59 protein-coding genes are annotated in these 49,751 nt (G+C 69.3%); 40 read left to right on the plus strand and 19 right to left on the minus strand.

Annotated elements, in window-relative coordinates; translation table 11 throughout:
* The 30 genes from JMJ55_RS26580 to JMJ55_RS26725 all read left to right on the plus strand — a co-directional run.
* On the plus strand, positions 1 to 393 hold a 393-nt coding region (locus tag JMJ55_RS26580; protein ID WP_456237084.1), incomplete at its 5' end, for an EF-Tu C-terminal domain-related protein.
* A 34-nt stretch (positions 394 to 427) separates the two neighbouring features.
* A complete protein-coding gene (gene rpsJ, locus JMJ55_RS26585) occupies positions 428 to 736 on the plus strand; it encodes a 30S ribosomal protein S10 (RefSeq protein WP_007004401.1) in 309 nt (102 codons plus the stop codon).
* 21 nt (positions 737 to 757) lie between these two features.
* Positions 758 to 1,444, plus strand: coding sequence for a 50S ribosomal protein L3 (rplC, locus tag JMJ55_RS26590; RefSeq protein WP_202828642.1), 687 nt, complete (start codon positions 758 to 760; stop codon positions 1,442 to 1,444).
* 12 nt (positions 1,445 to 1,456) lie between these two features.
* The gene (gene rplD, locus JMJ55_RS26595) at positions 1,457 to 2,074 is read left to right on the plus strand and encodes a 50S ribosomal protein L4 (protein ID WP_202828643.1); all 618 of its coding nucleotides are present in this window, start codon (positions 1,457 to 1,459) and stop codon (positions 2,072 to 2,074) included.
* Complete coding sequence (locus JMJ55_RS26600; protein ID WP_202828644.1) at positions 2,071 to 2,394, plus strand: 50S ribosomal protein L23; 324 nt, start codon at positions 2,071 to 2,073, stop codon at positions 2,392 to 2,394. The genes rplD and JMJ55_RS26600 overlap by 4 nt, the downstream gene beginning before the upstream one ends.
* Before the next feature lie 3 nt (positions 2,395 to 2,397).
* Complete coding sequence (rplB, locus tag JMJ55_RS26605) at positions 2,398 to 3,234, plus strand: 50S ribosomal protein L2 (protein WP_202828645.1); 837 nt, start codon at positions 2,398 to 2,400, stop codon at positions 3,232 to 3,234.
* Positions 3,235 to 3,239: 5 nt separating this feature from the next.
* Positions 3,240 to 3,518, plus strand: a complete 279-nt coding sequence (gene rpsS / locus JMJ55_RS26610) for a 30S ribosomal protein S19 (RefSeq protein WP_043340447.1) — start codon at positions 3,240 to 3,242, stop codon at positions 3,516 to 3,518.
* A gap of 4 nt (positions 3,519 to 3,522) precedes the next feature.
* On the plus strand, positions 3,523 to 3,921 hold the full coding sequence (gene rplV / locus JMJ55_RS26615) for a 50S ribosomal protein L22 (protein WP_202828646.1): 399 nt from the start codon (positions 3,523 to 3,525) through the stop codon (positions 3,919 to 3,921).
* A 1-nt stretch (position 3,922) separates the two neighbouring features.
* The gene (gene rpsC, locus JMJ55_RS26620; RefSeq protein ID WP_202828647.1) at positions 3,923 to 4,600 is read left to right on the plus strand and encodes a 30S ribosomal protein S3; all 678 of its coding nucleotides are present in this window, start codon (positions 3,923 to 3,925) and stop codon (positions 4,598 to 4,600) included.
* Between the two features lie 13 nt (positions 4,601 to 4,613).
* On the plus strand, positions 4,614 to 5,036 hold the full coding sequence (gene rplP / locus JMJ55_RS26625) for a 50S ribosomal protein L16 (protein WP_202828648.1): 423 nt from the start codon (positions 4,614 to 4,616) through the stop codon (positions 5,034 to 5,036).
* Between the two features lie 4 nt (positions 5,037 to 5,040).
* Positions 5,041 to 5,256 (plus strand): 50S ribosomal protein L29, encoded by a 216-nt coding sequence (rpmC, locus tag JMJ55_RS26630; protein WP_202828649.1) that lies wholly within the window; start codon positions 5,041 to 5,043, stop codon positions 5,254 to 5,256.
* Between the two features lie 16 nt (positions 5,257 to 5,272).
* A complete protein-coding gene (gene rpsQ, locus JMJ55_RS26635; RefSeq protein ID WP_202828650.1) occupies positions 5,273 to 5,545 on the plus strand; it encodes a 30S ribosomal protein S17 in 273 nt (90 codons plus the stop codon).
* A complete protein-coding gene (gene rplN, locus JMJ55_RS26640) occupies positions 5,542 to 5,910 on the plus strand; it encodes a 50S ribosomal protein L14 (protein ID WP_202828651.1) in 369 nt (122 codons plus the stop codon). The genes rpsQ and rplN overlap by 4 nt, the downstream gene beginning before the upstream one ends.
* Before the next feature lie 4 nt (positions 5,911 to 5,914).
* Entirely contained in the window at positions 5,915 to 6,235 is a 321-nt protein-coding gene (rplX, locus tag JMJ55_RS26645) for a 50S ribosomal protein L24 (RefSeq protein ID WP_202828652.1), read from the plus strand.
* Positions 6,232 to 6,915, plus strand: coding sequence for a 50S ribosomal protein L5 (rplE, locus tag JMJ55_RS26650; protein WP_202828653.1), 684 nt, complete (start codon positions 6,232 to 6,234; stop codon positions 6,913 to 6,915). Before rplX ends, rplE begins: the two co-directional genes overlap by 4 nt.
* Positions 6,916 to 6,965: 50 nt before the next feature.
* Positions 6,966 to 7,271 (plus strand): 30S ribosomal protein S14, encoded by a 306-nt coding sequence (gene rpsN, locus JMJ55_RS26655; protein WP_090569993.1) that lies wholly within the window; start codon positions 6,966 to 6,968, stop codon positions 7,269 to 7,271.
* 12 nt (positions 7,272 to 7,283) lie between these two features.
* Positions 7,284 to 7,682 (plus strand): 30S ribosomal protein S8, encoded by a 399-nt coding sequence (gene rpsH, locus JMJ55_RS26660; protein WP_202828654.1) that lies wholly within the window; start codon positions 7,284 to 7,286, stop codon positions 7,680 to 7,682.
* Positions 7,683 to 7,696: 14 nt separating this feature from the next.
* A complete protein-coding gene (gene rplF / locus JMJ55_RS26665) occupies positions 7,697 to 8,230 on the plus strand; it encodes a 50S ribosomal protein L6 (protein WP_202828655.1) in 534 nt (177 codons plus the stop codon).
* Positions 8,230 to 8,592: a 50S ribosomal protein L18 gene (gene rplR, locus JMJ55_RS26670; protein WP_202828656.1), complete on the plus strand. Its 363-nt coding sequence runs from the start codon at positions 8,230 to 8,232 to the stop codon at positions 8,590 to 8,592. The genes rplF and rplR overlap by 1 nt, the downstream gene beginning before the upstream one ends.
* A gap of 11 nt (positions 8,593 to 8,603) precedes the next feature.
* Positions 8,604 to 9,257, plus strand: coding sequence for a 30S ribosomal protein S5 (rpsE, locus tag JMJ55_RS26675; RefSeq protein ID WP_202828657.1), 654 nt, complete (start codon positions 8,604 to 8,606; stop codon positions 9,255 to 9,257).
* On the plus strand, positions 9,250 to 9,441 hold the full coding sequence (gene rpmD / locus JMJ55_RS26680) for a 50S ribosomal protein L30 (protein WP_202828658.1): 192 nt from the start codon (positions 9,250 to 9,252) through the stop codon (positions 9,439 to 9,441). The genes rpsE and rpmD overlap by 8 nt, the downstream gene beginning before the upstream one ends.
* A gap of 16 nt (positions 9,442 to 9,457) precedes the next feature.
* Complete coding sequence (gene rplO, locus JMJ55_RS26685) at positions 9,458 to 9,952, plus strand: 50S ribosomal protein L15 (RefSeq protein WP_202828659.1); 495 nt, start codon at positions 9,458 to 9,460, stop codon at positions 9,950 to 9,952.
* A 118-nt stretch (positions 9,953 to 10,070) separates the two neighbouring features.
* Positions 10,071 to 11,429, plus strand: a complete 1,359-nt coding sequence (secY, locus tag JMJ55_RS26690) for a preprotein translocase subunit SecY (protein WP_202828660.1) — start codon at positions 10,071 to 10,073, stop codon at positions 11,427 to 11,429.
* A 26-nt stretch (positions 11,430 to 11,455) separates the two neighbouring features.
* Positions 11,456 to 12,109 carry an adenylate kinase gene (locus tag JMJ55_RS26695; RefSeq protein ID WP_202828661.1) on the plus strand — a complete coding sequence of 218 codons (654 nt, stop codon included), beginning with the start codon at positions 11,456 to 11,458 and terminating at the stop codon, positions 12,107 to 12,109.
* 177 nt (positions 12,110 to 12,286) lie between these two features.
* A complete protein-coding gene (gene rpsM / locus JMJ55_RS26700) occupies positions 12,287 to 12,664 on the plus strand; it encodes a 30S ribosomal protein S13 (protein ID WP_202828662.1) in 378 nt (125 codons plus the stop codon).
* 1 nt (position 12,665) lies between these two features.
* Complete coding sequence (gene rpsK, locus JMJ55_RS26705; RefSeq protein WP_043340413.1) at positions 12,666 to 13,067, plus strand: 30S ribosomal protein S11; 402 nt, start codon at positions 12,666 to 12,668, stop codon at positions 13,065 to 13,067.
* 39 nt (positions 13,068 to 13,106) lie between these two features.
* A complete protein-coding gene (locus tag JMJ55_RS26710) occupies positions 13,107 to 14,129 on the plus strand; it encodes a DNA-directed RNA polymerase subunit alpha (RefSeq protein WP_236034096.1) in 1,023 nt (340 codons plus the stop codon).
* The gene (gene rplQ, locus JMJ55_RS26715; RefSeq protein WP_202828664.1) at positions 14,129 to 14,560 is read left to right on the plus strand and encodes a 50S ribosomal protein L17; all 432 of its coding nucleotides are present in this window, start codon (positions 14,129 to 14,131) and stop codon (positions 14,558 to 14,560) included. Before JMJ55_RS26710 ends, rplQ begins: the two co-directional genes overlap by 1 nt.
* 129 nt (positions 14,561 to 14,689) lie before the next feature.
* The gene (locus tag JMJ55_RS26720; protein ID WP_202828665.1) at positions 14,690 to 15,847 is read left to right on the plus strand and encodes a lactonase family protein; all 1,158 of its coding nucleotides are present in this window, start codon (positions 14,690 to 14,692) and stop codon (positions 15,845 to 15,847) included.
* 71 nt (positions 15,848 to 15,918) lie between these two features.
* Positions 15,919 to 17,115, plus strand: coding sequence for an LLM class flavin-dependent oxidoreductase (locus JMJ55_RS26725; protein ID WP_202828666.1), 1,197 nt, complete (start codon positions 15,919 to 15,921; stop codon positions 17,113 to 17,115).
* A 3-nt stretch (positions 17,116 to 17,118) separates the two neighbouring features.
* On the opposite strand, the gene JMJ55_RS26730 is transcribed toward JMJ55_RS26725, so the two are convergent.
* The 11 genes from JMJ55_RS26730 to JMJ55_RS26780 form a co-directional block, all read right to left on the minus strand.
* On the minus strand, positions 17,119 to 18,882 hold the full coding sequence (locus JMJ55_RS26730; RefSeq protein ID WP_202828667.1) for an ABC transporter ATP-binding protein/permease: 1,764 nt from the start codon (positions 18,880 to 18,882) through the stop codon (positions 17,119 to 17,121).
* A gap of 152 nt (positions 18,883 to 19,034) precedes the next feature.
* Entirely contained in the window at positions 19,035 to 20,363 is a 1,329-nt protein-coding gene (locus tag JMJ55_RS26735) for a CHRD domain-containing protein (protein ID WP_202828668.1), read from the minus strand.
* Between the two features lie 205 nt (positions 20,364 to 20,568).
* On the minus strand, positions 20,569 to 22,101 hold the full coding sequence (locus JMJ55_RS26740; protein WP_202828669.1) for a UxaA family hydrolase: 1,533 nt from the start codon (positions 22,099 to 22,101) through the stop codon (positions 20,569 to 20,571).
* A 59-nt stretch (positions 22,102 to 22,160) separates the two neighbouring features.
* Positions 22,161 to 23,843, minus strand: coding sequence for a Na/Pi cotransporter family protein (locus JMJ55_RS26745; protein WP_202828670.1), 1,683 nt, complete (start codon positions 23,841 to 23,843; stop codon positions 22,161 to 22,163).
* Entirely contained in the window at positions 23,843 to 24,589 is a 747-nt protein-coding gene (gene pncA / locus JMJ55_RS26750) for a bifunctional nicotinamidase/pyrazinamidase (protein ID WP_236034090.1), read from the minus strand. Before pncA ends, JMJ55_RS26745 begins: the two co-directional genes overlap by 1 nt.
* 29 nt (positions 24,590 to 24,618) lie before the next feature.
* Entirely contained in the window at positions 24,619 to 26,082 is a 1,464-nt protein-coding gene (locus tag JMJ55_RS26755; RefSeq protein ID WP_202828671.1) for an amidase, read from the minus strand.
* A 42-nt stretch (positions 26,083 to 26,124) separates the two neighbouring features.
* On the minus strand, positions 26,125 to 27,186 hold the full coding sequence (locus JMJ55_RS26760; RefSeq protein ID WP_202828672.1) for a zinc-dependent alcohol dehydrogenase family protein: 1,062 nt from the start codon (positions 27,184 to 27,186) through the stop codon (positions 26,125 to 26,127).
* Positions 27,187 to 27,279: 93 nt separating this feature from the next.
* Positions 27,280 to 28,728 carry a DEAD/DEAH box helicase gene (locus tag JMJ55_RS26765; RefSeq protein ID WP_202828673.1) on the minus strand — a complete coding sequence of 483 codons (1,449 nt, stop codon included), beginning with the start codon at positions 28,726 to 28,728 and terminating at the stop codon, positions 27,280 to 27,282.
* A 297-nt stretch (positions 28,729 to 29,025) separates the two neighbouring features.
* Positions 29,026 to 29,565 carry a molybdenum cofactor biosynthesis protein B gene (gene moaB / locus JMJ55_RS26770; RefSeq protein WP_202828674.1) on the minus strand — a complete coding sequence of 180 codons (540 nt, stop codon included), beginning with the start codon at positions 29,563 to 29,565 and terminating at the stop codon, positions 29,026 to 29,028.
* Positions 29,566 to 29,591: 26 nt separating this feature from the next.
* Complete coding sequence (locus JMJ55_RS26775) at positions 29,592 to 31,298, minus strand: lytic transglycosylase domain-containing protein (RefSeq protein ID WP_236034091.1); 1,707 nt, start codon at positions 31,296 to 31,298, stop codon at positions 29,592 to 29,594.
* A 310-nt stretch (positions 31,299 to 31,608) separates the two neighbouring features.
* Positions 31,609 to 32,406, minus strand: coding sequence for a uracil-DNA glycosylase (locus JMJ55_RS26780; RefSeq protein ID WP_202828676.1), 798 nt, complete (start codon positions 32,404 to 32,406; stop codon positions 31,609 to 31,611).
* Between the two features lie 94 nt (positions 32,407 to 32,500).
* Here JMJ55_RS26780 and JMJ55_RS26785 point away from each other — a divergent pair, with 94 nt between their 5' ends.
* The gene (locus JMJ55_RS26785) at positions 32,501 to 34,204 is read left to right on the plus strand and encodes an electron transfer flavoprotein-ubiquinone oxidoreductase (protein WP_202828677.1); all 1,704 of its coding nucleotides are present in this window, start codon (positions 32,501 to 32,503) and stop codon (positions 34,202 to 34,204) included.
* 31 nt (positions 34,205 to 34,235) lie between these two features.
* Here JMJ55_RS26785 and JMJ55_RS26790 read toward each other — a convergent pair whose 3' ends face one another.
* Positions 34,236 to 35,255 (minus strand): phosphotransferase family protein, encoded by a 1,020-nt coding sequence (locus JMJ55_RS26790; RefSeq protein ID WP_202828678.1) that lies wholly within the window; start codon positions 35,253 to 35,255, stop codon positions 34,236 to 34,238.
* 81 nt (positions 35,256 to 35,336) lie between these two features.
* Positions 35,337 to 35,939, minus strand: coding sequence for a YqgE/AlgH family protein (locus JMJ55_RS26795; RefSeq protein WP_202828679.1), 603 nt, complete (start codon positions 35,937 to 35,939; stop codon positions 35,337 to 35,339).
* A gap of 155 nt (positions 35,940 to 36,094) precedes the next feature.
* Between JMJ55_RS26795 and JMJ55_RS26800 the strand changes: the two genes are divergently transcribed.
* Positions 36,095 to 36,577, plus strand: a complete 483-nt coding sequence (locus JMJ55_RS26800; RefSeq protein WP_202828680.1) for a peroxiredoxin — start codon at positions 36,095 to 36,097, stop codon at positions 36,575 to 36,577.
* A complete protein-coding gene (locus JMJ55_RS26805; RefSeq protein ID WP_202828681.1) occupies positions 36,574 to 36,840 on the plus strand; it encodes a hypothetical protein in 267 nt (88 codons plus the stop codon). The genes JMJ55_RS26800 and JMJ55_RS26805 overlap by 4 nt, the downstream gene beginning before the upstream one ends.
* Here JMJ55_RS26805 and JMJ55_RS26810 read toward each other — a convergent pair.
* From JMJ55_RS26810 to JMJ55_RS26820, 3 genes are all read right to left on the minus strand, one after another.
* Positions 36,827 to 38,041, minus strand: coding sequence for an MFS transporter (locus JMJ55_RS26810; RefSeq protein ID WP_202828682.1), 1,215 nt, complete (start codon positions 38,039 to 38,041; stop codon positions 36,827 to 36,829). The genes JMJ55_RS26805 and JMJ55_RS26810 overlap by 14 nt on opposite strands.
* Entirely contained in the window at positions 38,038 to 38,895 is an 858-nt protein-coding gene (locus JMJ55_RS26815; protein WP_202828683.1) for an MBL fold metallo-hydrolase, read from the minus strand. The genes JMJ55_RS26810 and JMJ55_RS26815 overlap by 4 nt, the downstream gene beginning before the upstream one ends.
* A gap of 73 nt (positions 38,896 to 38,968) precedes the next feature.
* Positions 38,969 to 39,184: a DUF2934 domain-containing protein gene (locus tag JMJ55_RS26820; RefSeq protein ID WP_202828684.1), complete on the minus strand. Its 216-nt coding sequence runs from the start codon at positions 39,182 to 39,184 to the stop codon at positions 38,969 to 38,971.
* 227 nt (positions 39,185 to 39,411) lie between these two features.
* Here JMJ55_RS26820 and JMJ55_RS26825 point away from each other — a divergent pair, with 227 nt between their 5' ends.
* From JMJ55_RS26825 to JMJ55_RS26835, 3 genes are all read left to right on the plus strand, one after another.
* Positions 39,412 to 39,630, plus strand: coding sequence for a hypothetical protein (locus JMJ55_RS26825; protein WP_236034092.1), 219 nt, complete (start codon positions 39,412 to 39,414; stop codon positions 39,628 to 39,630).
* Between the two features lie 240 nt (positions 39,631 to 39,870).
* Positions 39,871 to 40,494, plus strand: a complete 624-nt coding sequence (locus tag JMJ55_RS26830; RefSeq protein WP_202828686.1) for a trimeric intracellular cation channel family protein — start codon at positions 39,871 to 39,873, stop codon at positions 40,492 to 40,494.
* A gap of 217 nt (positions 40,495 to 40,711) precedes the next feature.
* Positions 40,712 to 41,953, plus strand: coding sequence for an ABC transporter substrate-binding protein (locus JMJ55_RS26835; RefSeq protein ID WP_202828687.1), 1,242 nt, complete (start codon positions 40,712 to 40,714; stop codon positions 41,951 to 41,953).
* Positions 41,954 to 42,102: 149 nt separating this feature from the next.
* Here JMJ55_RS26835 and JMJ55_RS26840 read toward each other — a convergent pair whose 3' ends face one another.
* A complete protein-coding gene (locus JMJ55_RS26840) occupies positions 42,103 to 44,691 on the minus strand; it encodes an ATP-binding protein (protein ID WP_202828688.1) in 2,589 nt (862 codons plus the stop codon).
* Between the two features lie 332 nt (positions 44,692 to 45,023).
* Between JMJ55_RS26840 and JMJ55_RS26845 the strand changes: the two genes are divergently transcribed.
* Together JMJ55_RS26845 and JMJ55_RS26850 are read left to right on the plus strand one after the other, a co-directional pair.
* Positions 45,024 to 45,824, plus strand: a complete 801-nt coding sequence (locus tag JMJ55_RS26845) for an alpha/beta fold hydrolase (RefSeq protein WP_202828689.1) — start codon at positions 45,024 to 45,026, stop codon at positions 45,822 to 45,824.
* A 125-nt stretch (positions 45,825 to 45,949) separates the two neighbouring features.
* The gene (locus JMJ55_RS26850; protein ID WP_236034093.1) at positions 45,950 to 47,566 is read left to right on the plus strand and encodes a GMC family oxidoreductase; all 1,617 of its coding nucleotides are present in this window, start codon (positions 45,950 to 45,952) and stop codon (positions 47,564 to 47,566) included.
* On the opposite strand, the gene JMJ55_RS26855 is transcribed toward JMJ55_RS26850, so the two are convergent.
* Together JMJ55_RS26855 and JMJ55_RS26860 are read right to left on the minus strand one after the other, a co-directional pair.
* Complete coding sequence (locus JMJ55_RS26855; RefSeq protein WP_328702783.1) at positions 47,517 to 47,981, minus strand: SDR family NAD(P)-dependent oxidoreductase; 465 nt, start codon at positions 47,979 to 47,981, stop codon at positions 47,517 to 47,519. The two genes, JMJ55_RS26850 and JMJ55_RS26855, sit on opposite strands and share 50 nt — an antisense overlap.
* Before the next feature lie 39 nt (positions 47,982 to 48,020).
* Entirely contained in the window at positions 48,021 to 48,347 is a 327-nt protein-coding gene (locus JMJ55_RS26860) for a nuclear transport factor 2 family protein (RefSeq protein WP_202828690.1), read from the minus strand.
* A gap of 102 nt (positions 48,348 to 48,449) precedes the next feature.
* Between JMJ55_RS26860 and JMJ55_RS26865 the strand changes: the two genes are divergently transcribed.
* Together JMJ55_RS26865 and JMJ55_RS32185 are read left to right on the plus strand one after the other, a co-directional pair.
* Positions 48,450 to 48,842, plus strand: coding sequence for a winged helix-turn-helix transcriptional regulator (locus tag JMJ55_RS26865; RefSeq protein WP_328702784.1), 393 nt, complete (start codon positions 48,450 to 48,452; stop codon positions 48,840 to 48,842).
* Between the two features lie 425 nt (positions 48,843 to 49,267).
* The coding region (locus JMJ55_RS32185; RefSeq protein ID WP_202828691.1) for a transposase at positions 49,268 to 49,751 on the plus strand (484 nt) is incomplete at its 3' end.

Here is a 49,751-nt window from a genome sequence, read left to right on the forward strand (position 1 = left end):
CTGCTGGACAGCGGCGAGGCGGGCGACAACATCGGCGCGCTGCTGCGCGGCACCAAGCGTGAGGATGTGGAGCGCGGGCAGGTGCTGGCGAAGCCCGGCTCGATCACGCCGCATACCGGCTTCAAGGCCGAGGCCTATATCCTGACCAAGGAGGAGGGCGGCCGCCACACGCCGTTCTTCACCAACTACCGGCCGCAGTTCTACTTCCGGACCACCGACGTGACCGGGATCGTGAAGCTGCCGGAAGGCGTCGAGATGGTGATGCCGGGCGACAACGTGACGATGGATGTCGAGCTGATCGCTCCCATCGCCATGGATCAGGGCCTGCGCTTCGCCATCCGCGAGGGCGGCCGCACCGTCGGCGCCGGCGTCGTTGCGAGCATCGTGAAGTAAGCCTTAGGCTCAGTCGAGGATCGGTCCGCTCACCATGGACAGCCAGAATATCCGCATCCGCCTCAAGGCGTTCGATCACCGTGTGCTCGATGGCAGCACCCGGGAGATCGTGAATACCGCGAAGCGGACGGGCGCCCGTGTGCGCGGCCCGATTCCGCTGCCGACGGAGATCGAGCGCTTCACCGTCAACCGCTCGCCGCATGTCGACAAGAAGAGCCGCGAGCAGTTCGAGATTCGCACGCATCGCCGCCTGCTTGATATCGTCGACCCCACCCCGCAGACCGTGGACGCGCTGATGAAGCTCGACCTGGCCGCGGGCGTGGATGTCGAGATCAAGCTCTAAGGCCAGGGGGAGTTTACAGCCATGGCCGCCAAGACCGGCCGCACCGGCCTGATCGCCAAGAAGCTGGGCATGACCCGGCTGTTCAACGACGATGGCAGCACTGTCCCCGTGACCGTGCTCCACCTCGATGAGGTGCGCGTCATCGCCCGCCGTTCCGCCGAGAAGGATGGCTATGACGCCGTCCAGGTCGGCATCGGCCGGGCCAAGCCGAAGAACGTCACCAAGCCCAATCGCGGCCATTTCGCGAAGGCGGGTGTCGAGGCACCGAAGAAGGTGGTCGAGTTCCGGGTCGGCGCCGATGCGGCGCTGGAGCCTGGCACGCGCCTGACCGCGGCGCATTTTGCCAAGGGGCAGATTGTCGACGTCACCGGCATCACCCAGGGCAAGGGCTTTGCCGGCGTCATGAAGCGCTGGAATTTTGCAGGTCTCGAAGCCTCGCACGGCGTGTCGATCAGCCATCGTTCGCATGGCTCGACCGGCAACCGGCAGGATCCGGGCAAGACCTTCAAGAACAAGAAGATGGCAGGTCATATGGGTGTGGAACGTGTCACCACCCAGAATCTCGAGATCGCCGGTTTCGATCTCGAGCGTGGCCTGCTGCTGGTCAAGGGCGCGGTCCCGGGCTCCAAGGGTGGCTATGTGCTGGTGCGGGACGCGGTGAAGCGTCCGCGTCATGCCGATGCGCCTTTCCCGACGGCCGCGGCGTAAGGATCGATTACGATGCAGGTTCCGGTCATCACGCTGGATAACGGCACGGCAGGCGAGATCGAGCTGCCGGAGGCGCTGTTCGCGGCGCAGCCGCGCGCCGATATCATGGCGCGCGTTGTCCACTGGCAGCTCGCCAAGCGGCGGGCGGGTACGCACAAGGTGAAGGGGATGGGTGAAGTCTCCGGCACCACGAAGAAGCCCTATCGCCAGAAGGGCACGGGCAATGCCCGTCAGGGTTCGCTGCGCGCGCCGCAGTTCCGCACCGGCGGCGTAGTCCATGGTCCGGTCGTCCGCGACCATGGCTATTCGCTGAACAAGAAGGTCCGGCGGCTCGGCCTGATCAGCGCCCTCAGCCAAAAGGCGAAAGACGGCAAGCTGGTCGTGATCGATACCGCGACGGCGGGCGAGGCGAAGACTGCCGCGCTGGCCAAGCAGCTCAAGGTGCTCGGCTGGACCAGCGCCCTGGTGGTCGATGCGCAGGTGGATGAGGGCTTCGGCCGCGGCATCCGCAACCTGCCGCATATGCATGTGCTGCCGACCATCGGTGCCAATGTCTACGACATCCTGAACCACGACGTGCTCGCGCTGACCCGCGCCGGCGTCGCGGCGCTGACGGAGCGGCTGGCATGAGCGAGACGCAGGCGAAGCCGCTCCTCTCGAAGGAGCGCATGTATCAGACCATCCTGTCGCCGGTGGTGACGGAGAAGGCGACGCTGCTGACCGAAAAGGGGCAGGTCGTGTTCAAGGTCGCCATCGATGCGACGAAGCCGGAGATCAAGGCCTCGGTCGAGTCGCTGTTCGGCGTGAAGGTGCTGGCGGTCAACACCCTGATGGTGAAGGGCAAGGCCAAGCGCTTCCGGAACCGCCCGGGCCAGCGCTCCGATTGGAAGAAGGCCATCGTGCGCCTGGCCGAGGGCCAAACCATCGATCTGACGACGGGGCTCGCCTAAGCCATGGCGCTTAAGAATTTCAACCCGGTCACGCCCAGCCTGCGTGGCACCATCCTCGTCAAGCGCGACGAGCTGTGGAAGGGCAAGCCGCTCAAGCAGCTGACCGAGGGCAAGTCCCATTCGGGCGGCCGCAACAACCATGGCCGCACCACGGTGCGGTTCCGGGGCGGCGGACACAAGCAGACCTACCGCATGGTCGACTTCAAGCGGAACACCAAGCTCGGTGTGCCGGCGACGGTCGAGCGGCTGGAATACGACCCGAACCGCACGGCCTGGATCGCGCTCCTGAAGTATCAGGACGGCGAGCTGGCCTATATCATTGCGCCGCAGCGGTTGAAGGCCGGCGACGCGGTGGTGGCGGCCGAGCGGGCCGACATCAAGCCGGGCAATGCGATGCCGCTGGCTGCCATCCCGGTCGGCACCATCGTCCATAACGTCGAGCTGAAGCCGGGCGCCGGCGGCAAGATCGCGCGTTCCGCCGGCACCTATGTGCAGCTGGTCGGCAAGGATGCCGGCTATGCCCAGCTGAAGCTGATGTCGGGTGAGGTTCGCACCGTCCGTGCCGAATGCATGGCTACGATCGGCGCAGTGTCCAATCCGGACAACTCGAACCAGCAGATTGGCAAGGCCGGTCGGTCCCGCTGGCTGGGTCGGCGTCCGCATAACCGCGGCGTGGTGATGAACCCGGTCGACCATCCGCATGGCGGCGGCGAGGGCCGTACCAGCGGTGGCCGTCACCCGGTCACCCCCTGGGGCAAGCCGACCAAGGGCGCCAAGACGCGCAACAACAAGCGGACGGACCGGCTTATTGTCCGTCGCCGCACCGCGACGAAGGGCTGAGGGCGATGCCGCGCAGCGTATGGAAGGGGCCGTTCGTGGACGGCTTCCTGCTGAACAAGGCGGAGGCCGCACGGGCTTCGACGCGCAACGAGATCATCAAGATCTGGTCGCGTCGCAGCACGATCCTGCCGCAGTTCGTCGGGCTGACCTTTGGGGTCTACAACGGGAAGAAATTCATCCCGGTGCAGGTCTCGGAGAACATGGTGGGCCACAAGTTCGGCGAATTCTCGCCGACGCGGACCTTCACCGGGCACTCGTCCGACAAGAAGGCGAAGCGGGGCTGATCCGATGAGCAAGCCGAAGCACGAACGCAGCCTGCCCGAGACCGAGGCCCAGGCGATCACGCGGAACATCCGCGTCAGCCCGCGCAAGCTCAACCTGGTGGCGGCGCTGATCCGCGGCCGCCGGGCTGGCGACGCGGTGGCGACGCTGACCTTCAGCAAGCGCCGTATCGCCCAGACCGTGAAGAAGACGCTCGAGAGCGCTATTGCCAATGCCGAGAACAACCACCAGCTGGACGTCGACCAGCTCGTGGTGGCCCGCGCCGAGGTCGGCCGGTCGCAGGTGATGAAGCGCTTCTCCGCCCGTGGCCGCGGCCGTGCCGCCCGCGTGGAGAAGTGGTTCAGCCATCTGAAGATCGTGGTTGCCGAGCAGCCGGCCGCCCCGGCCCAGCAGGAGGCCGCGTAACATGGGTCACAAAGTCAATCCGATCGGCTTCCGGCTCGGCATCAACCGGACCTGGGACAGCCGCTGGTTCGCGGATGCCGACTACTCGAAGCTGCTGCATGAGGACCTGAAGCTGCGCGACACGCTGCGCACGCGCCTGAAGGGCGCTGGCGTCAGCCGCGTGGTCATCGAGCGCCCGGCGAAGAAGCCGCGCGTGACGATCCATGCCGCGCGCCCGGGTGTCGTCATCGGCAAGAAGGGCGCCGATATCGAGAACCTGCGCAAGGACATGGCGAAGCTCGCCGGGGCCGAGGTCGCGCTGAACATCGTCGAGATCCGCAAGCCGGAGATCGACGCGACCCTGGTCGCGGAGAACATCGCCCAGCAGCTGGAGCGCCGCGTGGCCTTCCGCCGCGCCATGAAGCGCGCGGTGCAGTCCGCGATGCGGCTCGGCGCCGGTGGCATCCGGATCAACTGCTCCGGCCGGCTCGGCGGCGCCGAGATCGCCCGGATGGAATGGTACCGTGAGGGCCGGGTGCCGCTGCATACGCTGCGCGCCGACCTCGATTTCGGCACCGCCACCGCCAAGACCACCTATGGCACCTGCGGCGTGAAGGTTTGGATCTTCAAGGGTGAGATCCTGGCCCACGACCCGATGGCGCAGGACAAGCGCGCCGCCGAGCAGGCGCCGCAGCGCTGAGGGATGATGTGAGATGCTGCAGCCCAAGCGCACCAAGTTCCGCAAGGCCCATAAGGGCCGCATCAAGGGTCTCGCCAAGGGTGGGTTCTCGCTGAGCTTCGGCGGGTTCGGCCTGAAGGCGCTGGAGCCGGAGCGGGTGACCGCCCGGCAAATCGAGGCCGCCCGCCGCGCTATCACCCGCGCGATGAAGCGTCAGGGCCGGGTCTGGATCCGCATATTCCCGGATGTGCCGGTCTCGACCAAGCCGGCCGAAGTCCGCATGGGCTCGGGCAAGGGCGCGCCTGAATACTGGGTGGTCCGGATCAAGCCGGGCCGCATGATGTTCGAGATCGACGGCGTCTCCATCGAGACGGCGAAGGAAGCGCTGACGCTCGGCGCGGCCAAGCTGCCGATCCGGACCAAGATCGTGTCGCGCCTCGGCGCGGCGGAGGCGTAAGAGCATGACCAAGATCGCGGATATCCGCGCCAAGACCCCGGACGAGCTGACTACCCAGCTCCTCGACCTCCGGAAGGAGCAGTTTAACCTGCGCTTCCAGCGGGCGACCGGTCAGCTCGAGGCGACCGGCCGGATCAAGACGGTGCGGCGTGACATCGCCCGCATCAAATTCGTCCTGTCCGAGCGGCGTCGCTCGGCAGCTTCTCAACCCAAGGCTTAAGGGGAGACCGGCGGCGATGCCGAAGCGCGTCCTCACGGGCCGGGTGGTCAGCGACAAGATGGACAAGACGGTCACCGTCCTTGTCGAGCGTCGCGTGATGCATCCGCTCTATAAGAAGTTCATCCGGCGTTCGAAGAAATACGCCGCCCATGACGAGGCCAATCTCTGCAAGGAAGGCGACCTCGTGCAGATCGAGGAATGCCCGCCGCTGTCCAAGCGGAAGGCCTGGCAGGTGGTTCTTCGCAACGGTAACCCGTTGACGGCCACGAACGAAGCGGTGTCTGCATGATCGGCGTCGAAGCAAACCTCGACGTGGCCGACAATTCCGGTGCGCGCCGCGTCCAGTGCATCAAGGTGCTCGGCGGCTCGAAGCGGAAGACGGCCTCGGTCGGCGACGTGATCGTCGTCTCCATCAAGGAGGCGATCCCGCGCGCCAAGGTGAAGAAGGGTGAGGTGCATCGCGCCGTCATCGTGCGTACCGCCTATCCGGTGCGGCGCATCGACGGCACGGCGATCCGCTTCGACAACAACGCCGCCGTGCTGATCAACAAGCAGGGCGAGCCGATCGGAACCCGCATCTTCGGACCGGTGGTCCGGGAGCTGCGGGCGCGGAAATACATGAAGATCATCTCGCTGGCGCCGGAGGTCCTGTAAGGCCATGGCAGCGAAGATCAAGAAGGGTGACCGGGTCCAGGTGCTGGCCGGCCGTGACAAGGGCAAGAATGGCGAGGTCCTCGCCGTGATGCCGACCGAGAACCGTGCCCTGGTCCAGGGCGTGAACGTGGTGAAGCGCCACCAGAAGCCGCAGGGCATGAACCAGCCCGGCGGCATCCAGGAGAAGGAGGCGCCGATCCACCTCTCGAACCTGGCGCTGCTCGACCCGAAATCCGGCAAGCCGACCCGCGTCGGCTTCCGGGTGCTCGAGGACGGCAAGAAGGTGCGGGTGGCGAAGCCTTCGGGCGAGGTGCTTGACGCATGAGCGATTCGAAGAAGGGCGGCGCCAAGAAGGGCGCCCCGGCCAATGCCAAGAAGCCGGAAGCCAGCCGCGAGGAAGGCTCCCGCACCGTGACGTCCGTCGCGGCGAAGCCCGGCAAGTCCGCGGCCTCGCCGACGGAGAAGACGCGGCTCGCGGTCTTCTATGCGGATGTGGTGCGGCAGCGGCTCGTCGAGGAGTTCGGCTACAAGAACCCGATGGAAGTGCCGAAGCTCGAGAAGATCGTCATCAACATGGGCGTTGGTGAGGCTGCGGCCGACAGCAAGAAGCTGGACGCCGCGGTGGCCGAGCTGACGGCGATCGCCGGGCAGAAGCCGGTGCGGACCAAGGCGAAGAAGGCGATCGCCGGCTTCAAGATCCGCGAAGGCCAGCAGATCGGCTGCAAGGTGACGCTGCGCAAGGCGCGGATGTACGAGTTCCTCGACCGGCTCGTCACCATTGCCCTGCCGCGGGTTCGGGACTTCCGTGGCCTGCCGGGGACGCGCGGCTTCGACGGGCGTGGCAACTTCGCCATGGGCCTGAAGGAGCAGATCGTCTTCCCGGAGATCAACTACGACCGGGTGGATACCGTGCGCGGCATGGACATCCAGTTCGTCACCACGGCGAAGACCGACAAGGAAGCGAAGGCGCTGCTTAAGGCGTTCCAGCTTCCCTTCCAGAACTGATCTTGGAAAACCGCCCGGCCTGCCGGGCAGGTTCCGGAGGATAGAACCGTATGGCCAAGACTTCGGCAGTCGAAAAGAACAAGCGTCGCGCGAAGCTCTCCGCGACGCATGCTGCCAAGCGCGCGGCGCTGAAGGGCATCGTGATGGATCGCACCCTGCCGGTCGAGGACCGGTTCGACGCGACCCTGAAGCTCGCCCAGCTTCCGCGCAACGGCGCCAAGGTGCGCGTGCGCCTGCGCTGTGAGCTCACCGGCCGCCCGCGCGGCAACTATCGCAAGTTCAAGCTCAGCCGGAACATGCTGCGGGAGCTCGCCAATACTGGCCAGCTGCCCGGCGTGACCAAGGCGAGCTGGTAAGGGAGCGGGGATATGTCTCTGTCCGATCCGCTCGGGGATCTGCTCACCCGTATCCGCAATGCCCAGCGGGCCCGGCAGACGCGTTGCGTCGCCCCGGCCAGCCGGCTGCGGACCGATGTGCTCGACGTGCTGAAGCGTGAAGGCTATATCCGCGCCTGGCGGGTTGAGCAGGATCGCCCTGGCGTCAGCCGCATCGAGATCGAGCTGAAATATTCCGAAGGCGAGCCTGCCATCAAGGAGATCACCCGCGTCTCCAAGCCCGGCCGGCGTGTCTACAGCAAGATCAAGGAACTGCCGAAGTTCTACAACGGGCTCGGCATCTCCATCCTCTCCACGCCCCGTGGCGTGATGAGCGATACAGAGGCCCGCACCGCCAATGTCGGCGGTGAAGTCCTCTGCCGCGTGTTCTAAGGGAGGGATACAGCATGTCGCGCGTCGGCAAATATCCCGTCCCGGTGCCGAGCGGCGTCCAGGTGGCGCTGCAGGGCCGGACCGTGGTGGCCAAGGGCCGGAATGGCGAGCTCAAGCTCGACCTGACGGATGAGGTGGATGTGGAGATCGAGAGCAACCAGGTGGCGGTGAAGCCGCGCCGGGACGATCGCCGCAGCCGGACCATGTGGGGCACCACCCGCAGCCTGATCAACAGCATGGTGACGGGCGTCTCCACCGGCTTCACCAAGTCCATGGAGATCACCGGCACCGGCTACCGCGCCGCGGTGCAGGGCAGTGACCTGGTGTTGAACCTCGGCTACAGCCATGAGGTTCGCTACCCGATCCCCGCCGGCATCAAGATCACCTGCGAACGCCCGACCGCCGTGAAGGTGGAAGGGGCGGACAAGCGCCAGGTTGGTCAGGTCGCCGCCGAGATCCGCGCCTGGCGTGGTCCCGAGCCCTATAAGGGCAAGGGCGTGCGCTACTCCGATGAGCAGATCCTCCGGAAGGAGGGTAAGAAGAAGTAATGTCCGACAAGCTCGCACTGCAAACGCGCCGCCGGTCCCGGCTGCGCTACCAGCTTCGGCTCAAGAGCGGCGGTCGCCCGCGGCTCTCCGTCTTTCGCTCGGGCAAGCACATCTATGCCCAGGTGATCGACGACGCCCAGGGCCGTACCCTCGCCGCCGCCTCCTCGATGGAGAAGACGATGCGCGAGGCTTTGAAGACCGGCGCCGACAAGGACGCCGCGAGCCAAGTCGGCAAGCTGGTGGCCGAGCGTGCGCTCGCCGCCGGCGTCGACAAGGTCGTCTTCGACCGCGGTCCCTATCTCTACCATGGTCGGGTCAAGGCCCTGGCTGATGCCGCCCGTGAGGGCGGACTGTCGTTCTGAGGAGCACAAGCATGGCACGTGAACCCAGGAGCGGCGGTGGCGGCGAGCATGGCGGCGGCGAGGGCGGTGATCGCCGTCGTGGCCGCGGCCGTGGCCGGGAGAACGAGAACCGCCAGGAGCGCCAGGATGGCGATGAGCTGAAGGATAAGCTCGTCACCATCAACCGGGTCGCCAAGGTGGTGAAGGGTGGCCGCCGGTTCAGCTTCGCCGCGCTCGTCGTGGTGGGCGACCAGAAGGGCCGCGTCGGCTGGGGCGCCGGCAAGGCGCGCGAGGTGCCGGAGGCGATCCGCAAGGCCACCGAGCAGGCGAAGCGGACCATGATCCGCGTCCCGATGCGTGAGGGCCGGACCCTGCACCATGATGTGCTGGGCGAGTTCGGCGCCGGCCGCGTGATCCTGCGCGCCGCCCCGGCGGGCACCGGCATCATCGCCGGCGGTCCGATGCGCGCGGTGTTCGAGACGCTCGGCATGGGTGATGTCGTCGCCAAGTGCACCGGCTCGACCAACCCGCACAACATGATCAAGGCCACCTTCGCGGCCCTGACCCGCAGCACGAGCCCGCGTGCCGTCGCCTCCCGGCGCGGCAAGAAGGTCTCCGACCTGCTCGGCCCGCGCAAGGACCAGGCCCCGGCCGATACCTCGGCCGCGGAGGCTCCGAATGTCTGAGACCCAGAAGAAGACCGTGAAGGTGACCCAGACCGGGTCGCCGATCGGCCGCAAGCCTGGCCAGCGCGAGACGCTGATCGGCCTTGGCCTCAACAAGATGCACCGTTCGCGGGAGCTGGAGGATACTCCGGCGGTCCGCGGCATGATCCGCAAGGTGGCCCACCTGATCAAGGTGGAAGGCTGAGCGGGGAGCAAGACCCATGAAACTGAACGAGCTGCGCGACAATCCGGGCGCGCGCTACAAGTCGAAGCGGCTCGGCCGCGGCATCGGCTCCGGTAAGGGTAAGACCTCCGGCAAGGGCGTGAAGGGCCAGAAGGCTCGTGAAGGCGTGTCGCTGAACGGGTTCGAGGGCGGTCAGCTCCCGATCTACCGGCGCCTGCCGAAGCGGGGCTTCGTGAACCCCTTCCGCAAGGAATACGCTCCGCTGAACCTCGGCCGGCTGGCCAAGGCGATCGAGGAAGGCCTGCTGCCGGCCGATGCTCCGATCGACGAGGCGGCGCTCAAGGCGGCTGGCGTCGTGCGGACCGGCGGCAAGCTGGCTGGCGTGCGGCTGCTCGGCCATGGGGCGTTGACCCAGGCGGTGACCATCACCGTCTCCGGCGCCTCCGCCAGCGCGAAGGCGGCGGTCGAGGCGGCTGGCGGGACGATCACCCTGCTGAATCCGCCGGCGGAAGAGGCCTCCGCCGAGGCGTGACGCTTGCCGCCCGACGGGGCGGTCGCTACCTAGAGAGCAGGTTCGTGGCTGCGGCGCCACGGCCGGGGAGGTAACCCCCGGTTGTTGGCGCCGCTGTCGTGAGGAGGGTTTAGGATCCATGGCCTCCGCAGCCGAGCAGCTTGCGGCCAATCTCAATCTCGGCGTGCTGTCCAAGGCGACCGAGCTGAAGCGGCGCCTCTGGTTCACCCTGGGCGCGCTCCTGGTCTATCGCTTGGGCACCTATGTGCCCGTCCCCGGCGTCGATGCCGGGGTGATGGGAGAGATCCTGCGCCAGCATGGCGGCGGGATCCTCGGCATGTTCGACATGTTCACGGGCGGCGCGCTGGGGCGCATGACCGTCTTCGCGCTGAACATCATGCCCTATATCTCGGCCAGCATCATCATCCAGCTGATGACGGCCGCCGTCCCCGCGCTTGAGACCCTCAAGAAGGAGGGCGAGTCGGGCCGGAAGAAGATCAACCAGTATACCCGCTACCTGACGGTGCTGATCGCCATCTTCCAGGCCTATGGCATTGCCGTTGGGCTGGAGAGCATGCGGGGCAGTTTCGGGCCGGCGGTCGGTGATCCGGGCATGTTCTTCCGGGTCTCCTGCGTCATCACCCTGGTCGGCGGGACCATGTTCCTGATGTGGCTGGGCGAGCAGATCACTGCCCGCGGCGTCGGCAACGGCATCTCGCTCATCATCTTCGCCGGGATCGTGGCCAACCTGCCGCATGCGCTGGTTTCGCTGCTGGAACTGGGCCGGACCGGGGCGCTCTCGACCATCTTCATCATCTTCTTCATGGCGATCGCGCTCGGCGTCATCGCGCTCGTCGTCTTCGTCGAGCGGGCGCAGCGGCGGATCCCCGTCCAGTATCCGAAGCGCCAGGTCGGCAACCGGATGTTCGGCGGCGAGAACACCCATCTGCCGCTGAAGCTGAATACCGCTGGCGTCATCCCGCCGATCTTCGCTTCCTCGCTGTTGCTGCTGCCAGCGACGGTGGCAGGCTTCGCGGCCGATCCGGCCTCGGATAGCTGGTTGAGCACCATCACCAATGCCCTGGCCCATGGCCAGCCGCTCTATATGGCGCTCTACCTGGCGCTGATCGTCTTCTTCTCCTTCTTCTACACCGCGGTGGTGTTCAACCCGGTGGAGACGGCGGACAATCTGAAGAAGTATGGCGGCTTCGTCCCCGGCATACGGCCGGGGCAGAATACAGCCGACTACTTCGACCGGGTGCTGACCCGGCTGACCGCGATCGGTGCACTCTACCTCTGCCTGGTCTGCATCCTGCCGGAACTGCTGATCAGCCATTACGGGGTGCCCTTCTATTTCGGCGGCACGTCCCTCCTCATTATCGTCTCGGTGACGATGGACACGGTTGCGCAGGTGCAGTCCCATCTGTTTGCGCATCAATATGAGGGGCTGATCCGCAAGGCCCGGCTGGGCGGGCGCGGCGCGCCACGGCCGCGCTGAGCGGAAGACGGGGGGAGAGACGAGAGATGAACCTGATCCTGCTGGGCCCGCCGGGGGCGGGGAAGGGGACCCAGGCGAAGCGCCTCGAGGACCGGCACGGCCTGCGGCAGATCTCGACCGGCGACATGCTCCGGGCCGAGGTGCGTTCGGGCAGCCAGGTCGGGCTCCAGGCCAAGGCCATCATGGAACGGGGCGAGCTGGTCCCGGATGCCATCATCATCGCCATGCTGGCCAGCCGCGTCGCCCAGCCGGATGTCGCCCACGGCTTCATCCTGGATGGCTTCCCGCGCACCGTCCCGCAGGCCGAGGCGCTGGACCTCATGCTGCGGGAGAAGGCCATGCCGCTGGATCATGTGATCGAGCTGCAGGTGGATGACACCGCCCTGGTGGATCGCATCTCCGGCCGCTTCACCTGCGCCAAATGCGGCGAGGGCTACCACGACCAGTTCAAGCCGACGGCCAAGCCCGGCATCTGCGATGCCTGCGGCAGCACCGACTTCACCCGCCGCGCCGATGACAAGGCGGAGCTGGTGGCGGCGCGGTTGGAGGCCTACCACAAGCAGACGGCACCGCTGCTGCCCTATTACGCCGCCCAGGGCGTGCTGCGGGTGGTGGACGGCATGGCCGAGATGCAGGAAGTTGCCCGCCAGATCGAGGTGATTCTGGGGGACAAGGGTTGACGGCAAGGGGCCTCCCGGTATAGTCCGCGCCTCTCGCGGTCAGAGGGTCCCCAGGGCATGCCCTTGGGTCTTCCCGGCCGCGTATTGCCGTTGGCATCATTTTTGGGTCGATCATATCGTCAGGTGGCGCAAGCTGCCGCGGCGAGAGCAGGAGCGACAGGCTCCAGGAGCTGAGCAGTGGCGCGCATCGCCGGAGTGAACATCCCTACGAATAAGCGCGTGCAGATCTCGCTGCGCTACATCTACGGCATCGGCCCGAAGAACGCGGTCGAGATCTGCGAGAAGCTTGGCATCCCCGATGATCGTCGGGTGAACCAGCTGACGGACGAGGAAGTCCTCCGCATCCGCGAGCTGATCGATCGCGAGTATCGCGTGGAGGGTGACCTCCGCCGCGAGGTCGCGATGAACATCAAGCGGCTGATGGACATGGCCTGCTATCGTGGCCTGCGCCACCGCCGGGGCCTGCCGGTCCGTGGCCAGCGCACCCACACCAATGCGCGCACGCGCAAGGGCAAGGCCGTAGCGATCGCCGGCAAGAAGAAGGTGACGAAGTAATATGGCCCGCGAACCCCGTGGCGGCGCCCGCGCGCCGCGCAAGAAGGAACGGAAGAACATCTCTTCCGGCGTGGCGCATGTGCTCGCCAGCTTCAACAACACCATCGTGACGATCACGGATGCCCAGGGCAACGCGATCGCCTGGTCCTCCTCCGGCAGCCAGGGCTTCAAGGGCAGCCGGAAGTCCACCCCCTATGCCGCCCAGGTCGCCGCGGAAGATGCCGGTCGCAAGGCGCGCGAGCATGGGATGGAGCAGCTGGAGATTATGGTGAGCGGCCCCGGTTCGGGCCGCGAGTCGGCGCTGCGCGCCCTCCAGGCGGTCGGCTTCTACGTCACCGCCATCCGGGACGTGACGCCCATCCCGCATAATGGTTGCCGCCCGCGCAAGCGGCGCCGCGTCTGATCCGACGCGACGCGCCTTGCCTGTGGTTGGTCTAGGAGACTGCTCGTGATCGAGAGGAATTGGCGGTCGCTCATCCGGCCCGAGAAGCTGGGTGTCGAAGTGGGCGCTGACCCCGAGCGCACCGCGACCATCGTCGCCGAGCCGCTGGAGCGCGGCTTCGGCATGACCCTCGGCAATGCCATCCGCCGCGTGCTGCTGTCCTCCCTCCAGGGGGCGGCGGTCACCGCGATCCGGATCGATGGCGTGCTGCATGAATTCAGCAGCATCCAGGGCGTGCGCGAGGACGTCACGGATATCGTGCTGAACGTGAAGCAGCTTGCCATTCGGATGCAGGGCGAGGGGCCGAAGCGCCTCCAGCTCACCGCCACCGGCCCGGGCGAGGTCACGGCCGGCCAGATCCAGACCACCGGCGATATCGAGATTGCCAATCCGGACCTCGTGCTTTGCACGCTGGATGACGGTGCGAAGCTCTCGATGGAGCTGACGGTCGGGACCGGCAAGGGCTATGTCGCTGCGGCGATGAACCGGCCGGAGGATGCGCCGATCGGCCTGATCCCGGTCGATGCCATCTATTCGCCGGTCCGGCGTGTCGCCTATCGGGTCGAGCCGACCCGCGTCGGCCAGGTCACCGACTACGACAAGCTGGTGATGAACGTCGAGACCAACGGCACGGTGGCGCCGGAGGATGCGGTCGCGCTCGCCGCCCGCATTCTGCAGGACCAGCTCCAGCTGTTCATTAACTTCGACGAGCCGCGCGAGCGCAAGGTGGAAGAGGAGCGGGATGACCTGCCCTTCAACCGCAACCTGCTCCGCAAGGTCGATGAGCTCGAGCTCTCGGTCCGTTCGGCGAACTGCCTGAAGAACGACAACATCGTTTATATCGGCGATCTCGTGCAGAAGACCGAGCAGGAGATGCTGCGGACCCCGAATTTCGGCCGCAAATCGCTGAACGAGATCAAGGAAGTCCTGGCCTCCATGGGCCTCGGCCTCGGCCTCACCGTCACCGGATGGCCACCCGAGAACATCGAGGATCTGGCCAAGAAACTGGAAGAGCCCTTCTGATGCGACACGGGATTGCCGGCCGGAAACTCGGCGTCACCTCCACCCACCGGCTTGCCATGTTCCGCAACATGGCAACCAGCCTGCTGAAGCACGAGCAGATCACCACCACGCTGCCGAAGGCGAAGGAGCTGCGCCCCTATGTGGAGCGCATCATCACCCTCGGGAAGCGCGGCGGCCTGCATGCGCGGCGCCAGGCCTATGCCCAGATCATGGACGAGAAGGTGGTGGACAAGCTCTTCACCACCATCGCGGACCGCTACAAGGCCCGCAATGGCGGCTATTGCCGCGTTTTGAAGGCTGGCATCCGCTATGGCGATGCTGCGACCATGGCGGTGATCGAGCTGGTGGACCGTGACCCGGCCGCCAAGGGCCTGGATAGCGGCCCGAAGCCGGAGCGCGCTGTCGAGGGCGACGAGGCCGCGGCAGGCTGAGGCTTTATCCCCATCGGGGTCGGAATCGGGCGGCAGGGCAACCTGCCGCCCTTTTTCGTGCCGGAAGCCCTGGTTGCGCAGCCGGGCCGTAGGCCCGACACTTCTTCCCCAGTGGGGAGGAATAAGGGGATGAGGCACCTACTGACCGCCGCCGCCGCGGCCATCGCGCTCGGCGTCGGGGCCGCCCGGGGCGAGCTGCTGCTTTCGGCCAACGACAACAAGGTGATGCTGGAGAATGGTGTGGTCCGCACGCTGCGGGAGCCGGCGCCGGATACCCTCACTATTATCGACATCGCGGCCAACCCGCCCGTCATCCGCACCGAGATCGCAGTGCCGACCAGCATTGTTGGCCCGCCCCTGTCGGTCGCCATCACCCCGGATGAGCGGCTGGCCCTCGTCACTGCCAACCAGCGGCCGGACCCGACCGATGCGGGCAAGCTGGTCCCCGGCACGACCATGGCGGTGGTCGACCTCACCGCCAACCCGCCCCGCATTGCGGCCACGCTGCAGACAGGCGCCGGCCCGGCGGGCGTCTCCATCAATCGCGCCGGCACCATGGCGCTGGTCGCCCACCGGGCCGAGGGCACGGTCGGCATCTACCGGATCGCCAATGGCCAGGTGACTGCCGCCGGCAAGGTCGATATCGGCCCCGTCGCCTCCGAGGTGTCGCATGTCGCCTTCGCCCCGGATGGCAGGCATGCGCTGGTCACCCGCTATGGCGACCACTCTGTGAATGTGCTGCAGATCGATGGCGACCGGGTGGTGAAGCTGGACCGGGAGATCACCACCGGCGTCCGCCCCTACGGCCTCGCCATCACCCCGGATGGCCGCCACGCCGTCGTCGCCAATGTCGGCCGCGGCACCGGGGATGCCGATACGGTCAGCCTGATTGACCTGACCCAGCCGCCCTTCCGGGTGGTGGATACCGTCAGCGTCGGCCAGACGCCGGAGGGGATCCAGGTCAGCCCGGACAACCGCCTGGTCGCCGTCACGGTGATGAACGGCTCCAACAAGCCGGGCAACTCGCCCTTCCATGGGCCGGGGCTGGTGAAGGTGCTGAAGATCGAGAATGGGCGGCTCAGCGTCGTCTCCGAGGGACGGGTCGGTACCTGGTCCCAGGGCGCCGCCTTTTCCGCCGACGGCCGCATGCTCTACGTCGGCAATATGTCCGAAAAGGACATCTCCGTCTTCCGCGTGGCTGAAGATGGCAAGCTGAGCGAAGGTGGGCCGCGCATCCGCCTCACCGGCGGCTCGGTCGCGCTGCGCGTGGCGGAACGGGCTCGCTGACCGGGCCCGGTTGACCGCCCTGCCATCCACTTCCTAGCCTGACGCCCAAGGTCCAAGAGAAAGGCAGGTTCATGGCCCATCGCGGCTTGCGCTTCGGCATCTTCCTGGCGCCGTTCCACCGGGTGGGCGACAACCCCACCCTCGCTTTGGGCCGGGACCTCGAGCTGATCCAATGGCTCGACACGCTGGGCTATGACGAGGCCTGGATCGGCGAGCATCATTCCGCCGGCTGGGAGCTGATCGCCTCGCCCGAGATCTTCATCGGCGCGGCGGCGGAGCGCACCAAGCACATCATGCTGGGCTCCGGCGTAACCTCTCTGCCCTACCACCATCCCTTCCTGGTCGCGCAGCGCTTCGTCCAACTCGACCACATGACGCGCGGCCGCGCCATGCTCGGCTGTGGCCCCGGCGCCCTGGTCTCCGACGCCTATATGATGGGCATCAAGGCCGAGGATCAGCGCCGCATGATGGATGAGAGCCTCGGCGCCATCATGAAGCTCCTCGCCTGTGAGGAGCCGGTGACGATGAAGACCGACTGGTTCGAGCTGAACCAGGCCCGGCTCCATCTCGCCCCCTATACCTATCCGCATTTCCCGATCGCGGTGGCCAGTGCCACCACCCCCTCCGGCGTGCTGACCGCGGGCAAATACGGCGTCGGCCTGCTTTCCCTCGGCGCTGGCCTCCCCGGCGGCAACGCGAAGCTCGCCGAGCATTGGCGCCAGGGCGAGGCGGAGGCGGCGAAGCATGGCAAGACCATGCCGCGCGATGGCTGGCGCCTCGTCGTCAACATGCATTGCGCCGAGGAGGATGACCGCGCCTTCCGCGACGTCGCCCGCGGTGAGCGGCTGGAGACCCTCAGCTATTTCAGCGAGACCCTCGGCCGCCCGCCCATGCGCAGCGAGGATCCGCTTGGCGACGGGCTGAAGGCCGGCACCACCCTGGTCGGCAGCCCGGAGACGGTGGCGAAGGGTATCGAGCGCCTGCTCGAATACACCGAGGGCGGCGCCGGCGCAGTGCTCTTCCGCGCCCATGAATGGGCCAACCGCGAGGACACGCTACGGAGCTACGAGCTCTTCGCCCGCTGGGTCATGCCGCGCTTCCAGGGCAGCCTGACGATGCCCCTGCAGTCCCGCGAGTGGTGCAGCGAAAACCGCAGCGGCATCTTCGGCCCGAGCATGAATGCGCTCCGCAAGGCCTTCACCGATGCCGGGCAGGAGGTGCCGGACCATATCCGGCTCCGCCTGCATACCGGCAAGGTCGAGTTGTAAGGCTTACGGCCAAGCCAGCGCCGGGACGGGTTTCGCGGCCCGCCGCGGCGTCACGAGGCGCGCTCCGCCCGGCCCCGCCTCCAGCTGCAACACCCGGTCATGGTGCTCGGCCAAGCCTGGGCGGTGGCCGATCGAGACCAGCGTCGTCCCCGCCAGCTCGGCATCGAAAAGGCCCATCAACGCCGCCTGCCCGGCATCGTCCAGCGCCGAGGTCGCCTCATCCAGCAGCGCCCAGCGCGGGCGGTGCAGCAGCAGCCGGGCGAAGCCGATGCGCTGCTGCTGGCCAAGGCTGAGCGAGCGGTCCCAGCGCCCCGGCTCCTCCAGCCGCCCGACCAAGCCGGGCAGGCCGCAGCGGATCAGCGCCGCCCGCACCGCCGCATCCTCAAAGCGGCCGGGCGGGGCAGGGTAGCAGACCGCATCCCGCAGCGTGCCGAGCGGCAGGTAGGGCCGCTGCGGCAGGATCATCATCGCATCCCGTGCCGGGGCGCGGATGCCGCCCTCGCCCCAGGGCCAGAGCCCCGCCGCGGCGCGGAACAACGTGCTCTTGCCGGTGCCGCTCTCGCCTCGGATCAGGACGCGCTCCCCGGCCTGGATCACCGCATCGGCGCCGGCGATCAGCACCTGCCCGTCCGGCGCATGGATCGTCAGACCCTCGAAAGCCAGGGCCTCGCCGCCTTCCTCGATGGCGATGCCGCTCGAATCGGCCAGTGCCTCGGCAGCGTCCAGGCTGTCCTCCAGCGCGACGATCCGCTCCACATGGCTGCGCCAATCGGCGAGGCGTGGCCAGCTCTCCTGGAACCAGGAAAGGGCGTTCACCACCTCGACGAAGGCTTGGGCCATCTGCATGAGCACGCCGAGGCTGAGGGTGCCGGCGAAATAGCTCGGGCTCGCCAGCAGCAGTGGGATGACGCCGGCGACCATGCCATAGCCGGAGCCGAGCCACATGAGCTGCCGCTCGCTCCGCAGCAGGTCGTGCATCACCCCGACCACCCGGCCGAAAGCGCCGCGCAGACCGGCCGCCTCATCCGGGCCGCCCCGGATCAGCGCCACCGCCTCGGCGCTCTCGCGGAGGCGCAGCAGGGCGAAGCGGTGGTCGGACTCCGCATGGTTGCGACGGATGTTGATATCGACCATCGGCCGGCCGATCGCCCAGGTCAGCGCGCCACCGGCCAGGGCATAAAGGGCGGCGACCAGCACCAGGCTGCCCGGCACTTCCATCCCGCCAAGCCGCACCGAGGCCGAGAGTGTCCAGAGGATGCCGGCGAAGGAGGCGAGGGTGAGCACCGCCTGCAATAGCCCGGTCGCCAGATCGACCGCCATGACGGTGGCCCAGCGCGTATTCTCGCTGATGCGCTGGTCCGGGTTGTCGGCGGCATCGGGCATCAACCCCATGCGGTAGTGGCAGGCATCGCGCAGCCAGCGGTCCTGCAGGTGGTGGACCAGCCAGCGGCGCCAGCGCAGCGCCAGCATCTGCCGCGCCCAGAGCTGGGACACGGCGACCGCCATGCTCAGCCCGGCCAGCAGCAGGAACAGCCCGACCTGGCCGCTGCCGGCCGAGGCGTCGCGCTGCTCCAGGGCGTTGAAGAAGTCCCGGTTCCAGAGGTTGAGGCGGAGGTGGATGCCGATCTGCACCAGCTTCAGCGCGAGGGTGGCGCCGGTCAGGCCCCAGGCCGCGGCGCGTTCCTCGGAGCCATACCAGCCGCGGGCCATGCGCCAGGTCCGACGGAAGGCGCCCTGGTCGGGTGGCGAGAGACGTGACTCGGCCAAGGCGAAACTCCCGTGCAAGTTGAGACGGGAGAGGGTATACAAAATGGCGTGAGCGGCCGGAAGTCAATTATGGCTGAAATGGGGCAGGGCCGCTTCCGCTGTGGCTTTCGGGTCAGCCGGCACGCAAGGGCGTGCCGGCCATCCAGGATCGTCTAAGCGAAGAGCGCATCCGAGGCGGCTGGCGGCTGCCCGGCCTCGATCGCCTGGGCGAGCGCCATCAGATCGGGCGAGACCGGCAACAGGATGCCATTGGCAACCGGCAGTTCCGGCTTGTAACCCGCCTCACCATTCACCTCGCCGCCCGTGCCTTCGCCCTCGATCGCGGGGACGAGGAGGCCATGGACCTGCACCTCCCGCCCGGCCAGGCGCTCATCGAGCGAGGCGAAGAGCGCCGCCTGCGTCGGGTCGGAGGTGTCGAAGCGGTAGGTCTCATGCAGACGAAGCGTCCCCGCGGCATCCGCCATGGGGAAATTGGCCTGCACCTCCTCGTTCGTGATGGAGCCATCGGCGGTCAGTGCCTGGATCACCGGCCCGACCACAGGCTCGCCTTCCTTGTCCTCAACGAAGCCGTCCCGGTCGGCGTCGAGCCGGAAATTCGGCAGCAGGGAGGCGGAGCCATCGGCGAAACCATGGATATGGGCGGCATGGACTTCATCGGGCGTCAGCCCGGTCATTAGGAGATCCACGGTCAGGGTCGCGGCCACGCGGTCGATATGCGCGCTGGCGAGGCCGAGCGCGCCCGAGCCGTTGGAGGGCAGCATCAGCGCCATGAAGTCATCGCCTGGGCTGGAAGCGACCGTTGGATTCTCCGGCGCCGCCGGCTCCTTGCCCTCGGCGGTCGGGCTGAGCTGATAGGGCGCAAGCTGCGCCAGCAGGGTGGAAGCCTTCGCCAGAAAATCGGCCGAGTCCAACCCCGGCACTGCATCGGCGCGCAGCAGCAGGCCCTCGGCCACTGGCACCTGCTCATTGTAGCCGCTTGGCCCGGCGACCTCTCCCGGCGTGCCGATGCCATAGCCGGGCGCCACTTCCAGCCCATGGAATTCCAGCACCCGGCCTTCGAGCCGCGCCGTCACCCGTTCCAGGATCGCGGCCTGGCCGGCATCGTTCGGGTCGAGCACATAGGTCTGGGCGAAGTTCAGGTTGCCGGACGCATCGGCAGTCGGGAAGTCCGGCCAGGTCTCCAGGAAGTAGCCGGCACGGCCGGAGGCGGTGAGGCCGGCGAGCACCGGACCATAGGCGCTGGCTTCGCCCTCCTGCGTCTCGACGATGCCATCGCCATCCGCATCGTCGGAATAGACGGCGAGCCGTTCAGGCGCATCGTCCAGGAAACCATGCAGGTGGAAAGGGTGCATCTCGTCGGGCGTGAGGCCGGAGGCGGCGACCTCGACGCCGAGGACATTGCCGTCCAGCGTCACCTGGGCGAGGCCGAGGACGCCGGAATTATTGGCAGGGGTGATGAGGCTGACATAGGACCCGGACATGTTCGCTTCCTCCGCGGCGCCGGCGGCGGGGCCTACCCCGTCGCGGACCGGACCGCTGGCTCGGCAACGCGAGGTCACGCCCCGGCGATGAAGCCGGGGCGGTCACATGTCGGACAGGATTTCTTGCGGAATAATGCCTTACGATTAGAAATTTCGCGTCCATCGTGCGGTTCCGGCCGTAAAACCGGTTCCGCTTGCGCTGCCGCTACATCGTCGCCCCCATCGGCCAGGGCGCGAATTCCGCCCCGCCGAAATCGAAATCTTCGCTCTTGGTCCGGGCACCGCTCGCCACGTCGAGCATCATCCGGAAGATGCGCTCGCCCACCTGCTGCACCGTCTCCTCGCCGGTGACGATGGTGCCGCAATTGATGTCCATGTCGTCCACCATCCGCTCGTACATCGCCGTATTGGTGGCGAGCTTGATGGAGGGCGTCGGCTTGCAGCCGAAGACGCTGCCGCGCCCGGTGGTGAAGCAGAGCAAGTTCGCCCCGCCCGCCACTTGGCCCGTCGCCGCCACCGGGTCGTAGCCGGGCGTGTCCATGAAGACGAAGCCCCGCTGCGTCACCGCCTCCGCATACCGCACGACATCGACAAGGTTGGTCGAACCGGCCTTCGCCATGGCGCCGAGCGACTTCTCAAGGATGGTCGTCAGCCCGCCGAGCTTGTTGCCGGGGGAGGGGTTGGCATCCATCTCGGCGCCGAGCTTGGAGGTGTAGTCCTCCCACCAATGCATCACATCGACCAGCTTCTGCCCGACCTCCTGGCTGACGGCGCGGCGGGTGAAGAGGTGCTCGGCGCCATAGGTCTCCGGGCTCTCGGAGAGGATTACCGTCCCGCCATGCCGCACCACGAGATCGCTCGCCGCCCCCAGTGCCGGGTTGGCCGTGATGCCCGAATACCCGTCCGAGCCGCCGCATTGCAGCGCGACGCAGAGCTCGCTCGCCGGCACCGTCTCCCGCTTCACGCGGTTGGCCTCGGCCACCACCTCGCGCACGAAGTCGATGCCCGCCTGCACCGTCTTCCGGCTGCCGCCCATCTCCTGGATATCCATGCTGCGCAGCCGCCCGGCCAGCCGCTGCTCCTCCAGCAGCCCGCCGATCTGGTTCACCTCGCAGCCGAGGCCGATGCCGATGACATGGCTGAAATTCGCATGGCGCGCGAAGCCGCCGAGCGTCCGCCGCAGGATGCTGAGCGGCTCGCCCTGAGTCATGCCGCAGCCGGTCTTATGGGTCAGCGCGACCACGCCATCCACATTCGGCCATTCCGCCAGCGGGTCCTCGCCGGTCAGCGGGTTGCGGCGGAAAGCCTGGGCGATGAGGTCCGCCACATGGGCCGAGCAATTCACGCTGGTCAGGATGCCGATATAGTTGCGCGTCGCGACCCGCCCATCCGGCCGGCGGATGCCCTGGAAGGTCGCCGGTTCGGCCACATAATCGGTCGGCCTGGCATCGACGCCCCAGGCATAGTCGCGCGAGAATTCGCCCATGGCGAGGTTATGCGTATGCACCCATTGGCCCGGCGCCACCGGCTCGGTGGTGAAGCCGATGATCTGGCCGTAGCGCCGCACCGGCTCGCCCTCGGCATGGAAACGGACCGCCACCTTGTGCCCGGCCGGGATGCGCACGGCCGCCACCACATTCGGCGCGACCGGCGTCCCTGGCGGCAGCACCTGGCGGGCAATGACGATGCCATCCTCGGGATGCAGGCGGATGACAGGGGGCTGTGTGATGGCATCCATTGGCGGAACTCCTTTGCCGCCATCCTAGACCCGTTCCTCCTGCCCCGCACGCGTGCCGCTCAGGCCGGGTCTTCTTCCTCCAGCAAAGCGCTGTCGCCGGCGAGCCGGCTCGGCAGCAGCTCCCCCCGTCGCTCCAGCAGGGGATGGGCGACGGCGGCCAGATGCGCGCCCACCCGCCGGAGGTCGCGCACGGCATCCAGCAGCAACCCCGAGGCGCCGCCCTCGGCCATCGGCAGCGCCCCCGCCTCGGCGAGCCGCCGCGCCGCCTCGCGCTCGGCCGCCCGAAGTCCTTCCTTGCCGCGCACCAGGCGGCGGGCCGCTTCGGCATCCTCCATCATGAAGACCGCGATCGCGAGGCGAAGCTGCTCCAGCAGGGTGGTGTGCAGCGCCTCAATCTCCCGCACGGAATCCGGCCCGAGCGCCAGCCCCCGCCGCAGCCGCTTGGCCGCATGCCGCACCAGGTCCCGCTCCACCACATCGGCGGCATGCTCCAGCGCGATGGCGAAGGCCTGGATCTCATCGAGGCGCCGGCTTTCCTCGTCGCCCAGGGTCTCGCGCGGGATGCGGGCAAGATAGCCATGGACCGCCCGGTGCAGCCGGTCCACCACATCATCCATCCGGATGATCGCCCGCGCCGCCTCGCGGTCCTGCCCGCGGAAGGCCGCGGCCGAGCCGCGCAGCATGGCTTCCAGCTGGTCGGCGATCCGCAGCACCTCCCGCGCCGCATTGGCCAGGGCGACGGAGGGGGTGGTGAGCGCCGCCTCGTCCAGGTAGCGCGGGGCGCCGGGATCGGCGGCCGCATCCCGCTCCGGCAGCAACCGCCGCAGCAGCGCGGCCAGCCCCGGCACCAGCGGCAGGGCGAGCAGCCCGGTCGCCAGGTTGAAGGCGACATGCGCATTGGCCACCAGCCGCGCCGGCGCCGGGTCGAGCGCCTGCAGCCATCCCGTCGCCCAGGGCAGCAGCAGCAGCCCGATCCCGCAGCCTGCCAGCCGGTTCAGCAAATTGCCCACCGGCACACGCAGCCGCGCCCGGTCCTCCCGGTCGCCGCCCGCTTCCAGCAGCGGGTTGAGCGCGCTGCCGAGATTGGCGCCGAGCACCATGGCCAGCGCCGCCTCCGGCCCCACCACTCCGCTGCCGGCGAGACCGGCGACGAAGAGCAGCCCGGCGATGCTCGAATGCGCCGCCCAGGCGATCACCGCCGCCAGCAGCAGGTTGGGCAGCGGCTGGTCGGCCACCGCCGTCAGCAGCATGCGCAGCGTCGGCGAGGCCTCGACCGGCGCCATGCTGCCGACCAACTCATGCAGCGCCAGCAGCATCAGCCCGAGCCCGATCGAGACCCGCCCGAGATCGCGGGTCCGCGCCCGCCGGCCGCGCCGGAAGGCCAGCACCCCAATCAGCACCAGTGCCGGGAAGGCCGCCGTCGCATCGAAGGAGAGCAGCTGGACGATCAGCGCCGTGCCGAGATTGGCGCCCAGCATCGCCGCCAGGGCCGGGGCCAGCGCCACCGCGCCCGAGGCGGCGAAGGAGCCGACCATCAGCGCCGTCGCCGTGCTGCTCTGCAGGGCGGCGGTCACCCCGAGCCCGGCGAGGAAGGCCCGCCCCAGCCCGCCCAACGCCACGCCCAGCGCCTGCCGCAACCGGCTGCCGAAGGCCCGCTGCACGCCGCTCTGCACCATGTGCAGGCCCCAGAGCAGCAGCGCCGCCTCGCCGGCCAGTTCCAGCAGCAGCCTCGCTTCGCCCATCAGGCGGCCAGGTCGTCGGTGCCAATGAAGCGTATTCCGGCCGTGGTGAGCTTCGCCTTGGTGGCCGTGACGGTGTCGCCGCCGCCAGCCACCGGCAGGCCGATCCCGCGGCAGGCATCCTCGATGACGAAGACCTGGTAGCCGAGCCGCGCCGCATCCTCGGCCGAATAGGCGACGCAGTAATCCGACGCCAAGCCGGCGAGGAAGAGGCGGGAGACGCCGCGCGCCTGGAGCCAGCCATGCAGGCCGGTAGTCGTCTTGCGGTCGTTCTCGAAGAAGGCCGAGTAGCTGTCGATCTCCGGCCGGAAGCCCTTACGCACCACCAGCTCGATCCGCGCCTGGGCCAGGTCCCGATGCAGTTCGGCATTGGCGCTGCCCTGGATGGCGTGGTCGGGCCAGAGCGTCTGCGGCCCATAGGGCATGGCGATGGTCTCGAAGGGTTGCCGGCCCGGATGGCTGCTGGCGAAGGAGGAGTGCCCGGCCGGGTGCCAGTCCTGGGTGGCGAAGGCGTGGCGGAAGGGGCCGGCCAGCAACCAGTTGATCACCGGCACGACCTGGTCGCCGCCAACCACCGCCAACTCTCCGCCCGGCATGAAGGTGGGCTGGACATCGACGATGCCGAGCATGTCGGTCGTGGGGTTGATGGCGAGGCCGGCCATGGCGGATCCTTTCCGGGCGGGGGCGCCGACCAAAGGGGCGCTGACCAAGGCGGCGCCGGCGACGAGGGCAGTGCGGCGGGGCAGCATCGGGCGCTCCTCAAGCTTGGCCGGGAATCCTAGTCCTCGGCTGAGGCCGCGACCATGGCCTCCTGCGGCGGCACCGTGCCCGGGCGCGGATCGAGCGGCACCAGCCGGTCGAGGCCCGAGATCGCCTCGAACATCGCCCCGGCCTGCAGCGCCAGCGCCTCCTGCCGCGGTGGCGCGGCGATCTGCAGTCCGACCGGGCGGCCATGCCCGTCGAAGCCGCAGGGCACGGCCAAGGCCGGGCAGCCGCCCAGGGTGATGGCGGCATTCAGCATGGAGGCGGCCATGTAATTCTCGAGCTTCCGGCCGGCGACGCTTTCCGGATGGCGCAGCATCACGTCGAAGGCGGGCGTCGCCGCGCCGGGCGTCACCAGCACGTCATACTGCCGGAAGAAGGCGGCGAGGCGCCGGTACCAGGCCGCGCGCTCCCGCTCCGCCCAGGCCAGCTGGCTCGGCGTCGCGGCGAGGCCGCGCTCGGTGTTCCAGATGATGTCGGGCTTCAGCAGGTCGCGGTGGGTGCGCAGCTGTTCCTCCCGGTCGACAACGAAATGCTGGCTGCGGAGGATCAGGAAGGCCTCCTGTAAGGCGGCGAGTTCGGGTGCCGCTTCCTCCACCGTGCAGCCGGCTTCCTCGAAGCGGCGGACCGCGGCGGTGCAGATCGCCCGCGTCTCCCGATCCACCGGCAGGGCGCCGTGGAAATCGGCGGTGAAGCCGATCCGCAGCGGGCGCGGCGCCAGGGATTGGGCATAGGACGTGGCCGGTGCGTCATAGGTCAGCGGATCATTGAGGTCCCAGCCCGCCATGGTGTCGAGGAAGAGCGCCACATCGGCGACGCTGCGCCCCATCGGCCCATGCACCGAAAGCGGCGAGAAGAGGTTGTTCGCCGTTCCCCGCGTGACCCGCCCCGGCGAGGGCCGCAGCCCCACCACGCTGCAATAGGTGCCCGGCCGCCGCAGGCTGCCAGCATGGTCGGTGCCATGCGCTAGCCAGGCTTCCCCCGTCGCCACCGAGACGGCGCCGCCGCCGGTGCTGCCGCCGCAGGTCAGGGCGGTGTTCCAGGGGTTGCGGGTGCGGCCGAAGACCTCGTTGAAGGTGGAGCCGCCGGCGCCGAATTCCGGCGTGTTGGACTTGCCGAGCACGATGCCGCCCAGCGCCTCGATCCGTTCGACCAGCGGATGGGACCGCGCCGGGACATGGTCGCGGAAGATGGGCGAGCCATAGGTGGTCCGCACCCCGGCGACGTCCGTCAGATCCTTGATCGTCACCGGCAGGCCGCCGAGCCAGCCCGGCTCCCCGGCGCGCTCCGCCCCAACGCCCGCCATGAGCCGCCGCGCATGGTCCCGCGCGCGGTCGAGGCAGAGGGTCGGCAGGGCATTCACCGCCGGCTCGACCTCGGCGATCCGCGCGGCGGCGGCCTCGACCAGCTCCAACGGCGAGACCTCGCGGCGGCGGAGGCGGGCGACAGCCTCGGTGGCAGTGAGCTGGATCAGGGACATCGGCCTTGTCCTTCCCTTCGAGGCTGTCGCTGTGCCGTGTGGCTAATTCGGCAGGATCACGCCCTTGCCGGAGGTCTGCTGGTCGAACAGCTTGTAGGCCTCCTCCGCCTGATCCAGCCGCCAGCGATGGGTGAAGAGCTTGTCGACCGGAATGCCGCGATCGGCGATGTAGCGGGCGCATTCGGCCTGCCCCACCGTCGAGAAGGTCCAGGAGCCGATCAGCGTCACCTGCCGCCGCAGCATGTCCGGGCTGACATCAAGCGTGACCTCGCCGCCCTCGCCGACATAGCAGGCCTTGCCCCAGGTGCGGACGCAACGCACCGCCTGGGCCCGCGCCTGGGGCGAGGAGGAAGCATCAAGCGAGAGATGCGCGCCGAGCCCATGCGTGGCGTCCTTGATGGCGCCGACCACGTCATTGGTCTCGATCGGGTTGATCAGGATGTCGGCGCCGAATTCCTTGGCGCGCCCGAGCCGCTCCGGGCTGGTGTCGAGCGCGATCACCCGCGCGCCCATGGTCGAGGCGAGCTGCGTCGCCGAGAGCCCGACCGGGCCCTGGCCGAAGATCGCGATGGTATGGTCGCCTTGCAGGCCGAGCCGTTGCAGCGCGCCCCATGCCGTGCCGGTGCCGCAGGAGATGGCGGCGCCCGTCTCGAAGGAGAGTTCCTCGGGCAGTGTCACCACCGTCCGCGCCGGGCAGATCATGTAATTGGCATGCGCGCCATGCCCGGTCGCGCCATAGACCTGGTCGACGCCGTCGTCGCAGAGCTGCATCCAGCCGGTCGAGCATTGCGGGCAGACGCCGCAGCCGACGTAATGGTGCTGCATCGCCCGCTGGCCGACCCGCGCCTGCTTCGAGGAGACGTTCTTCCCCACCGCGACCACCACACCGCAGGGCTCATGCCCGCGAATGATCGGGCCCTGGAGCCCCTTGGTGAAGCCGAGCGAGGCTGAGCCGCCACCGGCCGGGGCGCGATAGTATTTCAGGTCGCTGCCGCACATGCCGGAGGCCTTGATCTCCAGCACCACATCATCGGGCCCGGGGGTCGGGTCCGGGAAGTCCTGCAAGGCCAATTGCCGGTCGCCGAGGAAGACCACGCCCTTCATGCCATTCCCTCCCATTGCGGGCGCGCGGCCCGAGGGAGGCATGATGGGCGGAGAGCGCCGGCCGGGCAAACCCCCCGGCCGGCGCCCCATTGCTTAATCGTCGCCGCCGACGCTCCAGGTGCGGTCACGGCTGCCCGGCTTGGAGCCCCCGTCACGGAAATCGCCGTCGCGCCAGTTGCGGTCCCGCCGCGTGGCCTCGCCCATCGCTGCCGGCATGGCCCGTCGGCGGGTCTGGTTGGCGCCAGCCGCGGCGGGGCGCTGCCCACCCGGCTGGCCCTGCGGCCGCGGCGCATGGCCGGACCGCTGCGGGCCCGGCGCGCCGCGCCCGCGGCCCTGACCGCCACCACCACGATGCCCTTGCGGCCGCCCAGCCGAACGGCCGGCCTGCACCGGCCGCGTCACCGGGCTCGACTGGTCCAGCCGATGGTCCTCGGCCGGGATCGGGGTGCGGATCAGCTTCTCGACCGCCCAGAGCTTGTCGAGATCCTCAGCCGCCACCAGCGCCACCGCCTCACCCGAGGCGCCGGCCCGCGCGGTGCGACCGATGCGGTGGACATAGCTCTCCGGCACGTCCGGCAGGTCGTACTGCACCACATGGGTGACGTTATCGACGTCGATGCCGCGGGCGGCGATGTCGGTCGCCACCAGGATCGGCGCGCTGCCCTCGCGGAACTCCTGCAGGGCCCGCTCGCGCTGGCCCTGGCTCTTGTTGCCGTGGATGGCATTGGCCTGCAGCCCGTCCTGCGCCAGCTGCTTCACCACGCGGTCGGCGCCATGCTTGGTGCGGGCGAAGACCAGGGTGCGGCCGACGCCTTCACCCTGCAGCAGCTTCGCCAGGAGCTGGCGCTTCCGCGCCGTCTCGACATGCAGGACGCGCTGGGCGACTCGCTCGGCGGTGGTGGCGACGGGCGCCACCTCGACCCGCGCCGGGTCGCGCAGCAGCTCCCCGGCCAGGCGGCCGATCTCGGTCGGCATGGTGGCGGAGAAGAACAGGGTCTGCCGGGCCTTCGGCAGGGTGGGGATCAGCTTGCGGATGGCGGGCAGGAAGCCCTTGTCCAGCATCTGGTCCGCCTCATCCAGCACCAGCACCTCGACCCGGTCGAGCCGCGCCGTGCCGGCCGCCATATGGTCGAGCAGGCGGCCCGGCGTCGCCACCAGCACGTCGATGCCGGCCGCCAGCGCCCGCCGCTGCCCGCCATGCGGCACGCCGCCGAAGACGGTCGCCACGCTGAAGCCGAGATGCGCCCCATAGGCCTTGAAGCTGTCGGCGATCTGCGAGGCGAGCTCGCGGGTCGGGGACAGGACCAGCGCCCGGCAGCCGCCGCGCGGCGGCCGGCCGCCCTTGGCCGCGAGGGCATGCAGGATCGGCAGGGCAAAGGCCGCGGTCTTGCCGGTGCCGGTCTGGGCGATGCCGAGCAGGTCGCGCCCCTCGAGCACGAGGGGGATGGCCTGGGCCTGAATCGGGGTGGGAGTCGTGTAGCCGGCCTCCTCCAGCGCGCGCAGGATGGGCGCGGCGAGGCCAAGTTCGGTGAAGCTTGTCACAGTGATACGATATCCAGAGCACGCGGCGCCTGACGCGGACCCGGTCCGGGGTCGCCGCGGGGTTTCAGGTGGAGACCCCGCGTGGCTGGGTCGATCCGGAAGAGAGCTTCCTGTGCGCCGGCAGTTCGACCGGGTCCCGCTTCGCCCAGCAAAGGCAGCCAAAAGGCCGCGCGCGGACTGAAAGGGGACAGGGTGGCCGCTCACGCGGCCGGGCACCACCGGGGCGTGACGCCGCCGGTGCCCTCTAGATGCGCCTTCGCGGTTGCGAAAGCAAGGGGGATAGGCTCGCCCCGGACTTCACGCCGCCCGCATATGCTCCTTCAGCCGCGGCATCAGCTCCACCAGGTTGCAGGGCCGGTGCCGGGCATCGAGCTGGAACAGCAGGATATCGTCCCAGGCATCCTTGCAGGCCCCGGTCGAGCCGGGCAGGGCAAAGAGATAGGTGCCGTTCGCCACGCCGCCGAGCGCCCGGCTCTGCATCGTGCTGGTGCCGATCTTGCGGTAGCTGAGCATCCGGAACAGCTCGCCGAAGCCCTCGATCTCCTTCTCCAGCACCCGCTTGAAGGCCTCCGGCGTCACGTCCCGGCCGGTGATGCCGGTCCCGCCCGTGGTGATGCCGCAATCGATCGTGGGGTCGGCGATCCAGCGCCGCAGCACCGCCTCGATCGCATCCGCCTCGTCGCGCACGATCTCCCGCGCCACGCAGCGATGCCCGGCGCCCTCGATCCGCTCCTGCAGGGTCTGGCCGGAGCGGTCGGAGGCCATATCCCGCGTGTCGGAGACGGTAAGGACAGCGATATTGACCGGGATGAAGGGCAGGCTTTCGTCGATCGGCATGGGGGCGGCTCCTGTCGCGCGATCCCCTAACGTAGCGCAGCCCCACGCCGGCGCAGCAGGGCCGTCACCTCCTCGGGCCCGGCGAATTTCGGGAAATTGCCGGCGGCGATCTGGTCGAGGCTCGGCGTCGGCAGGCCGAGCCGGCTGGCATAGATCCAGGAATAGGCCATCACCCGCTGCACGAAGCCGCGCGTCTCATCGATCGGGATCGCCTCGATGAAGAGGAAGGGGTCGTCCCGGTGGCCGCTGACCGGCAGCCATTTCTGCAGATTGCCCGGCCCGGCATTATAGGCGGCCAGCAGGCGGATCAGGTTGCCGTCCACCACCTCATGCCGTGCGAGGTAATGCACGTAGCGCTGGCCGAGCTCGAGCGAGAAGCCGGGATCGTGCAGCCGGTCGATATTGTCGGCCGAGAGCGAGGGGTCGCCCGCCACATAGCTGGCCGTTGCCGGCATCATCTGGAGAATACCCCGGGCCCCGGCGGGCGAGACCGCGGCCGGATCGAAGCGGCTTTCCTGCAAGGCGAGGGCATAGAGTAGCGACGGGTCCACCCGGAACCCGCCCTGGGGCAGCAGCCGCGGCAGCGGGAAGCGGGCGAAGTCGCGCGGCCGGCCATCCGCCCTCTGGCTGGCGGCGGCGAGCTGCGAGGCGAGGCCGTTCATCCCCGCCGTGGCCGCGACCGAGAGCATGGCCCGCAGCAGGCCGGGATGGTTGCGCGCCTGACCCCAGATCTGCCGCAGCTCCGCCTCGGCCCGCTCCGCTTGACCGATCTGCAACAGGGCGAGGGCGCGCCAGCCGCCGGCGGTCTCGGCGACCGCGGCGGTTTCCGCCTCGCCGGCCAGCTCACCCTCCCAGGCGAAGCTGGCGCCGAGGCCGAGCGAGCGGCGCGCGACGAGGCCGTAGAAGGTCCGCGGCTCCTGCGCCGCCTGCATCATCCAGGAGACATAGAGCTGCGGCCGGCGGGCGCGGACGGCGGCGCGGGCGGTCCAGAAGGCGGCCGCGGAGCGGAGGGCAGGCGCCGCGGTCTCGGTCCGCGCCGCGCGCTCGAAATAGGGCAGGGCCGCCTCGTAGCGTTCCATGCCCCAGGCGGCGAGGCCGGCGGCCATGGCGGCAACGCCGTTGTCGCGGCGCTCCGGTGCCGCGCGCACGGTCTCGGCGGCGATGCGGAAGGCGTCCTCGTCCCGCCCGGCGCGGAACAGGCCCATGGCCAGGTCGGCCTTGAGCAGGGTGGCATAGGCCGGCGTCACGCCGCGGCTGCGGGCGATCAGGGCCAGCGCCGCGGCCGCATTCCCCTCCCGCGCCCGGTCGCGGACGGCGCGGTCGAGGCCGGGATTGCGGGTGACGGCGGCGGCGTCCCATTCCTCGGGCGCCAGGGACTGGCCGGGCTGGAGAGCGTCCGGCGCCTCGGGCGGGGGCGGCAGGGCCGTGCCGCGCGGCGTCATCTCCGCCAGCAGGTCATGGATGCGCGGGGCGTCCGGATGGTCGGGATATTGCGCCAGCCAGGACTGCAACTCGGCCGGGCCGGGGCGGGGGCCGGGGCGAAGCCAGCGATCGGCCAGCACCTGGCCGAGCAGCCGCCGGTCCTCCAGCCGCTCGGTCTCCCGCTCCGCGCCGGCTCGGTCGCCGCGCGCCTGGGCCTGGAAGATGCGGCGCAGCCGGGCCGCGTCCGAAGGGGCGAGGACCTGCGGCAAGCCGGCCACTCCGCCAGGCGGGGCGGGGCGGGGCAGGATCATCGCGGTCTGTCCGAGCGGGGCCGGAGAGGTGGATGCGAGTCTGGCGGTCGAGTCTGCGGCCCTTTGCGCCAGGGCGGGGGCGGATGCCCCTGCCACCAGCACCGCGCCCAGCAGGACCCTGCGGAGCAGGGGGCGAAGGGCGGCTCGGGCCATGGGGCTGATCGCGCGCATGGCCCGTTCCCGTTACCGGTCTATGACCGGGAGAGGCAACCCCCTATCTGCGAGATCATTCCGAGACGAAGCACAGCCATGCGTTGAATTTCCCGGCAGGGTGGTGAAAAATCATGAACGGCGCCGAGATCTTTCCGAACTAATTCCCATCCAGCGTCCGACGCAACAGCAGCAGGTCGCTCCAGGCATCGCGCTTCGCTGAGGGTGTTCGCAGCAGATAGGCAGGATGCAGTGTGGCGAGGGCGGGAATCTCCATATCGGGAGAAACCGTTACTTGATGCCAACGTCCGCGGAGCCGCGTGATCCCCTCGCGTGAGCGCAGCAAGGCCTTGGCTGCGACGCCGCCCAGCAGCACCAGCCGGCGCGGCCGGGCCAGTTCGACATGCCGAAGAATAAAGGGGAGGAAGAGCGCGATCTCGGCATCGGTCGGAGTGCGGTTGCCGGGCGGGCGGAAGGGCAGGATGTTGGTGATGTAGAAATCCCGCTCCCGGCTGAGGCCGACCGAGGCCAGCATCCGGTCGAGCAACTGGCCGGAGACGCCGACGAAGGGGCGGCCCAGCCGATCCTCATCTGCCCCCGGCGCCTCGCCGATCAGCATCAGGCCGGCATCGGGCACGCCATCGGCGAAGACCAGGTTCGTCGCCGTCTCGCGGAGGGGGCTGCCCTCGAATTGCGCCATGGCCTCGCGCAGCGCGGGCAGGCTGTCGGCGCCGGCGGCCAGCTCCGCGGCGCGGGTGGCGGCTGGAGGCTGGGCCCGGAGCGGCGTGGCGGCGAGGGGGCGCGGGGCCGGCCGCGGCGCGGGCTCGGGCGGGGCGGCCGGGGCCGGGTCGCGGCGGGCGGTGCGGTCCAGCGGGGCTTCGGCCAGCGCCTCGTCCACGCCCCAGTCGAGCTGGAGCCGAAGGGCCGCGATCAGCGCTTCCTGTGTCTCCGCCTCCATCCTCGCCCCCGCCAACGGCCTATATTCCTGCCCCCGGGGTTCCGCGCAACCCGAAGCGACGCTACATGCGAGGGCGAACCAGGAGGAGCCAGGCATGTCCGAGGCCGAAGCGCGCGAGTCGATGGAGTTCGATGTCCTGATCGTCGGGGGAGGCCCCGCCGGCCTCGCCGCCGCGATCCGGCTGAAGCAGGTCGCGCCCGATGCCACGGTCTGCCTGGTCGAGAAGGGCAGCGAGATCGGCGGCCACACCCTGTCCGGCGCCGTGCTCGAGGTCCGCGCCCTCGACGAGCTGCTGCCCGACTGGCGCGAGGACCCGCCGGCGCTGTCGACGCCGGCCACCGACGACCGCTTCATGCTGCTGACCGAGACGCGCGCCTTCAAGCTGCCGACGCCGCCGCAGATGAACAACCACGGCAACTACATCGTCTCGCTCGGCAATGTCTGCCGCTGGCTCGGCGCCAAGGCCGAGGCGCTGGGCGTCGAGATCTATCCGGGCTTCGCCGCCTCCGAGACCATCGTCGAGGACGGTCAGGTCAAGGGCGTCGTCGCCGGCGTGGCGGGCATCCAGAAGGACGGCACCAAGGGCCCCGCCTACGAGCCGGGGATGGAACTGCGCGCCAGCTACACCCTCTTCGCCGAGGGCTGCCGCGGCTCGCTCACTAAGCAGCTCTTCGAGCGCTACGACCTGCGCCAGGGCGTCGCCCCGCAGACCTATGCGCTCGGGATGAAGGAGCTCTGGGAGATCCCGAAGGAGAACCACAAGCCCGGCCTGGTCTGGCACTCGACCGGCTGGCCGCTGACCTCGGACACCTATGGCGGCTCCTGGCTCTACATGCTGGGCGAGAACCTGGTCTCCATCGGCTTCGTCGTCGGCCTCGACTACTCGAACCCCTGGCTCTCGCCCTTCGACGAGTTCCAGCGCTTCAAGACCCATCCCGAGGTGCGGAAGATGCTGGAGGGCGGCAAGCGCGTCGCCTATGGTGCCCGCGCGCTGAACGAGGGCGGCTTCCAGGCCATCCCGAAGCTGGTCTTCCCCGGCGGCGCGCTGATCGGCGACTGCGCCGGCTTCCTCAATGTGCCGAAGATCAAGGGCACGCATACCAGCATGAAGACCGGCATGCTCGCCGCCGAGGCCGCCGCCGCGGCGATCGCGGCGGAGACGCGCGTGCCGGTGCTCGACAGCTACCCCACCGCGCTCGAGGCGAGCTGGGTCTGGGAGGAGCTGAAGGGCGTTCGCAACATCCGCCCGGGCTTCGCCAAGTACGGCTTCTGGGGCGGCCTCGCCAATGCCGCGCTCGACACCTACGTCTTCCGCGGCAAGGCGCCCTGGACCTGGCCGCACCATGCCGACCACGAGACGCTGAAGCCCGCCTCGCAATCAAAGCGCATCACCTATCCGAAGCCGGATGGCGTGCTGACCTTCGACCGCCTCTCCTCGGTCTTCCTCTCCAACACCAACCATGAGGAAAACCAGCCCGCCCACCTCCAACTCCGCGATCCGGACCGTTGGAAGGGCGTGAACTGGGACCAGTTCCGCAGCCCCGAAAGCCGCTACTGCCCGGCAGCGGTCTACGAGGCCGTCGGCCCCGATGCCGAGCGCGAGCTGAAGGGCACGCCGGACCCCGAGGCCACCGGCCCCGGCGGCGATGTCGAGGCGGGCGATGCCGGCGCGCGCCTCGTCATCAACGCGCAGAACTGCGTCCACTGCAAAACCTGCGACATCAAGGACCCGACGCAGAACATCGACTGGCGCACGCCGGAAGGTGGTGGCGGGCCGAACTACATCGGCGGCATGTGACAGAGCAGGGTAGTGGCACCTCCGGGTGCCGCTACCCCTCGACGCATTCCAGCCCGCGGCGGGCGAAGGCGACCGACAGCTCCCCCACTTTCGCCGCATCCGCCGAGGCCGCGGTGCCGGTGCGGGCCCGCACCGCGATCCCCTCGAAGATCACCGCGAAGCGGAACATGGCGAAGGCCCGGTGGAAGGGCGTGAGTCGCGGCGCGGGCGTATGGCGGCAGGCATAGTAATGGGCGACAACCTCCTGCTCCGCCGGGATCCCCAGCGCGTCGAGGTCGAGCCCGCGCATCCCGCCATATTCCTCGGGCGTGCTGCGCCACGGGATGGTGCTGAAGGCGAGATCGGCCATCGGATGGCCGATGGTCGAAAGCTCCCAATCCAGCACCGCCACCACCTGCGGCCCGCCGGGCGCGAACATCACATTGCCGGGCCGGTAGTCGCCATGGACGATGCTGGCCTGCCCGTCATCGGGCGGGATATGGCCCTTCACCCAGCTGGCCAGTTCCGCGAGTTCGGGGATGTCGCGGAAGCGCTGCCCCTCCCACTGCTTGGTCCAGCGCCCGACTTGCCGCTCGAAGTAATTCCCTGGCCGGCCGAAGCCTTCCAGGCCTGCCGCCTGCCAATCGACATCATGCAGCCGCGCCAGGGTCTCGGCGAAGGAGAGATACATCGCCCGCCGCTCGGAGGCTGCGGCGCCAGGCAGGTCGCAGGTGCCGAAGACGCGGCCTTCTACCCGGTCCATCACATAGAAGGGCGTCCCGACGACCTCCGGGTCCTCATGGAACAGGACGACTGGGGGCACCGGAACCTCGCTCCCGGCCAGGGCGCGCAGCACCCGCGCCTCACGGTCCACGGCATGGGCCGAGGGCAGCACCTCGCCTGGCGGCTTCTTCCGCAGCACCAGGCGGCGATTGGCATAGGTCACGAAGAAGGTGGGATTGGACTGGCCGCCCGAGATGCGCTGCAGCGCCATCTCCCCGCTGAGGCCCGGGATGGCCCCGCGCAGGAAGCCATCCAGCCGCGCGGCATCGAATTCCAGTGCCTCGGCCATGGCTGCATCCTCCCCCTTCGGTCGGCCGAAGCATGGCCGGGGATGGGGGAGGGGGCAACCGCCGCCCGAGCGGCCCCGGCCTCAGGCGTGGCCGGCGGCGCCCGAGAGCAGCAGCGGATCGACCCGCAGCTTGGCCATGGCCTGGCGCCACTTGTCGCCCGCGCCTTCGCCGAACAGCAGCGCCTCGTCCGGATCGACCGAGAGCCAGGAATTGGCCTGGATCTCGTCCTCCAGCTGGCCCGGTCCCCAGCCGGCATAACCAAGCGCCAGGATCCCGCTGCGCGGCCCGCCGCCCGCGGCGATCGCCTTCAGGATATCGATGCTCGCGGTCAGGGCGAGATCCTCCCCGACCGGCAGCGAGGCATCGCTGGTCCAGTCCTTGGTGTGCAATACGAAGCCGCGGCCACCCTCGACCGGCCCGCCCTGGCACATGCGGATGCGCCGCTGCGGTGGCACCGGGGCGAGTTCGAGCTGCTTCAGCAGGTCGTCGAAGGACATGCCCTCGATCGGTTTGTTGATGATGATGCCCATGGCGCCTTCCGAGGAATGGGCGCAGAGGCAGATCACGGTCTGGGCGAATTCCGGGTTCTGCAGGTTGGGCATGGCGACCAGGATCTGGCCGCCGAGATAGCCTTCCTCCTGGCTGGATGGGGGAATCGGCTGGGTGCGGGTGCGTCGCGGCATGGTGGAAACATGGCGGCGCCGCCAGGGCGGTGCAAGCAGCCCCGGGGCCTGCACGCGGGGCGGTGACAGCGCTCCCGCTCGCGCTGGCGGCTGTGCCGAGCGGTGACAGCCCCCTGCGAAGCGTCTAGAGAATTCGGAGCAGAAGGAGAAAACCCATGACGATCCAGGTTGGCGACAGCATTCCTGCGGCAAAGCTGATGCAGGGCACGGCCGAAGGCCCGAAGGAGGTCTCGACCGAGGAATTGTTCGGCGGCAAGACCGTGGTGCTGTTCGGCGTGCCCGGCGCCTTCACCCCGACCTGCTCGGCCAAGCACCTGCCCGGCTTCGTGACCCAGTATGATGCGTTGAAGGCCAAGGGTGCCGATGTCGTCGCATGCATGGCGGTGAACGATGCCTTCGTCATGGGCGCCTGGGGCAAGGACCAGGGCGTCGGCGACAAGGTGATGATGCTGGCCGATGGCAGCGCCGACTTCACGAAGAAGCTGGGGCTGGAACTGGACCTGACCGCGCGCGGCCTCGGCGTCCGCAGCCAGCGCTTCGCGCTCATTGCGAAGAACGGCAAGGTGACGCATGTCGTCGTCGAAGCGCCGGGCGCCTTCGAGGTGAGCAAGGCGGAAGCCGTCCTGGCCGCGCTGTGACGCCCTTCGTCGCCGCGGCCTTCGCCTGGCAGTCGGCCTGCGTCTTCACCCTGCGCAGCGCCCAGCTCTGGGCGCAGCCGGCGGAGGCGCAGGAGCGCCTCACCGGCTATGTGCTGGAGAAGCAGCGGGCCTTCACCGCCGGCGCCTTCGCCGCCGGCCGGGCCGCGCTGGATGGGGCGGATGCGCCGGCGGTGTTCGCCGCGGCGCTGGCCCCGGCGCATCGGCGCGTGCGCGCCAATCTCCGGAAGATCACCCGGGGCTGAAGGCCGAGACGCCTGGCCGGCGGCGCATGGCGAGGCCGCCGAGCAGGGCAAGGGCCAGGAGGTTGGCGGCGATGCCGGCCTTCCAGGCCACGGCATAGCTGCCGAATCCGTCATAGAGCAGGCCGGCCAGCCAGGCGCCGGCCGCCATGCCGGAGAGGCTGAGGAAGAGCAGGGCCGGCACCCGCCAGGCTGCCTCCCGCGCCGGGAAAAGCTCCCGCACCGCCAGCACATAGGCCGGAACGATCCCGCTGAAGCCGAGGCCGAAGCCGGCCGCGACCAGGAACAGTCCCGCCTCGTCCTGGGTGGTGAGGAAGGCCGCCATCCCCGCCGTTTGGCAGAGATTGCCGGCGATGACGGTGTTCAGCCCGCCGATCCGGTCGGAAAGCCAGCCCCAGAATTGCCGCGCCAGGAAGGCCGCGGCGAGCAGGACGGAGAGCATCAGCGCCCCCTGCCGCGTGCCGATGCCGAGATCGCCGCAGAAGGCAACCAGATGGGCCGCCGGCATCGCCATCGGGATGCAGCAGAGGAAGGAAGCCAGGGCCAGCAGCCCGAGCGCCAGATTGGGTGCGAGGCCGAGCACCGGCCCGCCACCATCCGTCCCGGCGGCGGAGGCGGTGCCAAGAAGTGGCTTGGGCGGCGGCCGCAGCACCAAGGCAGCCAGGGGCAGGATGACGGCGGCGGCAAAAAGCCCATAGCCGAGCATCACCCGCTGCCAGCCATGCTGGGCCACCAGCCGTTCGAACACCGCCGGCCAGACCGCGCCCGCGACATACTGGCCGGAGGAGACGAGGGCGAGGGCGGTACCCCGCCGCCGATCGAACCAGAGCGAGACATAGGTCATCATCGGCGGGTAGAGCGCGCCGTTGCCGAGCAGCCCGACCAGCATCCCGAAGCCGAGCACGAGCTGCCAGGCGGCCCCGCCCGAGGCCAGCGCCAGTCCGGCGCAGACCATCGCTCCGCCCAGCATGGTGGTGAGCCGGGTGGACGTGCGCCCGGCGATCCAGCCCATCAGGATGCCGCCCGCCCCGGCGCCGAGATAGGCGAGGGAGGAGGCGAGCGCCGGAATGGAGCGCGCCTCGCCGAGATCGGCGGCGATCGGCTTGAGAGAGACCACGACCAGCAGCGGCGCACCGAAGGAGACCGAGAGGATCGTGACGGCGGCCAGCGCGATGCCCCAGGAGGCGCGGCTCTCGATGCTCACCAGCACATCAGCATCCGCAGCCCCGCCGCATCCCGCACCACCCGTCCGGCGGTGCGGCCGGCGAAATGAGTGCCGATGACGAGCACCGGCTTGCCGGCGAAGCCGCCGAAGACGGCGCGCCGCGTGGCCTCCGCCTGGACCGGATCGGCATCCGCGGTGGAATTCCAGTGCGGATGGGCGAGCTGGCAGGGATGGTGGGCGATGTCGCCGGTGATGAAGCCCTGCTCGCCCTCGGACTCGATCATCACGCTGACATGGCCGGGCGTGTGGCCGAAGCTCGGCACCAGCCGGATCTCGGGGCAGAGCTGGTGGTCCGCCTCGACCAGCTCATGCAGCCCGGCCTCGACGATGGGCTGGACGGAATCGGCGAAGACCGCGGCCTGGGCCGCATCGCCGGCTCCCTGTGACCAATGCTCGAATTCCTGGCGGCCGAACAGGTAGCGGGCGCGCGGGAAGCTCGGCACCCAGCGGCCATCGACCAGGCGCGTGTTCCAGCCGACATGATCGACATGCAGATGGGTGCAGAGCACCGTGTCGATGCTGTCGGGCGGGAAGCCGGCTTCGGCCATCTCTTCGAGGAAGCGGCCCTGGCGGGCATTCCAATGCGGGATCTTCCGCCCCTGCTTGTCATTGCCGAGGCAGGTATCGACGAGAATGCGGCGGCCCGGCGCCTCGACGACCAGGGCATGGATGCTGAGGCGGAGGCGCCCGGACTCATCGGCGAAGTCGGGCACCAGCCAATCGATCTTGCGGACTTCCTCGGGCGTCGCCTGCGGCAACAGGAAGCGGCTGCCGCCCGTTGCCTCCAGCTCCACCAGCTTGGTGACGGTAACCCGCCCGATGGTCCAGCGCATGCGATATCCTCCCCGCCGGCAGTGCAGCGGCGGGGCCGGAGAGCGTCAAGCGCCTTGCATCAGCCTGGAGGCATCAATCCGGGCCGCCGGCACCGGTGATGCCGCTGAAGGCGGGCGGGTCGCTGGCGGGGAAGCTTTCGCGGCTGGCTTCATCGGCGGCGCGGTCGGCCGCCTCGGCTTCCACCGCCTGGCGCCAGTGCTGTTCGGCAACCCCGTCCGGGCGGCCATCGCCGAGCCAGAGGAAATAGGCCCGTTCGCGAATGCGGGCGGCGCGGTCGTCATCGGTCATCGCTGGTCCCTCCGGATGGGCGGAGAACCGGCCGGACGCGGAGAGGTTGCCTCGCCTTCCTCCGCCACCTCGATCGTGCACCGTTCCGTTATGCACGGGCGGTTGAGTAGCAGGAACGGACTGCCCCCGTCATGGTCCGCCAGGTGGAACGGCACGGTGGATGTGCAGTGCAGGAGATTCTCGACAGGCAGGCGAAAGCGGAGCAGCGGCAGAGTCCTGCCGGTGCCATGCCCCAGGCGGAAGCTTGGCGGCAGGCGAGGCCACGACCGGCTGCATCCTCCTCCTCCTCCCGCCGGCGGCGGGGAGGGTTCGATCTGGCCGCCTTGCTGCAGCATCTGGAGCAGAATCCGCCAGGGGGCAGTCCCTGGATCACGCTCGGCGTAGCGGCCCTGCTCTGGTGCGGCGCCGTGCTGCTCACCTGCCGGTTGCTGGATGTGATAACCTGATGCGTATGGGTTGGGCGACGGCCCGCCCCCGATAGGGGCTGTCCGCGGTAGCGAGGCTCTCCGGGCTGGTGCTGGGGCGGGCGGCAGGCGAGGCGGTGGCGCGGCGGGCGAGGGCTGGATATTCTCCCGGCGGGCGCCGAACCTCGCCTCGGAGTTCGACCTCGCCTTGCACACCGATGTGGAAACGACGATCGCCCCGAGGCTTCGGCAGGCGGACAGGGCGGCGAGGCCGTGACCGGCATGGAGCCGACGGTTCTCCTGGTCCGGGCGCTTGACCTTGTCGGGACCTTCGTCTTCGCCATCAGCGGCGCGGCGCTGGGGGTGCAGCGGAGGATGGACCTGTTCGGCGTCCTGGTGCTCGCATTCGTCACCGCCGTGTTCGGCGGCATCACGCGGGACATCCTGATCGGCGCCGTCCCGCCCGCCTCCGTCGGCAGCTGGCACAGCCTGGCCTTGGCGGTGGTCGCCGGGTTGCTGGTGTTCCGCTTCTCTGGGCTGATCGACCGGTTGCAGCACCCGGTCCTGTTCTTCGACGCCGCCGGGCTTGGGGTTTTTGCCGTGGCCGGGACCCAGAAGGCGCTGGATGCCGGGATCAACTGGCCCATGGCCGCCGTGCTGGGCATGATCAGCGGCATCGGCGGCGGCATGGTGCGTGACGTGCTGACGGCGCAGGTGCCGACAGTGCTGCGCGCGGACATCTATGCCGTCGCCGCGCTGGCGGGTGCGCTGGTGGTAGTGGTTGGCAGCGCGGTCGGCTTGCCATCAACTGCCGTCGCCCTGACCGGGATCGCCCTGTGCATGTTCCTGCGCCTGATGGCGCTCTACCACGGCTGGAGGCTTCCGGTGGCCCGATCGGGCGATTAATCCTGAGCGACTGTCAAAGCCTGTCGGGAACTGTGCGCGGCGAGGCCTTACGCCTTGCCCCAGGCGCCTGAAGCTGCTGTCATCCGGACACGACTGAGTCCGTCGTTTCAACCTCCTCAGCTCCGCGATCACCAGGGCTGTGCGAAGGTGGCAGCAGCCGTGCCGCGCGTTCGGCGTGCGCTCCGGCCCAACACCTGACAATCCCAAGGGAGGGTTCATGACCATCGGCCGACGCGCTCTACTCGGCGCTTCTCCTTTTGCCATCCTATCCGCGTCGGGGCCTTCCAGGGCACAGCCGACGAGCAATCTCATCCGGCTCGGTGCGCTGACCGATATGTCCGGGCCGTACCGGGATGTCGAGGGGCCGACCGGAACCGCATGCGTGCAGCAGGCCGTGGCGGAGTTCACCGCGCAGAACCCTGACATCCGCGTCGAGATCATCAGCGCGGATCACCAGAACCGCCCGGACATCGCCAGCGCCATCGTGCGCGAGTGGATCGACCGGGCCGGGGTCGATGCCCTTGTCCAGGTCGGCAATACTGCGGTGGCGCTGGCGGCCAATACCGTCGCCCGCGAGAAGGACAAGGTGCATCTGAACACGGGTGCTCTGTCCTCCGTTCTCACCGGCGCGCAGTGCTCGCCCAACCTCGTGCATGGTCCGCTCGACACCTGGGCCATGGGGCATGCCACCGCCACGGCCCTGACGAAGGCGGGTGGCGATAGCTGGTTCTTCGTGACCGCTGATTATGCCTTCGGTCACGCCTTGCAGGAGGATGCGTCGCAGTTCGTCCGCAGTGCCGGCGGCAGGGTCGTCGGTAGCGTGAGGCATCCATTTCCCGGAACTACCGACTTCGCATCCTTCCTGCTGCAAGCCCAGTCGAGCCGGGCGAAGATCGTCGCGCTGGCGCATTCCGGCGCAGATCTGATCAACTGCATGAAGCAGACCCAGGAATTCGGTCTGACACGGCGCGGCACCAAGATCGCAGGCCTGGGCGCGCTGATCACGGATGTCGCTGGCATGGGGCTGCCATTGGCCCAGGGCCTGGTGCTGACCGAAAGCTTCTATTGGGATCTGAACGACCGGACCCGCGCCTTCTACAACCGCGTGAAGGGGCGTTTCGAGCGGCCGACCATATTGCCAAACTCCTTGCATGCCGGTGCCTACGCAGCGACCGTGCATTACTTGAAAACAGTCAAGGAGATGGGAGTGGCCGAGGCCAAGCTGTCAGGCCAGCGGACGGTCGCCCAAATGAAGCGGATGCCGACCGACGACGATGCTTTTGGCCAAGGCATGATCCGCCAGGACGGCCAAATGATCGCCCCGGTGCATTTGTTCCAGGTCAAGGCACCGGAGGAAAGCCGTAACCCCAGCGACCTCTTCAAGGTGCTGGAGACCGTGCCGGCCGAGCAGGCTTTCCGTCCCTTGACGGAAGGCGGTTGTCCATTGCTGCGGAACTGAATTCGACCCTGGTCATTCAGTCAGGCGCCGCATCTGATCCCACACCACTCAGCGCGCCCGCGGATGCAGGGAGGTGTCGTTGCCACGGTTCCATGGCATCGCGCCGCGGGCGACCTGCATCCTGCGACGCAAGGCACGGGCGTGCCGCATCACGGCCGGGACGCGATGACGAAGGCTTCCGCCACCATCGCCTCCTCGCCGAGGGCCGCGCCGCTTGCCGCCAGCCGTTCGAGCTCCTCCGGGGTCAGGCGCTGGCGCAGGACCGTCAGCAGCCGGTCATGCACGGCCTGCGAGCCAAAGCTGCGCAGGATGCCCCGCTGCGCGTGACAGGACTGGACATAGCCGAAGAGCCGCCCCGCCGTGGCGAGGCTGCCCTCGACTGCCGCGATCAGCGCCAGCCTCTCGATATTGGCGGCCACCTCATGCGGCAGCCCCATCAGCTGCGCCGCGGCCAGCCTTTCGGCGATGATGGGGCGCGCGCCGTCGATGTCGCCCTCCGCGAGCCGGTAGGAGGCCACCGCCCCGGCGATGTGCTGCACCCAGGGGAAGAAGGCCTGCGCCGGGCTGAGGGAGGCCAGCGCCTCCTGCGCGACCGCGATGGCCTCGCCCATCCGGCCGGCCGCGCAGTGGAGTTCGGCCATGCTCCCCAGCGTCAGGGCGACGTCCCGCAGGCCGCGGAGGCGCCGGGAGATGAAGAGCGCCTCCTCCAGCTTCGCGCGCGCCGCATCGGGCCGGTTGTCGCGCAGGTGGAAGGCCGCGCGGGCCCTCAGGCAGGAGACGAGTGCCCTGCTCGGCTTCTCGCCGCGCAGCAGGTCCTCGGCCTCGTCGAGCAGGGGGCCGGCAGCGGCGAGATCGCCGGCCAGGATGTGCTGCCAGGCCTGGCGCCACAGCGCACGCCCGAGGTCGATCCGGCTGCCGGCGGCACGGAACAGCGCGGCCGCCCGGCGCGCGGCGTCGAGCGCCTGGGCTCCCCTCGGCGCGACCCATCCGCAGCGACCGAGCCATAGCCGGCCGGCGATGTCGGGTGGCGTCGCTTCGTCGATCCGGGAGATTGCGAGGTCGAACCAGCATTGCAACTCGCCCGTCAGGGAGAGCTCGGCCCAGACATGTTCGGTATGGCTCGTCAGCTCCAGGCCGAGCCGCTCGTCGCCATCCGGCCCGAAGGCCCAGGCGAGGCCCGCCCGCAGGTTCTCGATCTCGGGCGCATAGAGTGCGACCCACTCCTCGTCGGATATGAAAGGCCAGTCCGCCTCGGCCCGTTCGTAGGCTTTCACCAGCCACCGTGCCAGATTGCGCCGCCCCTCAGCCAGTTCAGCCGCGGAGAGGCGCTCGGCGGCGTAGTAGCGCGTCGAGTCCAGCAGCCGGTAGCGCGCTTGCATTCCTGTCAGGTCTGCCTGCACCAGCGATTTGTCCACCAGGGATGCGATCAGGCCGCAGACCGCGTCCTCTCCCGAGGCGCAACCCGCCAGGAAGGCGGCGGAGCCCGCCGTCCAGGTGCCGCTGAAGACGGACAGGCGCAGCAGCAGCGCGCGCTCCAGCGGCCCGAGCCGGTCGAGGCTCCATCCGATCGTGGCGCGGAGCGTCTGCTGCCGCGCCAGCGCGGTGCGCCGCCCGGCGGTGAGCAACTCGAAATGGCGCTCCAGCCTCTCGCGCAGCTCCGCCAGGGTCATCGCCTGCAAGGCCGGGGCGGCGAGCTCGATGGCGAGCGGGATGCCGTCCAGGCGCTGGCAGATCCGCATGATCTCGCGCGCATCCGCATCGCCCGGCACGAACTCGCCAAGCGCCGCGCGGGCGCGCTCGACGAAGAGCTCGCTGGCGGGATACTCCGACAGCCGCGTGGCGGTGATGGCGGCATCGGGTGCCGCCGCGTCCAGGGGCTGCAACCGGTGGAGCCGCTCGCCTTCGGCGCGCAGCGGCTCGCGGCTGGTCGCCAGGATGACGATGCCGGGGCAGCTTCGCAGGATCGCCTCGGCGGCGTCGGCGGCGGCCTGGAGCAGATGCTCGCAGCCGTCGAGCACCAGGAGCCCGCGCCTGGCCGCCAGCGCCGCGACCACGACGCGGAGTGCGTCGCCGTCACCGACCTCGACGCCGAGGGCGGCGGCGATCGTCGCAATGACGAGCCGAGGCTCCTCCACCGGGCCGAGATCGGCAAACCAGGCACCCTCGGCGTCGGAGCGCCGGATGCGGTCGGCGGCGGCCAGGGCGAGCCGTGTCTTGCCGACGCCGCCCGCTCCCACGACCGTGACGAGGTGCGATTCGCTAAGGTGCGCCGCCACCCGGTCGAGGTCGCCGTCGCGGCCGATGAGCTTTGTCAGCGGCCGGGGCAGGTCACCCGGCCAGGGCACAGCGCCCGCCGGAGCCGGCGCCTTCGTCTGGGCCGGCGGCAGGGGGGACGGGGCGGGCCGGGGCTGCGGCCCGCCCTCGGCCGGGCTCTCGGTCACGGGCGCGACGAAGCGGTACCCCCGCCCGGACAGCGTGGCGATGATGCCGCTGCCGAGAAGCTTGCGCAGGCCGGCGACATGGACGGTCAGGTTGCCCTCCTCGACGACACGGCCGGGCCAGACCAGCTCCATGAGCTCGTCCTTCGGGACGACGCGGTCGCGGCGCTCGACCAGGGCGAGGAGCAGGTCGAAGGCGCGCCCGCGGACCGGGACCTCCCGTCCCTCGGCGGCCAGGATGCGGCGGTCCGGGACGAGGCGAAAGGGCCCGAAGGCGAAGGCTTTCGCGGTCTCGGCCATGGTGACGCGCCTCCCTTTGGAAAAATTTGGGTTTCTTCGCTCGGCGCCGCCACCCGCTGGCCGCCATCATCCCGATGCGGGGCAGACTACCCCGGCAGGCCCAGCCAACCCACCCCGCCCCTTGGGGCGGAGGAGGTGGGGCACGCCCTGGATGCCCTCCGTGCGACCGCCGCGACGTGGCCGCGCCCCGCGCATGCGCACAGGTCTCCGAACGCTCGGGAATTTTGGATCTTTTTGGCGGCACGACAAGGATTCCGGGCCGCCGGAGCGTGATCCTGGCGATGGCCGTCGCTGACCGCCCGCCTCCCGCTCCCCCGGAAAGGAACCCCGTCATGTCCGCCACCCGTCGCGATATCGTCGTCTCCGCCGCCGCCGCTGCCACCATCGCCGCCGCCGCCGCCGCCCAGGCGCAGCCCTCCGGCCCCGGCCCCAACCCCCAGCCCGTCCGGAACGTCGTGCTCGTGCACGGCGCCTTCGCCGACGGCTCCGGCTGGCGCGGCGTCCATGACGCGCTGACCGGCCACGGCTATCGCGTCAGCATCGTCCAGAACCCGCTCACCTCGCTCGCCGACGACGTCGCCGCCACGCGCCGCATCCTGGACCGCCAGGATGGGCCGGCCATCCTCGTCGGCCATAGCTGGGGTGGCACCGTGATCACCGAGGCGGGCGTCCATCCGAAGGTCGCCGGCCTTGTCTATGTCTCGGCCCTGTCGCCCGACGCCGGCGAGACCACGGCGCAGCAATACGAGGGCTTCGTCACGCCGCCCGAATTCGTCCTCGACACCGGTGCCGATGGCTTCGGCTTCGTGAAGGCGGAGGCGTTCAAGGCCGGCTTCGCGGCCGACACGAGCGATGCCGATGCCGCGTTCATGCGCGACTCCCAGGTGCCGATCGCCATGGCGGCCTTCGGCACGAAGCTGGGGCAGGCCGCCTGGCGCAGCCGGCCGAGCTGGGCGGTGATCGCCACCGACGACAAGGCCTTCGACCAGCGCATGCTGCGCCACATGGCGAGCCGCATCGGCGCCAAGGTCACCGAGGTCGCGGCCAGCCATGCAGTCTTCATGACCCAGCCCAAGGTCGTCGCGGCCGTCATCGACGAGGCCGCGCGCGAAGCTCCCCGCGCGCGCCGCTGACCGCCCCTGAACCCACCCGCCGGCAGCCGCCCAAGCCACGGGCCCGGCTGCCGGCCTGACGGGTCGCGCCGACGGCTCCGTGCCCGTTCGGGCGACCTCATTCGATGCAACAGGACATTCCGGTGATGATCGATACCGCCTCTCCCGAGGACCGCGACTTTGCCATGCAGGCGCGTGACAACCAGGCGCAGCTCTCGGCTCGGCTGCAATCCCGCTACGATGTCGTGGTCTGCGGCGCCGGTGCCTCCGGCTCGGTCGTCGCGCGGCGGCTGGCGGAGAACCCGGACGTTCAGGTGCTGCTGCTCGAGGCCGGAGGCAGCGACGAGGCCGAGGCGGTGCTGGACCCAGCGCTGTGGCCTACCAACCTCGGCAGCGAGCGGGACTGGGGCTTCCAGGCGGAGCCGAACCCGCACCTGAACGGGCGGCAGCTTCCGCTCTCCATGGGCAAGGGCCTCGGCGGCGGTTCCAGCATCAACGTGGCGGTCTGGGCACGCGGCCATCGCAGCGACTGGGACTTCTTCGCCGCCGAATCCGGCGATCCGGGCTGGGGCTACGAGAATGTCCTCGATACCTATCGCCGCATCGAGGACTGGCAGGGAGCGCCCGACCCGCAATACCGCGGCACGGGCGGGCCCGTCTGGGTGCAGCCCGCGGCCGACCCAAGCCCGATCGCCACCGCGATGCTGGAGGCCGCGGGCGAGATCGGCATCCCGAGCTTCGCGCATCCGAACGGCCGCATGATGGAGGGCGAGGGCGGGGCTGCCATCAGCGACCTGCTGGTCCGCAACGGCCGCCGCCACTCGCTCTTCCGCGCCTATGTGCGGCCCTGGCTCGGCCGTCCCAACCTGACCGTGCTGACCGGCGCCCTCGTCCGTCGGGTGACGTTCGAGGGCCGCCGTGCGACGGGCGTCGAGTTCCTGCGCGATGGCCGGGTCATGACGGTCAGCGCCGGCACCGAGGTCGTGCTGTCGCTCGGCGCGATCCAGACGCCGAAGGTGCTGATGCATTCGGGCATCGGCGATCACGAGGATCTTGCGCGGGTCGGCATCCCGCTGCTGCAGCATCTGCCGGGCGTCGGCCGGAACTTCCAGGACCACGTCTCCTTCGGCTGCACCTGGGAGTATGCCGAGCCGATCGCGCCGCGGAACAGCGGCAGCGAGGCGACGCTGTATTGGAAAAGCCGGCCCGGGCTCGACGCGCCGGACCTGCTGTTCTGCCAGGTCGAGTTCCCCGTGCCGAGCGACCGCACCGCGGCACGGGGCGTGCCCGCGCATGGGTGGACGATGTTCGCGGGCCTCGCGCAGCCCGCCAGCCGCGGGCGCCTTTGCCTGCGGACCGCCGATCCCACGGCGCCGCTCGCCGTCGAGGCGAATTTCCTGTCCGACCCGGCCGACATGGCGACGGCGCGGGCCTGTGTCGAGCTCTGCCGCGCGCTGGGCAATGCACAAGCCTTCCGTCCTTTCGTGCGCGGCGAGGCGATGCCGGGCGATCTGACGGGCGAGGCGCTTGACGAGTACGTCCGCGACGCCGCCGTCACCTACTGGCACCAGAGTGGCACGGCCAGGATGGGGCGGGACGCGATGTCGGTCGTGGACGGCACGCTCAAGGTCCATGGCGTGGACGGCTTGCGGGTGGCGGACGGCTCGATCATGCCGCGCGTGACCACCGGCAATACCCAGGCGCCCTGCGCGATTATCGGCGAGCGCGCCGCCGCGATGATTCGCCAGGCGCACGGGCTGTAGCCGCCGCCGGCGGACGCAGCGGCAGGCGGCGCTGGATGGACGCGACATGGATCATGACCCCTGAGCCGCGCGCGATCATCTGCGGCAGGAGCAATCGATCGAGCCGCACCGCCGGCATGAGGTTCAGGTCGAACTCGGCGCGCCAGTGATCCTCCGTCAAGGGGGCGAATCCCCCACCCGGTGCGGTGGACCCGCCGAGGACATGCACCGGCACGTCAGCGCCGCCGAGGCGCTCCATGGCCGCTTCCGTGAGGGCGCGGGTGCCTTCAGGGCTCGTGAGGTCGAGGGCCAGGAAGTCGGCGCCCGCGAGACCCTCGGCCTTTGCCGCGCCGCAGTCATGACCCTTGCCCCGCGTCGAGGAAGCGGCGGGCGATCGCCCACCGGGCGCCCTTGCTGCCAGCCGTGACGGGGACACGGCGCTCCTCGAAATCGGCGCAATTATTCTGCGGCGGTATCAGGCGACATCCAACCCAGCGATCGCGCCGTCGCGGAGCGTGAATTGGAAGATGAAGCGGATCGGGCTGCCGGGGAAATCGCCGGCGGTCGGGCCCTCCACGATGATGTGGCCATCCTGTTTGCGCCACGCCTCGGGCGTGAAGACGGCCTTGGCGGCAATCGTCGCCGAGTTGATCCAGGCCCTGATCTCGTCATGGCCCGTATGGCGCCCGCCATCGTCGCGCACCACCGCATCCGGCGCGAAGGACGCCAGCATGCCGTCCGTGTCGAGGCAGGCATTGGCCGCGGCATAAGCCGCGATCGGTGTCGGCAGGTCGTTGATCATGGCAGGTCTCCGCGGTTGCTTGCTCCACGGTGAAGCTGTTTCTAGGCTGCCCAAATGACAAGAACGGACGAAAATGTAAGCGACTCACCCCGGGGTAAGCGTGTGACCTACACGCCTGAGTCCGCCGCGCAGGGGGTGCAGAACGTCATTCGGGTGCTCGAAGGGCGTTGGAAGCTCGTGATCCTGTTTCAGCTCTTCGGCGGACAGGTCCGGCGCTTCTCCGATCTCGAGCGCGCCATTCCCGGCGTGTCGCAGAAGATGCTGATTCAGCAGTTGCGCCAGCTCGAGGCCGACGGCGTCGTGGTGCGCATCGTCCATCACCAGGTGCCGCCGAAGGTCGAGTACCGCCTGACCGAGTGGGGGCAGTCGCTCTGCCCGGCGCTCGATGCCCTTCTCATCTGGGCGGAACGCGCGCCGCCCGAGCTGGGCTCGCGGTTCGATGCGGCGGTGCGGGGCGACCAGCAGGGTTTGCGTCGGCTTGTGGACGAAGGCTGAGAACGACACACTGCTTGTGGTCGCCCACCATCTTACCGAGCTCTCGACATTCCGGCGCGGCTCCAAGCTCGAGCTATGCCGCTGCGGATGCGGATGCGGGCAGATCCGACTTACGTCCGCTCACGAGAGCGGATCGGACGCTCGGGGCGTCGGCACCAGGGGCAGGGGAGAGTTCCAGCCCTGAAGTGGTATAGCGGCGCACCTTGCGTCCGGGGCTCGCGCGATCCTCTAATGAGAGTTGTGCGCAGATGTGCTTGCAGCGGCGCGGCGTAGTCTGATTCCCTCGCTTGATCGGTGGGAGGCGACGATGGCACGTCGGCGGATTGGTCAGGAGGATCTCATCGCACGTCCCGAGCCTCGGGTGACGGCGTCATGGGCGCAGCTTGCCGCACTGCTCGACTGGGCCGAGATCGATCACCACTTGGTTGGCATCTCGGCCGCGGCGAGGGCGAGCCCGGCTGGCCGCCGCTGGCCCTGTTCCGCGCCATGCTGCGGACGATCGCGCCAGCTTCCGCCGGTTCTGCGGCTTCGCTGCTCATGAGCCGACGCCTGAGCGGACGGCCTTCGTCCGGTTCCGCCGGGAGCTGGTCCGCCGCGGCCTGGATCGTGTGCTGTTTGAGGCGGTCCCCCGCCAGCTCAAGGCCAAGGGCGTCATGGTGCGCACCGGCACTCTGGTGGACGCTACGCTCATTCCATCGGCCAGCATCCGGAGTGATGGCGAAGCGCGTTGGGCTGGGCACCGGCGCCGTAAGCCCGTGCACGGCTACAAGGCGTATGCGGCACCGACGAGGGTGCAGGCCTGGTGCGCGGCGTCGAGGTCACCACGGCGAATGTCCGTGATGCGGCCGAGTTTGCGGCGGTGCTGCCGAGCGAGCCGGGGAAGGTTTATGGTGACAGTGCCTTCGGCGG

The sequence above is a fragment of the Belnapia mucosa genome (assembly GCF_016775475.1).
In the GTDB taxonomy this organism is placed as follows: Bacteria; Pseudomonadota; Alphaproteobacteria; order Acetobacterales; family Acetobacteraceae; genus Belnapia; species Belnapia mucosa.

Coding starts and splice junctions, on each gene's coding strand:
- rpsJ (WP_007004401.1), top strand. CDS start 428: ATGGACAGCCAGAATATCCGCATCCGCCTCAAGGCGTTCGATCACCGT.
- rplC (WP_202828642.1), top strand. CDS start 758: ATGGCCGCCAAGACCGGCCGCACCGGCCTGATCGCCAAGAAGCTGGGC.
- rplD (WP_202828643.1), top strand. CDS start 1,457: ATGCAGGTTCCGGTCATCACGCTGGATAACGGCACGGCAGGCGAGATC.
- JMJ55_RS26600 (WP_202828644.1), top strand. CDS start 2,071: ATGAGCGAGACGCAGGCGAAGCCGCTCCTCTCGAAGGAGCGCATGTAT.
- rplB (WP_202828645.1), top strand. CDS start 2,398: ATGGCGCTTAAGAATTTCAACCCGGTCACGCCCAGCCTGCGTGGCACC.
- rpsS (WP_043340447.1), top strand. CDS start 3,240: ATGCCGCGCAGCGTATGGAAGGGGCCGTTCGTGGACGGCTTCCTGCTG.
- rplV (WP_202828646.1), top strand. CDS start 3,523: ATGAGCAAGCCGAAGCACGAACGCAGCCTGCCCGAGACCGAGGCCCAG.
- rpsC (WP_202828647.1), top strand. CDS start 3,923: ATGGGTCACAAAGTCAATCCGATCGGCTTCCGGCTCGGCATCAACCGG.
- rplP (WP_202828648.1), top strand. CDS start 4,614: ATGCTGCAGCCCAAGCGCACCAAGTTCCGCAAGGCCCATAAGGGCCGC.
- rpmC (WP_202828649.1), top strand. CDS start 5,041: ATGACCAAGATCGCGGATATCCGCGCCAAGACCCCGGACGAGCTGACT.
- rpsQ (WP_202828650.1), top strand. CDS start 5,273: ATGCCGAAGCGCGTCCTCACGGGCCGGGTGGTCAGCGACAAGATGGAC.
- rplN (WP_202828651.1), top strand. CDS start 5,542: ATGATCGGCGTCGAAGCAAACCTCGACGTGGCCGACAATTCCGGTGCG.
- rplX (WP_202828652.1), top strand. CDS start 5,915: ATGGCAGCGAAGATCAAGAAGGGTGACCGGGTCCAGGTGCTGGCCGGC.
- rplE (WP_202828653.1), top strand. CDS start 6,232: ATGAGCGATTCGAAGAAGGGCGGCGCCAAGAAGGGCGCCCCGGCCAAT.
- rpsN (WP_090569993.1), top strand. CDS start 6,966: ATGGCCAAGACTTCGGCAGTCGAAAAGAACAAGCGTCGCGCGAAGCTC.
- rpsH (WP_202828654.1), top strand. CDS start 7,284: ATGTCTCTGTCCGATCCGCTCGGGGATCTGCTCACCCGTATCCGCAAT.
- rplF (WP_202828655.1), top strand. CDS start 7,697: ATGTCGCGCGTCGGCAAATATCCCGTCCCGGTGCCGAGCGGCGTCCAG.
- rplR (WP_202828656.1), top strand. CDS start 8,230: ATGTCCGACAAGCTCGCACTGCAAACGCGCCGCCGGTCCCGGCTGCGC.
- rpsE (WP_202828657.1), top strand. CDS start 8,604: ATGGCACGTGAACCCAGGAGCGGCGGTGGCGGCGAGCATGGCGGCGGC.
- rpmD (WP_202828658.1), top strand. CDS start 9,250: ATGTCTGAGACCCAGAAGAAGACCGTGAAGGTGACCCAGACCGGGTCG.
- rplO (WP_202828659.1), top strand. CDS start 9,458: ATGAAACTGAACGAGCTGCGCGACAATCCGGGCGCGCGCTACAAGTCG.
- secY (WP_202828660.1), top strand. CDS start 10,071: ATGGCCTCCGCAGCCGAGCAGCTTGCGGCCAATCTCAATCTCGGCGTG.
- JMJ55_RS26695 (WP_202828661.1), top strand. CDS start 11,456: ATGAACCTGATCCTGCTGGGCCCGCCGGGGGCGGGGAAGGGGACCCAG.
- rpsK (WP_043340413.1), top strand. CDS start 12,666: ATGGCCCGCGAACCCCGTGGCGGCGCCCGCGCGCCGCGCAAGAAGGAA.
- rplQ (WP_202828664.1), top strand. CDS start 14,129: ATGCGACACGGGATTGCCGGCCGGAAACTCGGCGTCACCTCCACCCAC.
- JMJ55_RS26720 (WP_202828665.1), top strand. CDS start 14,690: ATGAGGCACCTACTGACCGCCGCCGCCGCGGCCATCGCGCTCGGCGTC.
- JMJ55_RS26725 (WP_202828666.1), top strand. CDS start 15,919: ATGGCCCATCGCGGCTTGCGCTTCGGCATCTTCCTGGCGCCGTTCCAC.
- JMJ55_RS26735 (WP_202828668.1), bottom strand. CDS start 20,363: ATGTCCGGGTCCTATGTCAGCCTCATCACCCCTGCCAATAATTCCGGC.
- JMJ55_RS26740 (WP_202828669.1), bottom strand. CDS start 22,101: ATGGATGCCATCACACAGCCCCCTGTCATCCGCCTGCATCCCGAGGAT.
- JMJ55_RS26745 (WP_202828670.1), bottom strand. CDS start 23,843: ATGGGCGAAGCGAGGCTGCTGCTGGAACTGGCCGGCGAGGCGGCGCTG.
- pncA (WP_236034090.1), bottom strand. CDS start 24,589: ATGCTGCCCCGCCGCACTGCCCTCGTCGCCGGCGCCGCCTTGGTCAGC.
- JMJ55_RS26755 (WP_202828671.1), bottom strand. CDS start 26,082: ATGTCCCTGATCCAGCTCACTGCCACCGAGGCTGTCGCCCGCCTCCGC.
- JMJ55_RS26760 (WP_202828672.1), bottom strand. CDS start 27,186: ATGAAGGGCGTGGTCTTCCTCGGCGACCGGCAATTGGCCTTGCAGGAC.
- moaB (WP_202828674.1), bottom strand. CDS start 29,565: ATGCCGATCGACGAAAGCCTGCCCTTCATCCCGGTCAATATCGCTGTC.
- JMJ55_RS26775 (WP_236034091.1), bottom strand. CDS start 31,298: ATGATCCTGCCCCGCCCCGCCCCGCCTGGCGGAGTGGCCGGCTTGCCG.
- JMJ55_RS26780 (WP_202828676.1), bottom strand. CDS start 32,406: ATGGAGGCGGAGACACAGGAAGCGCTGATCGCGGCCCTTCGGCTCCAG.
- JMJ55_RS26785 (WP_202828677.1), top strand. CDS start 32,501: ATGTCCGAGGCCGAAGCGCGCGAGTCGATGGAGTTCGATGTCCTGATC.
- JMJ55_RS26790 (WP_202828678.1), bottom strand. CDS start 35,255: ATGGCCGAGGCACTGGAATTCGATGCCGCGCGGCTGGATGGCTTCCTG.
- JMJ55_RS26795 (WP_202828679.1), bottom strand. CDS start 35,939: ATGCCGCGACGCACCCGCACCCAGCCGATTCCCCCATCCAGCCAGGAG.
- JMJ55_RS26800 (WP_202828680.1), top strand. CDS start 36,095: ATGACGATCCAGGTTGGCGACAGCATTCCTGCGGCAAAGCTGATGCAG.
- JMJ55_RS26815 (WP_202828683.1), bottom strand. CDS start 38,895: ATGCGCTGGACCATCGGGCGGGTTACCGTCACCAAGCTGGTGGAGCTG.
- JMJ55_RS26820 (WP_202828684.1), bottom strand. CDS start 39,184: ATGACCGATGACGACCGCGCCGCCCGCATTCGCGAACGGGCCTATTTC.
- JMJ55_RS26825 (WP_236034092.1), top strand. CDS start 39,412: ATGCCCCAGGCGGAAGCTTGGCGGCAGGCGAGGCCACGACCGGCTGCA.
- JMJ55_RS26830 (WP_202828686.1), top strand. CDS start 39,871: ATGGAGCCGACGGTTCTCCTGGTCCGGGCGCTTGACCTTGTCGGGACC.
- JMJ55_RS26835 (WP_202828687.1), top strand. CDS start 40,712: ATGACCATCGGCCGACGCGCTCTACTCGGCGCTTCTCCTTTTGCCATC.
- JMJ55_RS26840 (WP_202828688.1), bottom strand. CDS start 44,691: ATGGCCGAGACCGCGAAAGCCTTCGCCTTCGGGCCCTTTCGCCTCGTC.
- JMJ55_RS26845 (WP_202828689.1), top strand. CDS start 45,024: ATGTCCGCCACCCGTCGCGATATCGTCGTCTCCGCCGCCGCCGCTGCC.
- JMJ55_RS26850 (WP_236034093.1), top strand. CDS start 45,950: ATGATCGATACCGCCTCTCCCGAGGACCGCGACTTTGCCATGCAGGCG.
- JMJ55_RS26860 (WP_202828690.1), bottom strand. CDS start 48,347: ATGATCAACGACCTGCCGACACCGATCGCGGCTTATGCCGCGGCCAAT.